Below are 55,628 nucleotides of genomic sequence, written 5' to 3' on the forward strand. Positions count from 1 at the left end.
CCAGCCGTCCGGCCCTTGCTTCACGTAGCGGATGCGTTGGCCGAGCGATTCGAACAGTTTCTCCCGCGAGCTTTCCTGCGCACCATTCAATGCCACGCGCCATAGCGCGGTGCCGGCCAGCGCGCCGAAGAAGGCGTTGCCGTGCCACTCGGGGAAGCGGTTGCCAGTGTAGAACATCAGGCCGGCAGGGGCGATCGAGGTGGGTACCCAGTAGCTGACGGGTTCGGTGTAGTCGGGCGCATGGGTGCCGCCGCCGATGCGGCAGGTGTCGCCGACCGGATCGCCGTAATTGCAGCCGTAGCTGCGGATCGGCCAGCCGTAGTTGTTGCCGGCGCGGATCAGGTTCAGTTCGTCGCCGCCTTGGGGGCCGTGTTCGGTTTCCCACAGCTCGCCGGTGTCCGGGTGGATCGCGGCGCCCTGCGGGTTGCGGTGGCCGTAGCTCCAGATTTCCGGCCGCGCGCCACTGACGCCAAAGTTCGGGTTATTGCTCGGGATGCTGCCGTCGCGGTTGAGGCGGATGATCTTGCCGAGACTGGTCGTGAGGTCTTGCGCCGGGCTGCCCTTCTGGCGTTCGCCGAGCGTGACGAACAACGTCTTGTCGCTGCGGAATGCCAGGCGTGAGCCGAAGTGGCCGCTGCCACTGACCTTGGGCACCTGGCGGTAGATCACCGTGATGTCCTGCAGTGCATCGCCGACCAGCCGGCCGCGCGCGACCGCGGTGCCGGCGAGGCCCGCCTCGGTGCCGCTGCCGGGTTCGGCATAGCTCCAGTAGATCCACGGCGTGCTCGCGAAATCGGGGTCGAGTGCAACGTCGAGCAAGCCACCCTGGCCCCCGTTCGCCACGGCGGGCAGATTGTTGAGCGTGGCCTGCACGGTGGCGCCGTCTGCGCTGAGAATCACCATCGACCCCGCCTTCTGCGTGACCAGCATGCGGCCATCGGGCAGGAAGGCGAGTCCCCACGGGGCGCTGAGCGTGTCGTTGAGCACCACCGCCTTGGGTGCAGTGGTGGGCGGCGGCGGGTCGGGGGGCGTGGGGGGCGTTGGCGTTGCGGCGTCGCCGCTTCCGCCGCCGCAGGCGAGCATCAGCAGGCTGGCGGCTAACGCAAGGCAGTGGCCACGCCGCGCAAAGGCGCGGGCGGCCGCAGCGTACGACTTGATCACAGTGTTCATGGCAGCCCCCCGGCAGCCCCGGCCCCGAACGGCGCGGGTGCGCCATGATGCGGCGCCCGGCGGGCAGCCGCAATATGCCGGGCGGCTACATCTGCTTGAACAGATGGCCGAAGCTGCGGCTGACTTCGAGCTTCTCGGGGTTGCCGCGCACCGCCACCATCAGATGGCCGCGCTCGTCGCGCGTTACGGCGGAGATCGCATCCACCTTCACCAGGGTCGCGCGGTGGATCTGCCAGAACTCGTCCGGGTCCAGTTCGGCCACCAGTTCGCGGATCGGCTTGCGGATCAGGGCTTCGAACTCGCAGGTCTGCACCCGGGTGTATTTCTCGTCAGCGGTGAAGAACAGGATCTCGCGCGTCGCGATCATGCGGATCGCGTTGCCGACGCTGGCCTGGATCCACTTCAGGTAGCTCTTCTGCGTGCCGCCGTTCATGCTGCCGGCGAGCTTCATCAGCATCTGGTTCAGATCCGGCGGCGGTTCGACCAGGCGCGCCTTCAGGCGCTCGACGGTGCGCGCCAGCCGATCCTGCTCGACCGGCTTCATCAAATAATCGACGGCGCCGCGCTCGAAGGCCTCTACCGCGTACTGGTCGTAGGCGGTGACGAACACCACATGGGCGTGCTGGCACACCTCGCGTGCCGCCTCCAGGCCGGTCCGGCCGGGCATGCGGATGTCGAGAAACGCAATGTCCGGCTTCAGGTTCTCGGCCATCTCCACGGCTTCGTCGCCGTTCTTGGCTTCACCAACAATCTGAAGCTCCGGCCAAGCCTCGGCCAGCGCGAGGCGGATCTGGTCGCGCATCAGGCGTTCGTCGTCGGCGATCAGGGCGGTGGGCATGGTTGGACTCTCGTCGGTGAGGCAGTCGGGAATGGTCAGAATTATCGCGGAGCGCGCTCACACCTTAAAGCGGAACAGGACACAGGCTTCGCCATGGATCGTCCTGGCAGAAGATTCCAGTCGATCCACCGCACAGGCCGCCAGCACGCGTTGCCAGAAGGCGCCGGCAGCGTGGTTGGCCGCGAGGTGATAGATCTCCCAGTTGCCCCGGTGCAGGCGGAACAGTTGGCGCACGGCGGCGCTGCCGAGTCCGCGGCCGCGGAAGCGCCGAGCGATGAAGAAGTAACCGAGGTTGAGGTCGCTGTCTGCATGCTCGCATTCCGCATCGACGATGGCGAAGCCGGCAAGCTCGCTGTCAACCCGCATCAGGTAAGCACTGGTGCCGGGCTGCGCAAGGTAATCGCGCTTTGGGCGGATTGCGTAGCTGCCCGCCTCGCTGAAGCGGACTTCGCAGGTTTCGCTCAGATCGTAGTTGTAGAACTGCATCAACGCTTCGATGCGTTCAACGTCGTCCGGACCTGCGGCGACGAGTTCGATTTGGGGCGCTGTGGGCATCGTGGCCTGATTTGTGGACCCACCCTTTCGGGTGGGCCGGTGGTGTCAGCAAACCTTCGTCTGCTGCGCGTCGTCGTCGCGGTAGGGCAATTCGATCGTGGCGGCAGTGCCGCCGCCTTCGTTCGGTGTGAGCGTCAGCGATGCGGTGTTGCCGTAGAGCAGGCGCAGGCGCTCGCGGATGTTGGCGAGGCCGACGCCGTCCTTGGCATCTGCGGTGAAGCCGACACCGGTGTCGCTGACTTTCACGCGCAGCTTGCCGCGGGCGACTTCCGCCTTCACATCGATACGGCCACCTTCGGGTTTCGGTTCAAGGCCGTGCTTGATGCAGTTCTCGATCAGCGTCTGCAGCATCATCGACGGAAACTCCGCGCAGCTGAGGCCTTCCGGCGCATCAAAGCTGAACGCGAGCCGCTCTTCCATGCGCACCTGCATGATCTCCAGATAGGCCTGCGACATCTTCACCTGGCGGCCGAGCGTGCTGCGTTGGGCGTCGTCGCGCATCTGAGGAATCGCCGCACGCAGGTACTGGATCAGCGTCTTCTGCACCTGCGAGGCGCGTTGCGGATCGGTACGGATCAGCTGATCGACCGAGGCGAGGGTGTTGAACAGGAAGTGCGGTTCGATCTGCGCCTGCATCGCGTGCAGCTTGGCGTCGGCCGCTTCGCGCTCGAGCCGCGCCATGTCGGCGGCGACGCGGGCGCTGCCGGCATCGAGCTCCGCACGGCGCTTCCCGCCAGCGAGCAGTTTCATGATGGCAAGGCTCACCACCACTAGGAAGGCGATCGGCGCAAAGTCGATCGTGCGCTGCGTGTCTTGTGCGCGTTCTGAGGCGGCCTCGACCTCGTTGCGGATGCGGTCCTCGATCGCCTGCGCCTTCTCGGGCGTGAGCCCCGGCACATTGCGCAGCTCCGGCAGGCTGATGTCGACGTCGGTGTTCTCGGCGCCGTCGGTGACCTTGATGCCGTCGATGCCGATCTTCACATGCTGCGAGACCTTGCCGTCGCGATCGCGTTCGATCACTTCGATGCCGCGCGGGCCGATCTTCACATCCTGCGAATCCTTTTTGCGCCGCGCCGTCGGGGCGGACTGCGCGCTCACCGGCGCGCTTGCATCGGCGGCTTCAGCGGCTGCGTCCGCCGCGTCTGCAGCTGCGTCAGCGGCGTCTGCTGCTGCGTCGGCTGCGTTGCTGGCATCCGGCGTGGGTGACGGCATGGGGGCATTGGGGGCCATCGGCGCCTTGGGGGCGACGGGCGCTTTGGGCGGCGCCGGCATGCTGGCGGTGCTGTCACCGTTGTCGCCGCGGATGATTTTGACGACCGAGTGCTTGTCCGGCTTGATCAGGCTGTTCGCGATGCCGGCGGCAATCAGCAGCAGCAGGCCGACCAGCATCAGCCGGCCCCAGGTCAGGCGTTGCAGCCAGGTGCGGGCGCCGTCATCGGCCGCCGCGTTGCCCGCGTTTGCCGCCTCGTAGGCCGACGTCGTGCCGGCGCCGCGCTGCACCGAAATGCCCTCGACGCCGATCTTCACCTGCTTGGCGATGCTGCCGTCCGGGTTGCGTTTGATCACGTCGATGCCGTGCTCGCCGATGTTGACCGACTTGCCACCCACTGCGGCATCGATTGCCACGCTGCCACGGGGTTTTGCACCACGCGCGATCTTTGTCGCCACCAGTACCAGAATCGCGGCGAACACCAGGCCGATGAACTCGCCGCGGCCCGACAGCGCGTCGGAAGCAATGCCGGCGGCGATGAAACCGAACACGCTGACGAAGATCAGCCGCCACCAGCCCACCACCGCGAGCCAGTCGGACAGGCGTTGCCAGCGTTCGCGAAACTCGGTTCTGAGGCTGTCGGGGCCGACCAGCCACAGCTTCCAGCCGAACAGCGCCATCGTCAGCGCGGCGGCGGTGATTACCGAGATCCAGGCGCGCATGCCCAGCGTGGCACCGATCAGGCGGTGCGCGACCAGCACGCCGAATCCGGCCAGCAGCAGCGAACTCCAGTCAGTGCGGCGGATCCAGCCCTCGACCCGTTTGTGGGTTTCGTTGCTGTGGGTGTCTTTGGCTTCTTCAGTCATGGTGTTTCCGTACCCGTTTCAGCAGGCCTCGTGGGCCAGGCTCGGTGTGGCCGAGACCACGACGATACCGGAGAGCGTTCCGGGGAAGGGGGGCAGTTCGCCGCCGAAGGCGACTGCGGCGAAGAGCAGGATCGCACCGGCGGTCAGCAGGGCGATCAGGGTGGAGCCTTTCATTGTGTGGCCTCGCGCTTGGGCGGCCGGGGTGGTGGCCGTTGCGGGGCAATCTACGGTGAAGCGAGGCGGGCGGCAGCCGGGTTGCGACGAACTGCAGCGCGCCTGGGATGGAATGCAGAATTGCCGGATGATTGGTGGCGGGCCTGCGTGTGCCGCGGCGGGCTGGCATCATGGTGGGCCGGATGCGGTGGTCCGTACCCAATCTCTTGCCTGTGGAGTTCCGATGTTCTCGTTGCGCCTGTTGCCCTCGCTTCTCCTTGTCGCCGCGCTGTGCGGCCTTGCCGGCTGCGACCGGGGCGACCCCAATTCACCCGTGGCGCAGCGGCGCAAGGTGTTCAAGGAAATGACCAAGGCGCGCGAACGCCTGCTGGCCTATGTGAAGGAGACGAAGGATTTCGACGCGGACGCTGCGATTCGCTACGCGGAAGACATCCAGCGGCTGTCGCGCCAGCCGTGGCCGCTGTTTCCGGAGATGAAGCAGGCGGGCGACGTGGGGCGTGCGACCGATGCGGTGTGGCAGAAACCGGAAGCCTTCCACCAGCTGGCCAAGCAGATCCAGGACGACGCCGATGCGCTGCTCGAGGCCTCGCGCAAACGCTCGCTCGATGCGATCAAGCCGGCCGCGCACAAGCTGGAGCAGACCTGCTCCCGCTGCCACGACCAGTTCCGCCAGTCCTGATCGTGCTGCGGGCTGGCTGAAGGAATCAACGCCATGACGGGTAAGCCGCCGTTTGACGCGGTAACGCTGCGGCCCGAGGGCCAACGCGCAGCGCTTTACCGATACGGCAGTGTGCTCGCTGAGCTTCGCCCCGGTGAGTCGGCGCAGTGTTTCGAGGTCGGCGATGCGGTAACGCCGGCTCGGCCTGCGGTGGCTCTCGCGGAGCCGGTCAGCGCCGGCTGGCTGCTGCATTTGCCGGCCGGCGCCACGCTGAACATCGAACTTCCCGCGCATGCCCACTGGTACGGGCAGGGCAGCTTCGTACGGCAGACCTTTCCGCTCGACCGCATGAGCCTGGCCCCCGCACCGCTGATGAGCTGGGATAACGGCCCCGCCGGCCACGGCTGCATCCAGGAGGCCTTGTGGCTCGCTTCCAGCGGCCTCGCGATCCAGGCCGAGCAGCTCAGCGAATCCTTGCACGCTGGCATCAACCCGCCTGCTGACGCCAATGCTGATGCCACGCGTGGCTGGGTCTCGGTATTCGAAGCGGACGGCGTGCGCCCCGCGCTGTGCGGCGACCCGGCGGCGCGGCGGCTTGTGCTGCACACCGAGCAGGCGACGAGCTTGCGATTGATCGCCGCGGCCGATCTGCCAGCGGCTTACCGCGCTGCGCTTGGCGTGATCGGTCACCCGACGGCGATGCCGCCCGAGCCGCTGCTCGCCGCGCCAATCTGGACCACCTGGGCCAAGTACAAGGCCGACATCAACGCCGAGCGGGTGCTCGAATTCGCGCGCGCGATCCGCAGCCACGGCTATCCCGGCGCCACGCTCGAAATCGACGACCGCTGGCAAGCCGCCTACGGCGCGACCGAGTTCGACCCGCAACGTTTCCCCGACCCCGCCGGCTCGGTCGCGACGCTGCGCGAACTGGGCTTTGCCACCACGTTGTGGATCACGCCATTTCTCGCCGCCGATACCGCCAATGCTCAAGAAGCGGGGCGCCACGGTTACCTCGTGAAGCGGGGCGACGGCTCGCCATATCCGGTGCGCTGGTGGCAGGGGGAAGCCTGCCTGCTCGATCTGACGAACCCGGCGGCGTGCGACTGGTGGGCCGACAAGCTCAAGGCGCTGCAGGCTGCCAGCGGCATCGCGGGCTACAAGTTCGACGCAGGCGAGGCCAACTTCCTGCCCGCCGATGCCGCCACGCATACGCCGATCGAGCGTAGCGAATACAGCCGGCTGTGGGCCGGATTCGCCGCCACGCATTTCCCCTATGGCGAGGCGCGCTGCGGCTGGCGCGGCCAGCGTAACGCGATCCTCTACCGCCAGTGGGACAAGTTCAGCACCTGGGGCGAGGACAACGGCCTCGCGTCGGTCGTCACGCAGGCGCTTGCACTGGGCCTGGTCGGCTACCCCTTCGTGCTGCCCGACATGGTCGGCGGCAACGCCTACGGCAACACCGTGTCGCCCGAATTGATGATCCGCTGGACCCAGGCCTGCGCGCCGATGCTGGCGATCCAGTTCTCGATCCCGCCCTGGGAGCTGGGCGAGTCGGTCGACGCGATCTGCCGCCGCTATGCCGAACTGCACGTCGCGCTCGCACCGCGCCGGCTCGCCGCCGCAAAGCAAGCGACGCTGGACGGCACACCGCCGATCCGGCCGATGATCTGGGCCGCGCCGGATCGCGCCGAAGCGGCGGCGATTGGCGACCAGTACCTGCTCGGCGACGATCTGCTGGTCGCACCGGTGCTGGTCGAAGGCCAGACCGCACGCGACGTCTGGCTGCCGCCCGGCCGCTGGCGCGATGACTGGCGTGGTGCAGAACACCCCGGTGGCTGGCTGCGCGACTACCCGGCGCCGCTCGACATGCTGCCGATGTTCGAGCGCCTCGGCTGATCCACCTAACGCGGTTGCGCCAAGGTGGGCAGCCCCTAGGCGAGCCCGGTATGCAGCAGCGCGTCCAGAAAGGCTTGCGCGGGGAGCGAGAGCACCTTGCCGCGCAGGTGAACCACGGTCCAGGGGCGTTTGAGCGAGAAATCGGATACCGCCAGCACCGCCACGCGCGCCGGATCGAGGTGTTCGCCCAAGGCATGGCGCGACAGCACCGCGAGCCCGAGGCCGCTCGCAACCAGCTCGCGAATTGCCTCATTGCTCGCGAGGGATAGCCGCACGTTCAGTGTCAGCCCCACTTCGCGCAGATGCTGATCGATCGCCAGCCGCGACCCGGAGCCCGCTTCACGCAGCAGGAAGGGCTCCTGCGCCAGCGCCCGCAGTGCCACGTTCTGGCCGACCGCCCAATGGTCGGCCGGGGCAATCACCACATACTCGTTGTCGAGAAACGGGTAGGACACGATCTCCAGATCCGCAGGCGGATGCGACATCACGTAAAGATCGTCCTGATTGCCGCGCATCCGGGCGACGATCTGGTCGCGGCTCGCGATCTCCAGCTGGATGTCGATCTCCGGATAGCGCTTGCAGAACGCTCCGAGCATGCGCGGCAGGAAGTACTTGGCGGTGGTGACCAGCGCGACCCGTAGCACCCCGCGCCGCAGACCCTTGATCTCGTCGATCGCCGATTCGAAGCGGTTCCATACATCGTCGAGGCTGCGCACGGTGTCGATCAGTTCTTCGCCGGCGCGGGTCAGCGTCAGATCGCGACCTTGCTGTTCGAACAGCGGCAGGCCGATGGTGTCGGCGATCTGCCGCACCTGGATCGAAATCGCCGGCTGTGTCAGGTGTAACGCATCGGCCGCGCGCGTGAAACTGCGGTGCTTCGCCACGGCGGCGAAGGTTTCGAGTTGGCGGAAGGTGATGCGCCGTCGCGGCATGTATTTGCTCTAACTAATGCTGAGTCTTTGCTAGTTTAATTGGAGTTAATGCGCGACGCTTGGCAATCTCTCTCCGAACCCGATAGCCACCACGAACTGGAGACAAACCATGCGCCACTACCCCATCGACAGTCCTGAAGCCAAAGCCCGCCTGGTTGCGCTCGCGCTGCTCGCCGATGGCGCGATCGACCTCAACGAGATCGAAGCGCTGGAACGCCACGAAGTGGTGGCCCGCCTGGGGCTGGATAACTCGTGCTTCGAGCGTGTGGTGCGAGAGTTCTGTGAAGACATGCTCGTGTCGGCCAACCGCGGTGCGTTCGGCCAGATCGAACTCGACGAGGAGACGATCGACACCTTGCTGGCCGACATCCACGACCCGCTGACACGCAAGCGGATGCTCCGCGCGGTGCTCGACATCGTGAATGCCGATGGCCGCTTGGCTGATGGCGAGGCCGTGCTGGTCAGCCACGCGATGGAATGCTGGGGGCTCGATCTGTACGACGTCGCCAACGCCAGCCGGCTGCGGCGTTTCGACAGCGGGCAGCCGGCCATGCCGGCGGTTGCTGGCTGAACGCCCCGGGGGCAGGGCATGAACCCGGTGGACCGTCCGTTCAGCCTTGCGGTGGGCAGCCTGGCGCGCTCGCCGTGGCTGCGCGATCTGGCGGCGCGGCGCGATCGCGTGCCCGCCGATGAACGCGCCGACATGCCCGAGATCGAAGAGGCCTATCGCGTGAGCTTCAGCGATGCGGTGCGTACCACCGACGCGCCGCCGTTGCGCGCCGATCGCCAGGCGCAGGACGCGCGCCTGCGCAGTTACCGCGACATCGCAAGCTTGTGAGCGAGGGCCGCCACTACCGGTATGCGCAATAAATTCCTCGGCACCGGTGAGCCTGGCTATCACCCCTTGCGAAAGTGCCGCACCGTCATCGCCGGCTTGCGCTATGCGGTGGCCTACGACTTCAGCGTCGCCTATAAGCTGGTACTGTCGGCCGTCGTTCTGGTCGGGGCTTTCCTGCTTCGCAACTGGGTCGATGTCATCCTGATCCTCTTGGTGACGGGGCTGGTGCTGATGGCGGAGTTGTTCAACAGCGCCATCGAAGCGCTGTGCGACTTCGTTGAAGTGCAGCACAACGACAAGATCGGAATCATCAAGGACATCGCCGCAGCGGCGGTGGGCGTGAGCATCGTGATCTGGGCGCTGGTGATTGCGTTTGAAGCCACCCGAATCTGGGCGCGCCTCTGAATCGTGTGCCGGCGCGCGTCGGCCGGCAGACTGCGGCTTGCTTTACCATGCCGGCTTGCCGCCGCCGGGCGGATTACCTTGCTTACCCGATGCGCCCCACGCCGACACCTGCCAGCCGACTGCCGCCCAACAAAAGTGGTCTGCATCCGCGTAACCGCCAGCGCGGCCGCTACGACTTCGCGCAACTGATCGGATGCAGCCCGGAGCTGGCGCGCTTCGTGGCGCGCAACGCGTATGGCGATGACTCGATCGACTTCGCCGACCCGGCTGCGGTGCGCGCCTTGAATGCGGCGCTGCTGAAGTTCAACTACGGTGTCGATCACTGGGCATTGCCACCGCAGTATCTGTGCCCGCCGATTCCCGGCCGCGCCGACTATGTGCACTACCTCGCCGATCTGCTGGCCGAGCGGCATGGTGGCGAGGTTCCAACCGGCGATGCGGTGCGGGTGCTCGATGTGGGGGTCGGTGCGAACTGCATCTATCCGTTGATCGGCCACGGCGAATACGGCTGGCATTTCGTCGGCTTCGACATCGACCGCGCGGCTCTGGACTGCGCACAGGCGATGCTGGACGCGAACCCGCGTTTCGCCGAGGCGATCGAACTGCGCTTGCAAGGGAATCCGCGTGCGATCTTCCGCGGCATGATCGGCGAGCGTGAGCGCTTCCACCTGACGCTGTGCAACCCGCCTTTCCACGCTTCACTTGCCGAAGCGCGTGCCGGCAGCGAACGCAAGTGGCGCAACCTCGGCAAGGACGATCCGGATGCCGCCTCGCCACGGCTGAACTTCGGTGGGCACGGCGCCGAGCTGCACTGCCCCGGCGGTGAGGAAGGCTTCATCCGCCGCATGATTGCGGAGAGCGCTGACTACAGCGAGCAGTGCCTGTGGTTCAGCAGCCTTGTCTCGAAGGCGACGACGCTGCCGGTGGCGCTGCGCGCGCTGCGTGCGGCGGGCGCGCGCGAGCATCGCGTGATCGACATGGCGCAGGGGCAGAAGCGCAGCCGCATCCTCGCCTGGACCTATTACGACGAAGACGAGCGGCGCGCCTGAGCGACCGCCCCGGCGTCGCCGCGCCAGCGTAAATCGCTGGCGCGGTGCCTCAGCGAACGCGATGGATCAGAAATCCTGAACCGTCGGGCGCAGCACGATCTCGTTGATATCCACCTCGGCGGGTTGCTCGATGGCGTACGCGATGGCGCGGGCGACCGAGTCGGCCGGAATCGCGATCTTGTAGAACTCGCCGACTGCCTGTGCGCTGGCCTCATGGCCACTGCCCAGCTTCAGTTCCGAATCCACCGCACCCGGCAGGATGGTGGTGGTGCGGATCGCACCGCCGACCTCGTGGCGCAGGCCTTCGCTGATTGCGCGCACCGCGAACTTGGTGCCGCTGTAGACCGTGCCGCCCGGGCTGAACACCTTCACGCCGGCAACCGACGACACATTGATGAAGTGACCTGACGCCTGCTTCTGGAACACCGGCAGCGCGGCGGCGATGCCGTACAGCACGCCCTTGATGTTGATGTCGATCATCCGGTCCCATTCCTCGACACGGGTTTCGCTCATCGGTGCGATCGCCATCAGGCCGGCGTTGTTGATCAGCACATCAATGCGCCCGAAGCTGCGCACCGCGGTGTCGACCAGCGCACGCAGATCGTCGGCCTTCGTCACGTCGGCGGCGGCCACTTCGGCCTTGCCACCGGCTGCGCGGATCTCTGCTGCGATCTGATTCAGGCGATCCACGCGGCGCGCGCCGAGGACGACGCTTGCGCCGAGCGCGGCGAGGTGGCGCGCGGTGGCTTCGCCCAGGCCGCTGCTTGCACCGGTGATGACGACCACTTTGCCTTCAATGTTCTTGCTCATGTTTCGGGGCTCCAATGCTTGGGCGGGTCGGCGACCCGCGATGCCGTGCAGTATGGGCGTGGTCGAAATGCCAATAAATGGAAGTGTTAGGATTTCAGAATTCCAATAATTGGAATTCTTTGCCGATGCTCAATCGACTCGAAATGCTGCGTGTTTTCTGCGCCGCGGCGGATGCCGGCAGCTTCAAGGGGGCTGCGATGCGGCTGGGCATCTCGCCGCAGGCCGTGACTCGCGCGATCCACGAGCTCGAAGCACTGCAAGGCGAGCTGCTGTTCCACCGCAACACCCGGCGCATCCAGATCACGGCGTTTGGCGAAGCGCTGGCGGCGCGGGCTCGGGCCTGCGTGGGCGAGCTCGACGCGCTGTTCGCAAGCGCCAAGGATCAGGAGCAGAACGAACTCGCCGGCGTGGTGCGTCTTACCGCACCAAGCAGCATCGGCCGCCTGCGCGTGCTGCCGGTGCTGACGGCGCTCGGTAGCGCGCATCCGCAACTGCAGCTCGACGTGCGTTTGAACGACCAGATCGTCGACGTGGTGGACGAGCGCATCGACATTGGTTTGCGCATCGGCTTTCCGCGCGACAACCGCTTTGTTGTACGCGCCGTGGCGAAAGTGCATTTCCGTGTCGTCGGCACGCCAGCGCTGATTGCGCGCGTCGGCTTGCCGGCCAGCATTGCCGAGCTGGACCGCGTGCCGACGACCGGCATGGTTGACCGCAACACTGGCCGTGCGTGGCCGTGGCTGTTTGCGGACGGCGAGCACGCCGCCCCCGCCCAGCCTGCGTTCATGTGCGACGACGCCGAGGCCGAGGCTGCCGCGGTGCTGGCAGGCATCGCCTTCGGGCAGATCCCCGACTTTCTCGCCGATCAGCACATTGCAGCCGGGCGCCTGGTGCCGGTGCTGCAGGATCTGGCGCCCGATCCGTGGGATCTCTATCTCTATCGGCCGCAGCGCGGCCCGGTGCCGGCACGCATCCGACTGGTGTTCGACGCCTTGGTCAGCGCGCTGTCCGTGCCCTAGTCGGCAGCGAGCAAGCGTTCGATGAAGGGCGCGAGGCGGTCGAGGTCGAAGTCCATCGCCGGCGCCCAGCAGTGGATCTCGGTGCGCGCGAGGCCGGGTACCACGGAGGGCGACAGCGCCTGGAACAGGAAGACGCCGGTTTCCTTCGCCAGGACGTGGTGGCGTGCGGTCAGCGCGGCGGCGTCGCCCCGGATGTAGAGCTGGAAGAAGTTCACCTGCGGCACGCTCGGGTTGATCGTGATCGCATCGAAGCGCGAGAGGATTTCCGCGGCAGCCTGTGCGTGCGCCACCCACTGGTCGATCTGCGGCAACGTCCGCTGCAGGCCGGTACGCGCCGCAGCGATGAAGGGGCCTTGCGTGCGCAAGCGGCCGCCGTGTCGCACCTGCCACACGCGCGCTTCGCGGATGAAATCTGCACTGCCGAGCAGCATCGCGCCACTGAGCCCGCCGAGGTCTTTGTAGAAGGACACGTACATGCTGTCGAACAGCGCGGCGATCTCTGCGTAAGACTTGCCGTAGAACGGCCGGCACGACCAGATCCGCGCGCCATCCAGATGCAGCGGCACGCCGCGCGCGTGGGCCCAGTCGCGCAAGGCGAGGATGTCATCCCAGGGCGGCAACTGGCCACCGAGCGGCCGACAGGGCAGCTCAAGCAGGGCGCAGCCGGGTGTCTCGCCCAAGGTTTCGAAGTCCTTGGCGGCAGGCATGCGTTCGGCGGCGAATTCCGGCGCACCAAACTGCAAACGGTGCATGCCGTGCAGAAAGTGATAACCGCCGTGCTCCGCGAATTCGGGATGCGCGCTGGGGTGCATCGCCACACTGAAGTTGCCGCGCCGCCCGCACCACACACGCAGCGCAATCAGTTGCGCCAGCGTGCCGGAGGGCATGAACACTGCCGCTTCCTTGCCGAACAGTTGGGCGACTTCGGCCTCGAACGCGGCGAGGTAGTCGCCTTCGCCGTAGTTGTCGAAATACTCGTTGCCATCGAGCGAATCGGCAATCTCGTGCAAGACCTCGCGCATCGTGCGGCGCGCGCCGGCGCCGGAGAGGATGTGCTGGCAGTGCGGCAGCACGTCCGCGGCGCTGAGGGGCGTTTCGGATCGGGTTTTCACTGGGCACTTCCGTTCAATCGTTGAGGGGGCCGATAGGGGCAACGGCTGCGCTGCCGGTGATGGCCTCGATCGTGCGGCGGATGATGTCCACGCTGTTGTCGAAGCAGCCGTGCGCGCTGGCGATCTGTCGCTCACCGTTGCTGACCTGCGTGGCGTCCAGCAGATGCAGGCGGCCGTCAGGCAGTTGCGTCGGGTCGTTGGCGAATTCCTGCGGCGGCGCTTTGTCCCACCAGAAGGCCTGCCAGGTGGCGAGGCCCGCCAGCGCATCGCGATGCCAGTATTCGCCGCTATTGCAGGCGGGGTCGAACGCGGTGGCCATGCCCAGCAGCGGTGTCTTGTGCCAGCGCTCCAGCGCACGGCTGACGAGGTAGAGCAGCGACTTGCGGTAGGGGCCGACGCTATCGTCGAGCTCGCGCTGATCGGACAAGGTGTGGATGTTGAAGCGCGCCGCCGGCAGGCGCGCTTCATCGACGGCGGCTTTGTAGTGGGTCAGCGCGAAGTCGATGTCGCAGGCCGGCGCGTAGAGCGTGCAACTTGCTGCGCCGAGTCCGTGTTGCGCGAGTTCGCTCAGCAGCCGCCCGCAGACGAAGGACCCCGCGGAGTGGCCGATGAGGTGAAGTTCGAAGCCGGCGCCGGCGCTCTTCGCGAGCGCTGCGATCTGCGCCGCCAGCACGTCGAGGCCCCGGCCGTCGGCTTCCGATCGGGCGACGTTTTCCTTCATTTCGCTCCACATCGCGCGCACCAGCAACTGCCGGCAGAGCGCTTCGAGCGCCCGGTCGGTGGCGTCGACAACGCGGTCGCCCAGCCCGCGAACCGGCTCGGCTTCGCCGGGGAAGTGCTTGCGGAAGCCGTCGGCCAGCATCTGGCCGATGACTTCGGCCCAGCCGCTCTTCCAGGTGACGAACAGCGGATGCAGGCCGTTGTCGTCGAAGGCCGGGCCGAGGGTGCGGATGCGCTTGATCGAGTCCGCTTCGCTGTTGAGCCCGCCGTGGGCGTACACCACCAGCCGGCGCGGGCTGCCCTTGGCTTGCGCCTTGAAGCGTGCGAGCGGCTGTTCGTACGCGACGAAGCGCGCGTTGTCGGCGCCGTCCGCAACCTGCGGCAAGCGGCGCAGCAGGGTACCGTCGTTGCCGGTGACCAGCGTGTGCCAGTAGGCCGTCTCCTCGCTCCAGACATGGGCGCGCGCGGCCAGTGCATCGCCCGATGCCGACAGCAGGCCGCTGCCGCCGCTGCGCGATGCAACGAAGTACTGGCGGCTCTGCGCAGGCGCGCTACGCTGACCGTTGGCGCCGCCGATCGCGAGCGGTACACCCAGACCCGCGACCCACGCGTCGAGCCCGTTGTCGGCCCAGTCCTCGTAAGGCAGCAGCGCAAAACCGCCGGCGCCCCAGTCTTCGCCCCACGAGTTCTGCACCACGAAGCCGTTCTCGTTGTAACCGACCAGCGCGAACGCATGGCCGCCCATGCCGGGCTGCCGTGCGATGGCCGGCAGCGTGGCGTGCGACACCCGCGCCGTGCCCTTGCGCGGCTTCAGATGCCAGCCTGCATGCACGTTTGCGGCGACGTAAACCGCGCCGGCTTGCGCGATCGCGGCCTGAATGTCGACGACCGACTGGCGATCGACGCGGTAGTACACGCCCAGTGGCCGCGTCACCGCATCTTGGGCCCAGCTTGAGTTCGGCCGCCGCCCACGCGCACCCCACAGCGATTCCAGGCACACGCCGTGCCGGTGCCAGCCCTTCAGCGCACCGCGCGCCGACGAACCCTCGTAACGCTCGCCTGGCCACTCGTCGTAGAAACGGGCGAGCTGGTAGAACATCCAGGGGCTCACGCGCTGCGAGGCATCGAGTGTGAAGCCGCTTGCACGCCAGCGCAGGAAGTTCACCACCGCGGCAAGGCCGAATCCGGTGCAGGCGCCGTCCTTCTTCTGATCGAGCACGAGGCCCGCCTTGCGATAGGCCGGCAGCAGCTTCGTTACGGCGGCGTCGTCGGGCCAGCGTTGCGGCAGGCTCATCACCGGCGGGCGGTAGGGCAGGTCGCGCAGATCGAGCCGGTCCGGCCGTGCGTCGAGCAGGATCAGGCGGCTGCCGAGTTTGAGCGTGCGTTCGGGCATGACGGTGGGCTCCTCAGAAGGGATCGTTGCCTTCAGGCTAGCAGGGGCGCGCTGCAACGGGAAATCGGGCGCGCCATCGCGCGCCTGCTTGCGGATGCTGCAGCGCGCAACGCGCTGGCAGGCGCGGGCGGCGTTTGACCCAACGCAAACGTCATCGCGCAAGTTGGCGGCGCTACGTAGAACTACGCGCCATTCTTCTGTGTACCGGCCGTAATCCGTCTGTCAGTGCCGGTCTGAGGACCGGCGCATATTAGAAGGAAACACCACCATGCTGGACGCACTCAAACTCAAAACCAAGATCCTAGTGATGCTCGGCAGCGCCTGTGCCGCGGTGCTGGTGCTGCTGATTGCCTCAGCGCTGGAGCAACGCAACACCATGATCGAAGGCCGCAAGGCCACCATTCGCGCGGTGGTCGAATCGGCCCACCACGCGATGGCGTTCTACCAAGCCAAGGAGGCCGAGGGTATGCCGCGTGACGCGGCACAGAAGGCGGCGCTCGACGCAATTGCGCTGATCCGCTACGGCGGCGAGGACCACAAGACCGAGTACCTCTACGTCTATCAGATGGATGGCGTGAACCGCTACCACGTGCGCAAGGAACTGATCGGCACCAACGTTGCGCAAACCCTTCGTGATGGTCGCGGACGTTACCCGGTGCAGGATCTGATCGACGCGCTCAACGGTCGTGCCGATGCCTTTGTCGATTCGATGTTCCCGCGCAAGGCCGGCGCAGAGCCGGTGCCCAAGCTGCAGTATGTGATGCGCTTCGAGCCATGGAACTGGTTCGTCGGCACCGGCGCATGGATGGATGACGTCGAGCGGCAGATGCGCGATGAGCTGATCGCCGGTGTGGCGCTGTTCATCGGCGTGCTGGGCGTGGTCGGTGGCATCGGCTGGGCAGTGTCGCGCAGCGTACTGCGCCAGATCGGCGGCGAACCGGCTGAGGCCATCGAGGTCATGTCACAAGCTGCGAAGGGCGATCTGACCGCCAGCGTGGGCCGTGCGGCGCCGGGCAGCGTGCTGGCATCGTTCGATATCGCGCGCATGGCAATCCACGACGTGCTCGCAAAGATTCGCGGCGAATCGGCCCGCATGCGCGACGGGGCCTCGAACATTGCGGCGGTATCGGGCCATGTGGCGGAGCTCGCTCAACAGCAGGTGGATGCCACGTCGAGCATGGCAGCCGCGGTCGAGGAGATGACCGTCAGCATCGGGCATATCTCGGATTCGGCGCACGACACGCAGGCCTACTCGGAAGAAGCCGCGCGCCTTGCGCAGCAAGGGCAGGCCCAGGTCGAACGTGCTTGCGCGGGCATCCAGGCCCTCTCCGGCACTGTGACGGATGCTGCGACGCGGATCGAGGTGCTGGCGCAGCGCGCCGGCCAGATCGGCGGCATCGCCTCGGTGATCAAGGACATCGCGGGCCAGACCAACCTGCTCGCGCTCAATGCCGCGATCGAAGCCGCACGCGCCGGTGAGCAGGGGCGCGGCTTCGCCGTTGTGGCGGACGAAGTGCGCAAGCTTGCCGAGCGTACTGCGAGCGCCACGGTGGAAATCGAGACCATGATCCAGGCGATCCAGAGCGAGACGGGCGCCGTCACCGATGTGATGCAGGCCGCGATGCCGCAGGCGGACGAGGGCGTGCAACTGGCCAGCAGCGCAGCCGAAGCACTGCGCGCGATCCGCGACGGTGCGACGCAGACGCTGGAGCGGATTCGCGATGTGGCCGATGCCACCCGCGAGCAGAGCGAGGCTTCCACCAGCATCGCGCAGCGTGTGGAAGACATCGCGCGAATGATCGAGCAGACCAACGGCCGTATGCAGGAAACTGCGGGCACCGCGCGCATGTTGTCGGCGAGCGCCGATGCACTCGATGCACAGGTGGGCTACTTCAAGACCTGAAACTCACCGGTCTTCAGCGGGCGCGAACGCATCGCGCCCGCGTTGCGTTCATGCGCAGCGCAAGCCGGCTCCTTGTGTTGCGATCGCCCGTGAAGCGCGGCCGATGCTCAAGCCCGAGTCCGGGGCGCAGATCGAGTCAGTCGGACTTGCGCTGGTAGCACTGCGGGGTAACGGACCCGGTGGTGCACGCATGCTTGCTGCTGTCGAGCTGGTAGCCGCGCTCGTCCATGCACGCGGCGATGCTTTGTTCGCGCTCTGCGATGTCCGCGGCAGAGCGGCCTGCGTTGTCCTTCTGCACCGCGAACTGGCAGTCCCACAGATCGGCGTCCGGGTTGCGCGTGCATGCGCTGGCGACGAGCACCAGCAGTGCAGCGAGAGGGATCGTCCGGTGCCGCATCGTGCCGTGCCCCGGTGTGCTCAGCGGCCCATTCGCCGGTCGTAGGCTTGCGAAAAGCGCTCCGGCAATTGCGGGTCGTTCTTCGTCTCGCCCTTGGAGTCGAACTGCACCTTTACGGCGCCGTCGGGCAGGCGGGTCACCGTGACCGTCACGTCGATACCGTTTTTCGTGCCGCGGATCAGGCCGCTGTTGGGCTCCGCGTGCATGATCGTCACGCCGGCATCCTGCACGCCACCGAGTGCAGCATTCCACGCGCGTTCGTACTTCGACGGGGCGGGCGGTGCCGGGTAGCTCACGCAGGCGGCTGTCATGGTCAGCGCCGCGAGTACGGCGATCCAGGTTCGAAGGGCGAGTCGCATGGCGTGGCTTCCAGTTGCGGTGGATCGCTGCATTCTAGGGCGGTGAGCAAGCCGGCGCGAGCGTCGGACGCGGGTTGGCGCAAGCTGCGCGCCGTTTCGCTCGCCAGCTGTGCGCTCGACGCGGCAGAATCCGGGCTGCGGAATGGCCGCGCTGATTGGCGAAATCATGACACCCCGACTTTCCTGCCCGCTGTTGCTTGCCGCGCTGATTGCGTGCCCCGCCATGGCGGCGGACAGCGCCATCACCGCATACGGTGCCTTCCGCAGCGGCGGCAACTTCCAGAACAGCACGACCGGAGAGAACCTCAAGGTCGAAAGCTCCGGCACCGGCGCAATTGCGCTGGACTTGCCCTACGACGACAGCCGGCAGTTGCAGCTTTTCCTGTCGCACCAGCGCTCGCACCTTGACTACACGCAAACCGCTGCGCCGAAGACGGCCGCCACGCTGCCACTGGCGGTGACCTACTTCCACCTCGGCGGCACCTACTTCTTTGAAGGCCCGGTGGGCAGCGGCCCCTACGTGGTCGGCGGCCTTGGCGGAACGCTGCTCGCGCTCGAAGGCGATGGCTACGGCAATGAGCTGCGGCCCTCGATGAACCTCGGCGTCGGCTACCAGTTCATGCTCGGCAAGCACGCCGCGCTGCGCCTCGAAGGCCGCTTCTACTCGACGCTGATCAACAGCAGCGGCGGCCTCTTTTGCTCAGGCGGCTGCGTGCTGCAGATCCAGGGGGATCTCTTTACGCAGGGCGAGGGGATGCTTGGGGTGTCGGTGCCGTTCTGACTGGATCTATCCGGACCGAAATGCGGCGCTAGGGTCATCCGATCCATTCGCTTGGCGGTACGAAGGTCAGCATGTCGAACCCGTGGGTTTGAAGACAGTTCTTCACTGACTCATGCACCACAACGGCGCTGGTGTTCTCCGCGAGACGGAACATCAGTGCGCCGAGCGCTTTGTTGTCATCCAGCGCGACGGATTCAAAGTCGGTGTCGATTAACCCGTCAACGCTTGATCCAATGATTTTCGACTTTGCCGCGTCGACCGCCGACACGAGCCCGATCAGGTTGCAGGCGAGATAGTCGTCGGTCACAAATGGGCGGCTACGGTGTCGGATGATTGCAGGGTAGGCGTCGAGGTTACTGACTCCCGCGTCCAGAAGCGCTTTGTGCAGACGCCTTGTCATGAGCAGGGCGTCAACATTGCGTAGCTCTTTGAGCTGGACGCCGTAATCGGCATGAAGAAAGACTTCGATCGGCTGGGTTGGTGGATTGAGGAATCGCCGTCCGAGTCGCCACGAATCTTCGCCCGGTGGCGGAGCGATCCCCTCCACTAGCGCAGGATCATCCCAATCCTCCGGAGCAATGCACTCAAGCATGTAGTAACTGCTCATCCCGCCCTCTCCTGGATTACTTCGTTGAACATCTGCTACACCTCGCGCGCTTTCTTCACGAGTTTAGACGTGTAGATGTAGTTGGTTGGTTTTGCGTTGGTGTGGAGGTAGCCGCTCAAACGTTGCGAAACACCGTTGAGGCGGTTAATCAGCGCATACGGCGGTTTGAAGCGAATTCCTTGGCCTTTCTCTACTTTGTACGGGCATTTTGGGTCTTGCGCTTGAAGGCCGTTCATCCGGTCCGCAATCTTGTTCAGAAGCTTCTGTACGAACTCCGAGTATGGATCGATATGGCGATCATGAAACAGTCCACGGGCCACCTTCATCGCCGACTTCGCATATTTGGCCTTACGAATGATGTATGTGTCTCCGCTCCACCACGACACTCCACGCATTGAGTTGTTGCTTGGCAACCAGATGCCGTTCTCGCCGTTGTTAACGTCGTAACCAATATCGTTTTCGATTTTGCCCTTGTCCGCGAATATCCAGAGCAGGAGCGTTGGAACCTGCTTCAGCGCTTCATTGCCTGGGATGAGGTGGTGCGGGTTTGGGGTGATTTTGTGTGGTTTCTGGATATTCAATTCATCTGCCACTGCGGGCTCCAGAAACCAGTCCTGAGGACGGGGGATACTCATGTTTTTTTCGAGCTCACCCGGGTCATTGTCGATCAATTTGTCCGCATCCTCTTCCCAACTGGCCTCGTCCTTACTGACTGGCAGCGGATCAGGTTTCGCCTTCTCGTTGCTGAGACAGAAGGGGCAATCTTTCCTGGCGTGCTCCAGTACCATGCCGATCAACACACTCTCAGTGAGTTCAGTCATGTTTCTACTCTCCTGATCAAATTGGACGAGCGCCGGCACTGTCTTAAGGCGAATTTCGCCTGCAACATCTAATCAGCATCGTCATTCAAATATAGCGCAAGCTTTGAGAACGGTCTCCGCAGTGGAGAAGGGGCGCGCGGATGCTGCCGTCCTAGAACGGCAACGTCGCCAGCAGATACGCGTTACCGCGATCCGGCAGCTGACGGTAGATCGCGTCGCTGGGGCCGAGGTAGGTGCGCAGGCCGGCTTCGATGCGCAGGCGGTCGCCTTGCCAGGCGAGGGCGGCGCTGAGCACGCTGCCGCCGTCGGCAGGGGTGAATAGCCAGTCGATCTCCGTTTGCCAGGTGTCGCCGCCGTAGGCGGCGCGCAGCAGCAGGTTGGTGCGGTGCAGGTTCACCTGGCCGAGTGCCTGTGCGTTCCACGCGAGGTTGCCGGCGCGGGCGACGTCAGGCGCATAGGCGAAGGCGCTGATGGCGGCGTTGTGTGTGCGCCAGGCGTCCCATTCCGACGCGGTGCGTGCGGTGCCGTCGTACCAGGCTTCGGCGAGCACGGAGATCTTGTTCTCGCCAGTCCACTGTGTGCCGACCAAGGCTTGCCAGAACGCGCCGCCGACTTCGTCGTGCCAGGGCGATGCGGTGGCGAGCGGGATCCCCGTGTGCCAATCGCTGACGAGGCGGGTGGCGCGCTGACCCCAACGGGCCGAAGCGTGCACCTCGAGCGAATCAAGCGGCACCGACGAAAAGCCGGCGCCGAGGCTTGCGCGTTCCTGCGCACCCCAGCGGGCGAGCAGATGCAGGTCCGCCATCGACGTTTGCGCGAAGCCGCGCCAGGCGAGCGCCTGCTCGTCGCGCCGCAGGGCTTCGTCACTTTGGCCCGGGTTGGCGAAGACCAGCGTCGAGGCCAGGCGCGAGCTGAAGTGTTCCAGCATTACCACCGGCACGCCTTCGAGCTGCTGGTCGATCAGTGCGCGGCGATTCTCGCGCTGTACCACGTCGAGCGGGCGAAAAGCGAAGCCGACATCCCAGCTCACCACTTTCTTGCCCAGCGTGAAATGCAGCGGGCCGGCCTCGCCTTCCCAGAACAGCTCGTCGACGCGGCCGTCACGGTTGACGCCGCCCGGGTCGCAGCTTGCCGCCCAGGCCTGCCCGGCGAAACCGACCTGTCCGACGCGGCCGCGCAATCGTACTTCGCCGGCGCCACAGTCGCGCCCCGCGCCGAGCAGGCCGGCGGCGGGTGCGAGGGCGGAATCCGGGTTGGCGCTGCGTGCTTCGGCCTGGGCGCGCAGCGTCCAATCCAGTGTGGTCTGCGGCCAGTCGGCGGCGCTTGCAACGCCGCTCAACAATGCTGCCGACAGGGCGATCAAAGACTTCATGGCGCGACCGTGTTGCGGGTCAGGTACATCGGGTTGAACCATGCTTCCGGTGCTTCGTAGGCGATGCGGCTGCGGTAGTGCAGCACGGTACGGCGGTTGGTGAGAATCTCGTCGTCGATGATCATGCGTGTCACCTGCGGCTTGCCGGACACCGTGCCCACTTCGAAGCTCGCGCGCTTGGCGAGCTTCTCCGACACCACGAAAAGATCCGCCCTGATGGGTTGTGCGGTCTTCGTGTCCACCCAGAGCTCGATGCGGGCGTAGGTCACCGATGCCTGTTTCGCCTTCAGCGTGAGGTGGGTGCAAGCCACGCTTTCGCATTTCTCCGCTTCGGTTTGTGCCGGCGCGTAGTCTTCCGACCACGACAGCGTTGCAACGTCGCCCGCCGCAGCGTCGCCGATCAGCTTCTGCGTCGGCGTGATGCGGATCGGCCGCTGGCTGCCGGGCAGGATCATCCAGAAGTCGTCGGCCTTCATCAGCACCTTCTGGCCCTTCTCGGCCGGCGATTGCATCAGCACCAGCGATTCGCGGCCGGGGCGCAGGAAGACGAGGTAGTCGCGCTCCTTCTCCAGCGCGCCGTTCTTCATCACCTCGATGCGTGTTTCGACCTTCATGTTGTCGGCCGACAGCCGCCAGGCATCGGCGCGCTTGAGCAGGGCTTCGGGGCTTTCCGCCTGTGCCGTGCCGCACAGCAGCGCAAGAAGGATTCCGCCAAACCAGTGCCTGGTCATTAATCCGCGTGCATTTGCGAAATCCGCGGCAAGGCTTTTCATCGTCAAATCAAACATGGCCCAGCGCCTCCACAATCGGCTTCTTCACTGCGATGCGCGCGACGACGGCCGCCGAGATCATCGCCAGCACGCTGACAGCCGCGAGCGTGATCAAGGCCAGCTCGGGCGAGAATGTGATGAACAGCGGGTAGCCGACCGAGCGCCCCGGCGGCGGCGGCATCTGCAGGCCGGCAAACATCAGCGCGACGGTGACGCCGCCAGCCACCAGCGCGCCGAGCAAACCGCCCGCCGCGCCGAGTGCCGCGCCCTCGATCGCGAAGGCACGCACGAGTTGCCATGGTGAGGTGCCCATCGCCCGCAAGGTGCCGATCTCGCGGGTGCGCTCAACGATCGCCATCGCCATGGCGCCGGCCACCACGCCGACGACGATCAGGCCGATGACCAGGCCGAGCCCGCCGAAGATGCGGTCGTACAGCCCGCGCACCGCCTTGTAGAAGAAGGCCTCTTCTTCCCAGCTGCGCATCGTGAGGGGCGCGATCTGAGGTGCGAGCCTGGCGCGCATCGTGGCGGTCTGGGCCATGTCGGCGAGGTACACGCCGACGCTGCTGACCTTGTCGGTGGCGAGCAGGCCTTGCGCCGTCGCGAGGCTGGTCAGCACCAGGCGCTTGTCGATGTCCGGCACGCCACTGCTGACCACGCCGCGCACCTTCACGTCGATCGCGTTGAGCGCGCCGGCGGTGGTGGAGCCGAGCAGGGTCAGTGCACTGCCGGGGCCGGCCTTGAGGCTCTTCGCCAGCTCGGCGCCGATCAGCACATCCGGCCCCTTGGCGGAATCCTCGTTGAGCAGCTTGCCCGCCTTCAGTTGCAGGAAGGGGCCGCGCACCGAGAACTCGGCCTGCGGGTCGACGCCGCTGCCGATCATCACGACCGATTTGTCGCCGTTGCTGATGAGGCCGGAGAAGTGCAGCCGCGGCAGCACATAGCGCGCTTCGCGGTGGGTCAGCAGCGTGTCGCGCAGCGTGTCGAAGTGTTCGATGCCGAATTGCATCGGCGTGTCTTCCTCGCGATCGAAGAAGTCTTTCGTGGCGACGATCAGGTGGCCGGTGTCGCGTGCGGCCGCTTGCTGCAGCGATTCGTAGGTGTAGAGCGCGAAGCCGCCGCCGATCAGGATCGCCGCGCTACCCAGCGCAGTGAGGGTGACGGTGGCGAGCGAGCGGCGCCGGTTGCGCAGCGTGTTGCGCAGCGCGAAGCGGACCCAGCGGATGAGCGAGGTGGTCATTGCAGCACTCCGTCACGCAGCGCGAGCACACGGTCGCAGTGCGCGGTGAGGCGGTCGTCATGGGTGGCGATCAGGCAGGCGGTGCCGGCTTCGTGGCACAGCGCGCGGATCACGGTGATCACTTCGTCCGCGGTGTGCGAATCGAGGTTGGCGGTGGGCTCGTCGGCGATCAGCAGGCGCGGCTGTTTGACCAGCGCGCGTGCGATCGCCACACGCTGGCGTTGGCCGCCGGAGAGTTCGTCCGGGCGGTGCCTGGCGCGATCTGCGAGGCCGACGCGCGCCAGCATTGCCGCAACGCGCTCGCGCGCTTCGCGGCGCGGCACACCGTCGAGGAACAGCGGGTACTCGACGTTCTCGGCCACCGTCATCACCGGCACCAGATTGAAGCTCTGGAACACGAAGCCGATCGCGTTGCGGCGCAGTTGCGTGCGGCGTGCTTCGTTGAGCTGTGTGGTCGCGGTGCCAGCGAGTGCGTAGTCGCCCGTATCGGCGGTGTCGATCAAGCCGGCGATATGCAGCAGCGTGCTCTTTCCGCTGCCGGAGGGGCCGGTCAGCGCGACCATCTCACCGCTGCGCACGTCGAGGTCGGCCGCATGCAACGCCGGCACCTGCACTTCGCCGAGCCGGTAGGCCTTGCTGACGCCGCGCATCGTGACGACCGGCGTGCTGTCGCGCAGCGCGGTGTTCATTGCTTGGCCTGCGCGGTGAGTTTGAGCACGGCGTTGCGATAGCGCTCCGGCATCGTTGCGAAACCCGGCTGCGCCGCGAGTTCATGGGCCAGCTTCGCCCCGGCCTCGCCGCGGTTGAAGAAACCCGGCAGGCCGAGGAAGGTGCTCGCTGCGGTGACCTTCACCTCGTTGGCAATCGAGACGCCGCCGGCGGGGGCTTGTGCGTGCTCCGGCTTAAGCAGGGCGAGCGCGCGGTCGAGGTCGGCGATGCCGGCTTCGGCGAACTTCATCTTCTTCCAGGGGAAGGTCGCGTCGCGCCCCTGCATGGATTCGGCGGAACCGAGGTAGGCGAGCAGCAAGGGGTTGCCCGGTTCCGCGGCGACGAGCTTCGCGAACTTGTCCGCGGCTTCGGCGGCGGCGCCGGATTCGCCTGCATTGGCGCGCTGGAAGTCAGCCTGCGCGGCCTGCCAGGCGGCGGCGTCGTACGCATGGGCCAGCGGCGCAGCGAGGCAGCCGACGAGGCTGAGGGCAACAAGGATCGAGCGAAGCGGGGTCTTCATGGCGCATCTCCTGGGGTGTGAGGGAATGGCGCCAGTGTCGCGAGCCGCCGCATGGCTGGCAGCAGGCGAGCGACGAATCGACAGCGAAGGGGGGCGAAATGCGACTGTGCTGCGCGAGTCGCGGCGCGCTCAGCCGCCCTGCCTGCGCCAGCCGCGCACGTAGTCGATCGCGAATTCGGTGGGGTAGCTGGGGGCTGCGTCGGGCCGGTCGTCCGCCGGGGGCAGTTCGTAGAGGTTCAGCATCAACTGCATCGGGTAGGCGGGCGACTGCGGCGAGCGATGGATCAGCTGGTTGTCGAGGTAGAAGGCGACGCCTTCCGGCGACCAATCGACCGCGTAGAGGTGGAACTCGGTGGCGTCGATCGGGAATTCGCGTTCGAAGAATTCGTCGCGAATCGTCGGGTCGCCGAAGGGGTGCAGGCCGAAGCCCAGCGTTGCGCGCTCGCTGCCGGCATTCCAGCCCTTCAGTTCGAAGGGGCAGATCTCGGCGGAGCGCTGCGGCGTGTCTTCGAAGCCGATCATCCAGAAGCCGAACACATTGCGCAGCCCGCGCCCGCCACGGCAGCGGATCTCGATGTAACCGTACTGCGGGCAGAACAGCTGTTGCGGCGCTTGTTCTTCTCGCACGCGGCAATCGACCGAGAAGCGGTGCTGGCCCTGCGCGCTGCCGAGCGGCCCGGCAGACACGCCCGTCTGCAGGTTGCTGACCTTCACCGCACCGTTGAATTCCGGGCACCAGGGCTGCTGGTCCGCGGTGATCTGCAGCACAAGCTGGCTGTCGGCGATGCGGTAGTTCGGTCGCGAGCGCTCGCGCGAACTCCACTGTGGAAGGTAGAGCGGCAGCCAGTTGGCGGTATTGAGGGCGGGCGAATCGAAATCGTCGTTGAAGACGAGTTCGTAACCGGGTTTTTCGAGCGGGTTGCGCGGGGTGTCGGCCATGGTGTCAGTTGAGGCTTCCGGTGTTGCGCGTCAGGCGCAGGCTTGCGAATGCGAGCACGGCGACGATCAGGAACAGCAGCACCGAGATCGCGGCCGCGAGGCCGAAGTTGCTGCCGCTGAAGAATGCGATGCGGTAGGTGGCGGAGGCGAGCAGATCCGTCATGCCGACCGGATCGCGTGTGTCGAGGTAGGACGGGTTGCCGTCCGTCAGGAAAACGATCAGAGCCGCGTTGTTGAAGGTGCTGGCGAAACTGGCGATCAGCACCGGCAGGATAGGCCGCGCGATCAGCGGCAGCGTGATCTGCGTGAAGTTCGTCAGGGGGCCTGCGCCGGCCAGTGCTGAGGCTTCATACAGCTCAGCCGGGATCGCGCGGATCAGGCCCAGGCACAACATCATCATGTACGGGAAATGCAGCCACACACTGACAATGACGACCATCGTGCGCGCCAGCGTGGGCGAGTGGAACCACTCCGGCCGGATGCCGAATACGGTGTCGAGCACCGCATTCACTTCGCCGGTGTTGGTGAAGAACATCATCTTCACGATCAGCACCGCAATCATCATCGGCACTGCGCTGGGCAGGTAGAACAGCAGTTTGTAGGTTTCGCGCCAGCGCAGTTCCTGCCAGCTCAACACCGTGGCAAGCGCCAGGCCTGCCGCAAAGGACAGCAGCACTGTGAGGCCGCTGTAGGCGAGCGTCCAGCCGAACACCTTCAGGAAAGGTTTGCTGAGGCCCTCGTCGGTGAGCAGCTTCAGAAATTGCGCGGGGCCGACCGACACGGTGAAACCGGGCGCGACCTTCTCACCGCTCGCGGTTTCGTAGTAGCCGCTGCGGTGGTTTGCGCGCAGCACACTGTGATCCTGCTGGTTCACCAGCGTGCCGTCGCTGCGCCGCAGGTATAGCGGTTTGCTGGTGTCGAAGCTGTGCAGTGATGACATCTGTGCCGTGCTGCCGTCTGGCAACTGCAGCACAAGCGTCTTCAGCGCACCGACGAGGCGTACCAGTGTCGCCGTGTCGGCTTGTGCGTCGACCGCGCCATCGGCGATTTGCGTCATCGCGACCGGCTTGTCTGTATGGCCCAGAGTGAAGGTCTCACTCAGGAAAATCTGGCCGGTTTCACTCTCCAGCCGGGCGCGGTAACGCTTGCCCTCGGGCAGCAAAGCAAAGCCATAGCGCTGCGCACCCACCGGCATGTAGCGGTTCGACAGCAGGTAGTCGGTCGCGCGGCCGAAGGTCAGCAGGTTCTGCGACGAATAGTTCGATGTGCTCAGCGATACCGTGTAGGCGATCGGCAACACCACGAAGAGCGCCGCCGCGAGCAGCCCGGGAAACAGGAAGCGCCATGCACTGCTGCGCGCCTGCTGATACACGAAGCTGCCGGCAGCCACCACGCTCAGCGCAATCACGCCAAACAACCATTGCCCGGTGAGGTACAGCTTCAACACGATGGCAAGCCCAGGCAGCACGGCTGCGATGCCGAGCGCGCGTGGCCCCCACAGCGCGGCGCGTTCGCGCCAGCGTGGGTCGATTCGCCGCGGCTGCGCGATCGGCGCAGCGACCCGTGTGTGCGGTGGCATGTCGTTCATCGCGTCAGCCTTTCACCGAACCGGCGAGCGATTGATCCATCCAGCGCTGCGCGAAGACGAACACCAGCACGCCCGGTAGCGAAGCGAGCAGGGCTGCCGCTGCGAATTCGTGCAACGCAACCGAGGTGCCATTGCCCGCACTGCCGGCGGCTACCGTGAATCGATTCAGCCCGATCGGCAGGGTCGCCGAATCCGACCCGGTCAGCAGCGCGGAACTGAGCATCGGCTCGTACATCAGGCCGGTTGTCAGCAACAAGGCCATCACCACGATCATCGGCCGGGCGAGTGGCGGCGCGATGGCACGGAAGGTCTGCCAGTCGGTCGCACCGTCGATACGCGCGGCCTCTTCGATTTCCAGCGGCAACTGTTCGAAGTAACCCTTGAAGGCCCAGACCATGCCCAAGGTGGCCTGACCAGTGAGCGCCAGCACCAGGCCACCGTGCGTGTCGAGGCCAATCGCCGGAAATGTGTCACCGATGCGGTCGAAGATGCTCCAGTACGCCACCGCGAGCAGCATGCCGGGGAAGAAGTGGCTCATGTAGAGCAGGTTGTCGAGCGAGGCGCGGCCGGCAAAGCGCAGGCGCGCGAAGGCGTAGGCGGTGGTTAGCGCAAGCGTGGTGGCAAGCGCTGTCGTGATTGCCGCGACTTTCACCGAGTTCCACATCCACCGCCAGAACTCGACCCGCGCGGCCATCCGCCCACCGTATTCATCCACCTGATCACGCCACCCCAGCACCATCAGCAAGTGGTCTGCGGTAAAGCGCGGCCACCATCGGGTGGCGGTTTCCGCAGTGCTGTACGCGGTGACCGCCTGCCACAGCATGTTCGCGAACGGGTACAGGATCAAGGCCAGCGCGAGCCAGATCCCCACATGCGCCACGCGCCTGCGCCACACCACTTCCCGCCCGACCACCATGCCCATGAGAAACCGCCTTGTTGTCAGGACGCCAATGCACGCCAAGCCCGCAGCGGCGCGATTCTATTCGCGGCTGCGGGTATCGGATTGACGATTTCTGCGTTGCGTGCGCCTGGAATCGCGAGCTGTACCTGCGTGGCCGACGTCGCCTGCGCGCTGTGCGGCGCGAGCGGTGCTTGCCGCCTCAGCGCCGCAGCAGTTTTCCCATCGTCACCAGTGGCATCTCGCTGAAGCCGATCTTGGCGAAGAAGCTGTGCGCGGGGGCGTCGATGCCGGTTTGCAGGTTGATCGAGCTGATGCCTTCTTCCAGCAGGTCGGCGCACATCGCGTCGATCAGGCGGCGGCCGACGCCTTCGCGTTGCCGGTTGCGGGCGACGCACAGTTCGCGCAGCGAGAAGAACCAGCCGTCGTTCCAGCGTTCGCGTGCGCCGAGCGCGAAGCCCAGCGGTTGGTCCTGTTCCCAGATCGCGAAGCCGCGCGCATGCGGGTTGGCGGCGAGGGCTTCGAGCCGTTCGATCGCGATGTCGAGCGTCCAGCCATCTTGCCAGGGCGGGGCGTTGAAAACGTCGATGAAGATGGCGGCGAGCCGCGGAAGCTCGGCCGGCGTGATGGGTCGGGTTTGCATGGTGGCGGCCTGTGCCGGCGCGGCCGGCGGTATCGGGGGGAGCCCCGAGTATCGGCGGCTCAGCCGGCCGGCCGCCTGATTCGCATCAACGCTCGGTGCTCTGGATCACCCGCAGTGCATTGACCAGAACACCGACCGCGATGCCCAGCGTGAGGTTGCCGCAGATCGCTTCGAGCGGGCCGAGGATGCGCCAGGGCGCCTGCATCACGATGTCGCCATAGCCCAGCGTCGCAAAGTTCACCGCGGAGTGGTACAGCGCGGTTTCGAAGTCGTCGAACTGGCCGAGCGCTTCGAAGATCGCAGCCCAGATCGTCAGTTGCAGCAGGAAGGTGAACAGCAGCGCGAAGGTCACGGCCGACAGCGTCTTCACGCCGCCCGCCAGCCGGCCCTTGGCCAGCCAGCGCTTGCCGAGGCCGTCGACCATGCGGACGATCAGCACCCCGGCGGCGATCTGCACGACGAAGTTCGCGATGAAGCCGCCGCCCGCGACCAGGATCAGCTCCATCATCATCGTGTGCTACCCGAGGAACATCTTGTAGGCGGGGTTGTTCGTCTCGTCGACGTACTCATAGCCGAGCTTGTCGAGGAAGGCGGAGAACTCCGCGTCGTCCTGTGGCGGCACCTGGATGCCGACCAGCACCCGGCCATAGTCGGCGCCGTGGTTGCGGTAGTGGAACAGCGAGATGTTCCAGTCCGAACGCATGTGGTTCAGGAAGGTCATCAGCGCGCCCGGCCGTTCCGGGAAGATGAAGCGCAGCACGCGTTCGTGGTCCGCCGCCGGGGCGTGGCCGCCGACCATGTGGCGCACATGCAGCTTGGCCATCTCGTCGTCGGTCAGATCGAGCGTGTCGAGCTCATGCCGGCGCAGGGTGTCGACCAGCTTCAGGGATTCGGCACGCGAATGCACCTGCACGCCGACGAACACATGCGCGGTCTGGCTGTCGCCGTAGCGGTAGTTGAACTCGGTGATGTTGCGGTTGCCGAGCAGGGTGCAGAACTTGCGGAAGCTGCCGGCCTTCTCGGGGATCGTCACCGCCAGCACCGCTTCGCGCTGCTCGCCGATCTCGGCACGCTCGGCGACGAAGCGCAGGCGGTCAAAATTGGTGTTGGCGCCGGAGGCCACGGCCACCAGCGTCTTGTCGCGCAGCTTGTGTTGCGCGGCGTAGGCCTTGGCGCCGGCAATCGCCAGCGCACCGGAGGGTTCCAGGATCGAGCGGGTGTCCTCGAACACATCCTTGATCGCGGCGCAGATCGCGTCGGTGTCGACCAGCACGACTTCGTCGACCAGATCCTTGCACAGGCGGAAGGTTTCTTCGCCGACTAGCTTCACCGCGGTGCCGTCGGCGAAGAGGCCGACATGGTCGAGCTTGACGCGTTCGCCGGCTGCGAGCGAGCGCGCCATGGCGTCGGCATCATAGGTTTCGACGCCGATGATCTTCGTCTCGGGTCGCAGGCGCTTGATGTAGGCAGCTACGCCGGCGATCAGCCCGCCGCCGCCGATCGCGCAGAACACCGCGTGGATCGGCTTCGGGTGCTGACGCAGGATCTCCATGCCGATCGTGCCCTGGCCCGCGATCACGTCCGGATCGTCGAACGGATGCACGAAGGTCAGCTTCTCCGCTTGCTCCAGCTCTTTCGCGTGGCCGTAGGCCTCGTCGTACGAGGTGCCGTGCAGCACCACCTCACCGCCGCGCGCGCGCACTGCATCGACCTTGATCGCCGGTGTCGTGGCCGGCATCACGATTACGGCGCGGATGCCCATCTTGGCGGCCGACAACGCAACGCCCTGCGCGTGGTTGCCCGCCGAAGCGCAGATCACGCCGCGCTCACGCGCCTTGGCCGAAAGCTTCGCAATCTTGTTGTAGGCGCCGCGAATCTTGAACGAGAACACCGGTTGCATGTCTTCGCGCTTGAGCAGGATGCGGTTATGCGCGCGGGCCGACATGTTCGGCGCGGCTTCAAGCGGCGTTTCGATGGCGACGTCGTAGACGTTGGCGTTCAGGATGCGTTCAAGATAGTCGGTCTGCATGGTGGTTTCTGACGATGGGCGCCCGTCGGGGGGTGACGGAGTCGGTCAGGGTAGCAGGCGCTGCTGCAGTGCGCAAAGTAGGTGCCGTGCTCGGCGGGCTTGCAAACAAAGGCCAAATCCGCCCAGTCGAGCGCAGAGCGGCGCCAGGGCTGGCTATACTCGGCACAGGGCTCGCCCATGGGCATCACAGCGGACGCGGGCCGGGAGCGAGATGAGCAAGACGATCGGCAAGTGGTTGTGCGTATTCATGCTGGCGGCGTGTCTGTCGCAGCCGGTGCTCGCCCTCTCGTCGATTGCCTTCCACTACGGCGCCGATGCGCCGCTCGACGAACTCAAGGCCTTCGACGTGGCGGTGGTCGACCCCGATCACAACTTCGATCCGGTGGCCTATCGCGGGCCGGAGGCTGCCCCCAGCGGCAGCGAGTTGTTCGCCTATGTCAGCGTTGGCGAAGTGCAGCCTTCGCGCGCTTTCGCGAAAGACATCCCGGCGAACTGGCAGCTCGGCACCAACAAGACCTGGGCTTCGATCCTGATCGACCAGCGTGCCGCCGGCTGGCCGGCCTTCTTCGCCGAACGTGTGGTTGCACCGCTGTGGGCGAAGGGCTGGCGTGGCTTCTTCCTCGATACGATGGATTCCTACCAGCTCGGCGGTGCGCAGGCCGACCCGGCCGCCCAGCAGCGCGGCATCGTCAGCCTGATCCACACGCTGCGCAGCCGCTTCCCCGGCATTCGGCTGATCAGCAACCGCGGCTTCGAGTTGCTGCCACAGATCGCCGGCGATCTCGAAGGCGTGGCGGCCGAATCGCTGTTCCGCGGTTATGCGCACGATACCCGCAGCTACCGTGAAGTGCCGGAGGCCGACCGCGCCTGGCTTGGCGACCAGCTGCGCGCGGTACGCGAGCGCTGGAAGCTTGCGGCGATCGCGATCGACTATGTGCCGCCGGCCGACCGCGAGCTGGCGCGCGACACCGCCCGCCGCATCCGCGGGGCCGGCTTCATCCCCTGGGTGGCCGACGGCACGCTCGGCACACTGGGGGTCAGCTCGGTGGAGGTGATGCCGCGGCACATCGCGGTGATGGTCGATGGGCGCGAGGCGAGCGCGCTGCACTACCGCTCGGCGCATCGCTTCGCCGAGATGCCGCTGAACTACTTTGGCTATGTCGCCGACTACTTCGATGTGAACAAACCGCTGCCCGCGCTGGACCCTGGTCGCTACGCCGGCATCGTCAGCTGGTTTGGCGGGCAGTTGGCGCCGGAGCCGCAGGTGCGCTATCGCAAGTGGGTGCTGGATCAGATCGCGGCAGGCCTTCGCATCGCGGTGTTCGAGGCGCCGGGTTTCGCTGCGGATGCTGCGTTCGCACGCGCAACCGGTCTGATCCGCACGCCGGCGCCGGTCGGCAAGCTGACGCTGGAACGCCGTCACGAGGCAGTCGGATTCGAGATCGAGCCGCCGATGAACCGGCGCCGCCTGGTCGGCGTACGCATCGAAGATGGCGCCGGCGAGTCGTGGGCGCGCTTGCGCGACGAGCAAGGTCGCCTCTACGACGCGGTGGCGATCACCCGCTGGGGTGGTCTCGCGCTCGGCAGCTATGCGGTGATCGAGATTTCGACCACGCTCGAAGCCTCGCGCTGGGTCGTCGACCCCTTCCGCTTCCTCAAGGCTGCACTCGCGCTGCCCGATCTGCCGATGCCCGACACCACAAGCGACGCGGGCCGGCGCATGCTGTTTGCGCATGTCGATGGCGATGGCTTCCCGTCGCGCGCCGAGTTTGCCGGCAGCCCCTACGCCGCCGAGGTGATGGTCGATCAGCTGATCAGCCGCTATCCGATTCCGCACGCGCTGAGCGTGATCGAGGCCGAGGTCGCGCCGGACGGGCTGTATCCAAAGGACAGCCCCGCGCTGGAATCGATCGCGCGGCGCGGCTTTGCGTTGCCCAACGTCGAGATCGCCACCCACACCTACTCGCACCCCTTCAAGTGGCGCAAGGTCGAAGCGGGGGACGCAAGTGCCGACGAGGATGCCGACTACCACCTCGATGTGCCCGGCTACGTGCCGTCGCTTGCGCGCGAGATCACCGCGTCGGCCGAATACATCCGCAAGCGCCTCGCGCCACCCGGCAAGCCCGTCGGCATCCTGCTGTGGTCGGGCGATGCGGTGCCCAGCGTTGCAGCGCTCGATGAAGCGGCGTCGGCGGGGCTGCTCAACATGAACGGCGGCAACACGCGCGCCACCGAGGCAAACCCGACGATGACCGAGGTCTCGGCGCTCGGTGTGCGGCTCGCAGGGCGCTTTCAGGTTTACGCGCCGGTGATGAACGAGAACGTCTACACCAACCTCTGGCGTGGTCCGTTCTACGGTTTTCGCCGCGTCGTCGAAACCTTCCGTATGACCGGCGAGCCGCGCCGCATCAAGCCGATTGATATCTACTACCACACCTATGCAGCGAGCAAGCCGGCCTCGCTGCGTTCCTTGCGCGAGGCCTACGACTGGGCGATGTCGCAGACGACGCGGCCGGTCTTCCCCTCCGAATTCATCCGCATCGCGACGGACTTCAACCGCGTCGCGCTGGCACGCGATGTCACCGATGGCAGCTACCTGTTGCGCGGGCTCGGGGCGCTGCGGTCGCTGCGCGCGCCCGCTGCGCTCGGCGAACCGAAACTGGCGGGCAGTAGGGGCCTTGCCGGCTGGGCGGAGGGCCCCGACGGGCGCTATCTGATCCTCGCTGATACCCAGGCGCGCATCGCCTTCGGCGCGGCGCGCAACGGTGCGCGATTGGCCGGTGCGAACGCGGGCGTCAGCGCACTGGCGACGACGCCCACCGGCATGCGCTTTGCGCTGCACGGCCATGGCCCGCTCGAGTTCGACCTGGCCGGCGCTGAGGCGTGTCGCGTCAGCGCGGCGCGGCGCACGCTCACCCCGCGCCAGGTTGGCCCCTACCAACGCTTCCACCTCGACGATGCTGCGGCAACGATCGACCTTAGCTGTCGCGCGCCATAAGCGCCCGCACCTGCTGCCACGCGGCGTACTGCCGCTGTTCGTGCTGCTGGTACTGGTCGCGCTGACGCTGATGTATCCCTACTCCGCGCTGCTCGACCGCATCCTGCGCGATACCCGCGGTGACGAGCTCACGGTCAGCTACCTCAACGCGATGCTGCGCACGGACCCCGCCAATCCCGAGTTGCGCCTGCGGCTTGCGCGGCAATGGCTCAGCCGCAATGATTTCGCCGCTGCCCGTCGGGTGCTGATGCCGTTGCTCGCAGACGACGTGCCGCGGCGCATTGAGGCACGCATGCTGCTGTGGGAAGTGGCCGAGCAGGAGTGGCGCCGGCTTGCGACGGACGACACCCGGCGCGATGCGGTGCGACGCGCCCTGCTGCAGGAACTGCATGAGCTCGCGCGCCTGCCGGTGTCCGAAATGGATCGTTTCGAGCTGGCCCGCCGTGCGCTGGAGCTGGGCGATCGTGCATTGGCGTTGACGATCTATCGCAACAGCGCAAGCGGCGCGCTGCCGGTGGATTGGTTCGCCGAACAGTCGCGCAGCTATCTCTCGGCCGGCGAGTACGAGGCCGCCGCCGAAGTGCTGATGATCGCGCGGCGGCGCGAGCTGCGGCCGCTCGCGGCGCGCCGGCTGTACTTCGAGGCGGTGGGCGTGATGCGCCAGAGCGGCCGCGTGGCCGATGCACTGGCGCTGGCCGAGCGCGAGTTGCGCGGGCTCTCCAACGACCCCGAGGTGCTCGAATACCTCACGCGGCTGGCGCTCGCGGCCGGGCGGCCCGACATTGCATCGAAGTACGCGCGGCAGATGCTCAAGCTCTCGCTGCTGCAACAGCTCGAACGTGCCGCATGGGCGCGCCTGTGGGGCGATGTGCAACTGCGCCTCGCGGCAGCCGAGGTCGAGCCCGCCACCCGTGACGGTGCCCGCGGCGAACCGCGGTTGCCCTTCGACGACCGCCGTTACACGCTGGGCTACGAAGTCTTCCTCGCCAATCGCGAACTCGACGAGGCCTGGCGCGTGGCCGCATCCGCGGTGCGCCAGGCGCCGGACAACGCCGCGTGGCGCCTGCGCCTGGCGCAGGTGTCGGAGTGGTCGGGGCGCCCGCAGGAGGCGCTGCGCCACTGGCGCTGGCTCGCCGAACATGGCGAGAAGGGCGAGACCACCGATGCGCTGCTGCGCCTCGCCCCCGGCCTGTTCGACGACGAAGCGCTGATCCTCGGCCTGCGGCAGCGCGTGGCGGAGCGTCCGGGCGATGACCGCCTGCTCGGCGCGCTCGTCGACGCTTACGAACGCGTCGGCGATCCGGAAGCGGCCATCGCCTATCTGCGCGAGATCGCCCGGCGCCGCCCGGAGCGCGCCGTGCTGCAGGCACTCGCCGACATCGCCGAACGCGCGGCTGATCTGCCGCTCGCGATCGCGACGCTGCGCGACATGGATGCGCGCTTCGGTGCCGATGTGGCGCGCGCCTTCAAGCGCTCGGGCTTCCACCTGCTGCGCGGCGAACTGCGGGCCGCCTACGATGCGCTCGACGCCGCACGGGATCAGGCGCTGGCGAGCGACGCCAGCTACTGGCGGCGTCTGGGCAACATCGCGCAACTGCTGCAGCGCGACGACACCGCCGAGGCGGCCTACGCGCGCATGATCGGTGCCGGCACCGCGTCGGCGAACGACTACGATGTGCTGATCGACCTGCTCGCGGCGGAAGAGCCGGCGCGCGCCGCCGACCTCGCGGTGCAGGCCTGGCGCCACTTCCCGACGCCGGACCGGCTGCTACGCGCGCTCGATCTCTACGCCGCGGCCGGGGCATGGAGCGCGTTTGGCCGTGTGCTCGGCGAGCTGGATGCTGCGGCGCTGGCCAGCGTACAGGCCGATCCGCGCTTCCTGCGCCTGCGCGCACGCTACCTGCGCGAGACCGGCAAGGGCGCCGCGGCGCTCGCCGATCTGCGCCAGTTGCTCGCGCTCACGCCGCAGGACGCCGAAGCGCGCGAGGCCTTCCTGTGGCAGCTCATCGACCGCCGCGACACGACTACGCTGCGGCGCGTGTTGGCGAAGCACGAGGTGGTGTGGGCGCGAGACCCGGCCTTGCACGATGTGCTGGCCGCAGCGTGGATGGCCTTGTCGCTGCCGCGCGTTGCGCTCGATCGCTACCTCGCTCCGCGGGCCGCGGCGCACCGCGGCGACTTCCTGTGGATGATGAATCTCGCCGACGCCTACGAGCAGGATCAGCAGGCCGACCGCGCGTGGCGACTGCGGGCCGCCGCGTGGCGAACCCGCAACATGCCCGCAGCGAACACCGATGCGGTGCCGGACGCCGCGCGCCGTGCCGCCTGGGTGCGGCTGGCGAATGTGCTCAAGCCGGGTGACCCGGCGCTGGCGGCGCTGCGTGGTCTGCTGCGGCTCGACCGCGATGCGGGCGCGCCGGTGGATGCCGCCAGCCGCGAGCTGGTGCTGGCCTGGTACCAGGATCAGGGGCTGCCTGAATCGGTGCGCGCTTACCTGTGGTCGGCCTACGCGCGGCACGAGCAATTGCCCTTGTGGGCGGACATGGCGGCCGCGATCAACGAAGGCGACATGGCGCGCGCCGCCGCGCTGCAGGATCGCTGGGGCGGCGCCGTGTCGCGTTACGAGCAGATCACCGTTGCGCGCAATCGCGGTGACGATGCGCTGGCTGCGACGATTGCCTTCGAGGCGCAGGGCGCGCAGCGCGACGATGAGGCCTTGCAGCTGCAACTGGCTGAAGTGTTGCCGACGCAGGCGAGCCGGGTGGACGTCCAGGCCTCCGCGGCAGACTACGGCCGCTTTGGTGCCGGCAACTGGCGCGAGCGCGAGACGACGCTCGCCACCGCAACCCAGCTCACGCCCTCGCTGCGCTTGAACCTTGTGTTGGGCGATACCGCGCGCAGCGTTACCGACACCAGCGTGGACGTGCCGGACATGCGCTATGGCGCGCTGGGGCTCGCATGGCGCACGAGCGACGGTGTCGTGAAGCTGGAGGTCGGCAGTTATGCCGCCGCCGAACGCTGGGCGGGGCTGCGTGCATCGCAGAGCGGGCGCCTGTTCGCGAATGCCGACTTCGGCTGGAAGCTTGCCTGGCGCGACCCGGCAACGGAAACGCTGGCCCTGCGTGCGCTCGGCTGGCGCGATGTTGCGGCGGTCGAGGCGGGCTGGGCGATCGATGCGCGCGACCGGCTATCGCTGCAGCTGGAGTGGTCGCGTTACGCGACGCAAACCGCTCGGACGCTGGGCTATGGCCGCCTGCTGTCGCTCAGCTACAGCCACGCGTTGCGGCCACAGGCGCGCGATTTCTTCGCTGAGGCCTTCGTCACCCGCTACCGCGTGAGCAACACGGGGGCACAGCCTAGCGGCCGTGCGGCCGAGCTGCCGATCGCCTCGCTGCTGCCGCAGGGCTATGATCTGGTGGGCTTGCGCCTGCGCAGCGACACGAAGTTCGCCACCGACTACAGTCGCGGCTGGCGCCCCTACGGCAGTCTCGGCATGAGCTGGAACAGCAGCTCGGGGCTCGGCTTCGATGTCTCGGCCGGGCTGGCGGGCAGTGTGCTCGGCGGTGACCACGCCGCGATCGACTTCCGGCGCGAGCAAGGGCAGACCGCGAGCATTTCCTCGACCACGGTGTTCGGCATGCGTTACTGGATCGACTTCTGATGAGGACTGACATGAGGTTTCACGGGCTGTTCGTTTGCCTTGCGCGTTTGTTGCTGCTGGGTGCAGTGCTGGCCGCGGCCGGATGTGCCACGCTGGACAAGGCGCCGCCCGCCGACTTCGCCCGTGATGCGCGTTGGGCGGTGCTGCCCTTTGCCAACGCCACCGAGACCCCGCTCGCCGGGCAGCGCGCCGCCAGCCTCGCGGCCGCATTGATGCCCAGCCTGGGTGTTGCCGATGTGCGCAGCTACCCCGAGCGGCTGGAGGACGACAACCTGCTCGAACCGGGTCAGGGTTCCTCGCGCGACAAGGCGCTTGAATGGGCGCGCGGGCAGGAAGCGCGCTACGCCTTGAGCGGCACGGTGCATGAATGGCGCTACAAGGTCGGCGTGGATGGCGAGCCGGTGGTCGGCGTGTCGGTTCAGGTGATCGATGTGGCCGATGGCCGCGTCGTGTGGTCATCCGTCGGTGCCAAGAGTGGCTGGAGCCGTGAGTCGCTCGCAGGGGTTGCGCAGAAACTGATGCGCGACCTGATCTCACCGGCGCTGCGCGGACGCTGAGTGCCCTTGCGCGCAGTGTTCGGCAAGTTGCGCCGCTGGCTCGCGCCCTACCGGGTCGGCTACTCCGCGGCGCTCGAAATTCTGCTGCTGCCGGGTATCGCGGTGGCGCTCGGTGTGTGGTTCAGCCCGGCCGACCCCTTCTTCACGCGCGAGGAATTCCCGTGGATCTGGCTCGCGTCGCTGGTGCTGGCCTTGCGCTACGGCCCGCTGGTCGGTTTGCTCAGTGCAGCGATGGTGTTCCTGCTGTGGTTCGGGCTGATCGGCTACAGCAGCGGCTGGCGTGCGCTGCCGAAATCTTATTTTCTCGGCGGCCTGATCGCGGTGATGCTGGCGGCCGAGTTTTCGTCGGTGTGGCGCGGGCGGGTGCGCCGCGCCGAATCGATGCAGGACTACCTCGACGAGCGGCTCGACGGCCTCACGCGCAACCACTACCTGCTGCGCCTGTCGCATGACCGGCTCGAACAGGAACTGCTGTCGCGCCCGGTGTCGATGCGCGATGCGCTGACCGGGCTGCGCGCACTGGTCGGGCAGGCCCAGACCGGGCAGGCGCTGCCGGCCGCGGGCGAGTTCCTGCGCCTGACCGCGCAGTACTGCCAGGTGGACCGTGCAGCACTGGTGCCGCTGCGCGACGGCAAGCCAAGCGCGGATGAAGCGGTGTTTCTCGGCGATCCCTTCGAGGTGGTGGTGGATGATCCGCTGGTGCGGCATGCCGAGCGGGTGAGGGTGCTGGTGCATGTCGCAATCGAAAGCCTGCCGGAGCGGCTCGACAGCCACTACATCGCGGTGGCGCCGGTCAGCGATGCGCGCGGCGAGGTGCACGCGCTGATGCTGGTGCAGGCGATGCCCTTCTTCGCGCTGCAGGAAGAGACACTGCAGATGCTCAACCTGATGCTGGGCTTCTACGGCGACGATCTCTCCAGCACGCAGCTCGTCACCGAACTCACCCGCGTCTGGCCGGACTGCCCGCAGCCCTTCGCGCTGGAACTGCAACGTCTGATCCGGTTGCGCGTCGAATCGGCGGTGCCGAGCATGCTGGTGGCGCTGAGTTTCGCGCCCAACCCGGATCAGAGCGATCTGCCTGAGGCGGTCGCGCGGCAGCGGCGCGCACTCGATGTGTCGTGGCTGGTGCGTGGCGCGCTCGATCAGCCCAGCGCCCTGCTGGTGGTGATGCCGCTGGCTGGTAGCGAGGCGGTCGACGGTTACCTTGCGCGGCTGTCGCGCTGGATCGAGAACGATCGTGGTATCGGCCTCGACGCGGCCGGCATCCGCAGTCGTTCGTGGCGGATTGGTGATGCCGCGGCGGCTGAGCTGCTCACCCATGTGCTGGAGGCCTGCGATGTCGCAGATCAAGCTCGCGATCTACGCCATCCTGCTTGAGCTCGGCGCCTGGGCGCAGATGCTCGAAACCGGGCGGCAGTCCGATCTGGCCTTTCTCGGCTTCATGCTCACGCATTCGGCGGCCAGCGCACTGCTGGCCAGCCTCGCGCTGCTGCTGGTGCCGTGGGATTTTGCACGGCCCCGCGCCGCGGTGTGGCTGCTGTTTTTCGCGCTCAGCGCGTGCATTCCGGTGCTGGGTTTCGTCGGCATCGGCGTTGGCCTGATCGCACTGCCGCTGATGCCGGGTCTGCGTGTGAAGCGGCATTTCAACGAGGTCGCGCTGCCCGCGCTCGATCCACACGAGCGGCGCGATGCCACCGCCTTCCGGCAGGCTGGCCTGCGCCAGTTCCTCAACAACGATCGTGCACCGGTCGACCAGCGCCTGAAGGCCTTGGTGGCGCTGCAGAATGCGCCGGCGCAGTTCTCCAGCCCGGTGCTGCGCGACCTGCTCGGTGATTCGAGCGAGGATTTACGCCTGCTCGCCTACGGCATGCTGGAGACGCGCGAGAAGAAACTTAATGCGCAGATCCAGACGGCACGCGCCGAATACCTTGCCGCGGCGGAAGACATCGCAGTGCGTCAGCGTGCCGCGCAGCAGCTCTCCACGCTTTACTGGGAGCTGGTCTACCAGGGACTGGTGCAGGGCGATTTGCGGCGACACGCGGCCGGCGAAGCGCTGCGCTACCTTGAAGAGGCGCTGAGTGAGGCGGCCGACGCCGGCCTGCATCTGCGCCACGGCCATCTGCTGCATGAGCTCAAACGCGCCGATGAGGCCGAGGCCGCTTACCGGCGCGCGGCCGAGCTGGGCATTCCGCCACCGCGCGTGGTGCCGTATCTCGCCGAGCTGGCTTTCGAACGGCACGACTACCGCGAGGTGATCCGCCTGCTCGGTGGCCTGCGCGATTTCCGCAGCGTCGCGCGCCTCGAACCGCTGCTGCGCTTCTGGGGGGCGGCATGAGCGAGCCGGTGTTCCCGAAAGCCGAATCCGCCGACGTTGCCTTGCTGCTTGAAGGCACCTTCCCGTTCGTATCGGGTGGCGTGTCGAGTTGGGTGAACCAGATCATCCGCGCGTTTCCCGAGATCCGTTTCGCCATCGTGTTCCTCGGCAGCCGGCGCAGCGACTACGGCGCGCCGAAGTACGCGCTGCCCGACAACGTGGTGCATGTCGAAACGCACTTCATGCACGACGATCTGGTGCGCCACGGCATCGAGGTCAAGCCCAGCAAGGGTGATATCGCCGCTTTCGCGCGCGTGACGATGCTGCACGACACCTTCCGCCAGCATGGCGCGCGCGATCTTTCGGCGTTTGCCGCACTGGCGCCGGAGCTCTCACCCGGCGGTTGTCTGCCGCTCGATGATTTCCTGCACTCCGAACAGGCCTGGGGCGTCATCACGTCGAGCTATCGGCGCTTCTGCACCGATCCGAGTTTCGTCGACTACTTCTGGACCGTGCGGATCATGCACCAGCCGCTGTGGATGCTGGCGCGGATCGCGAAGGAGTTGATCCCGGTACGCGCGCTGCATTCGGTGTCGACCGGCTATGCCGGCTTCCTCGGCGCGCTGCTGGCGCGTTCGCGCGGGCTGCCGCTGATCCTGTCCGAGCACGGCATCTACACCAAGGAACGCAAGATCGACCTCTACCAGAGCGAGTGGATTCAGGACAACCGCAACGTGTTCCAGCGCGATCCCTCCGAGCTGTCGTACTTCCGCACGATGTGGATCCGCTTCTTCGAATGGCTCGGGCGGCTGTGCTACGACGCGGCCGATCCGATCATCGCGCTGTACGAAACCAACCGCCTGCGGCAGATCACAGACGGTGCCGCGCCCGAGCGCACGCGCAACATCCCAAACGGCGTGGCGGTGAAGCGCATGGCGGCGCTGCGCGACAAACGCGCACCGGGCGTGCCGCCAGTGCTGTGCCTGATCGGCCGCGTCGTGCCGATCAAGGACATCAAGACCTTCATCCGCGCGATGCGCATCGTCGCCAACCGCCTGCCGGAAGTGCAGGGCTGGATCGCCGGCCCGGAGGACGAAGATCCGGGCTATGCGCAGGAATGCCGTGATCTGGTGGCGAGCCTCGGGCTGGAGGACAACCTCAAGTTCCTCGGCTTCCAGAAGATCGATGAGCTGATGCCGAAGATCGGCCTCGTGGTGTTGTCCTCCATCTCCGAAGCGCTGCCGCTGGTGATCCTCGAAGGCTACGCCGCCGGCGTGCCGACGCTGGCGACCGATGTCGGCTCCTGCCGCCAGCTGGTGTACGGGCTGGATGAGGACGACCGTGCGCTGGGTGCGGCGGGCCGCGTCGTCGGCATTGCCGATCCGCAGGCGCTCGCGGAGTCCGCGATCGAACTGCTGCAACCGCAGGCCTGGTTTGCCGCGCAGGCGGCCGGCATCGCGCGGGTCGAGCGTTACTACACCGACGAGCTGATGTTTGGCCGCTACCGCGAGGTGTATGAGGATGCCCTCGCGCGCAGCCCGATCGCAGCGGAGCGCGCCGCGGGCTGACATGGCGGGCATCGGCTTCGAACTGCGCAAGCTGCTGCGCAAGGACAACCTGCTCGGCATCCTGCAGGCCTACGCCTATGCGGGCGTGATCGGCTCCGGCCCGTGGGTGCTGTCCATCGTCGGCATCCTGATCGTCGGCATGCTCTCGCATGCGGTGGTGGTGCCGAACTTCCTCGTCACGCAGTTCCAGGTGTCGGTGACCTACCTGATCGCCGCTTCGCTGATCTTCACCGGCGCCCTGCAGCTCGCCTTCACCCGTTTCGTGTCGGATCGCCTGTTCGAGCGCAAGGACACGCTGGTCTTCTCCAACCTCAACGGCATCCTGCTGGTCACGCTGATGGCGGCCGGCGGCGTCGGCTTGGTGCTCGCGCTCACGCTGTTCTCCGGCCTCGCGGTGGTGTACCGCGTGCTGATGCTGGCGGGCTTCGCGCTGATGTGCGGTATCTGGATCGCGACGATCCTGCTCAGCGGGCTGAAGATGTATCGCCAGATCGTTGCGCTGTATGCCGTGGGCTACGGCATCGTGGTGGCATCGGCGCTGCTCGCACGCCCGTGGGGGCTGAATGGCTTGCTGGCGGGTTTCGTCTTCGGCCAGTTCGTCATGCTGGCCGGCATGTGGATGCTGACGGCGTGGGACTTCCGTTCGCCGCAACTGGTGTCCTTCGAGTTCGCGCGGCGCGAATCGCGCTACCCCTCGCTGATGTGGATCGGCCTGCTCTACAACGTCGGCGTGTGGGCGGACAAGTTCATGTTCTGGTTCTTCCCCGACACCTCCGATCTCGTCATCGGCCCGCTGCGCGCATCGGTGATCTACGACCTGCCGGTGTTCATGGCCTACCTGTTCATCATCCCGGGCATGGCGGTGTTCCTGGTCCGCATCGAGACGGACTTCGTCGAGTACTACGACCGTTTCTACGAAGCGGTGCGCAGCGGCGGCTCGCTGGAATACATCGAAACGATGCGCGACGAGATGCTCTATGCGATTCGGCAGGGGTTGCTGGAGATTGCGAAGATCCAGACCATCGCGGTGCTGGTTGCGCTGGTCGCGGGGCCGGCGGCGTTGCGCGCGTTGGGTATTTCCGAGCTGTACCTGTCGCTGTTCTACATCCAGACCGTCGGTGCCAGCCTGCAGGTCGGTTTGCTGGCGCTGCTCAACGTGTTCTTCTACCTCGACCAGCGCCGCATCATCCTGTGGCTGTGCTGCGTGTTCCTCGCCAGCAACCTCGTGCTGACTGCGCTCACCTTGCGCCTCGGCGCGCCTTACTACGGCTATGGCTACGCGCTGGCGACGCTGATCGCGCTGGCGGTGGGGCTGGTGATGCTCGATCGCCGGCTCGACCGGCTCGAATACGAAACCTTCATGCTGCAGTGAGCGGTGTCGGCGCGCGTGGCCGGGCGCGCTGGCTGCGCCAGTCCTCCGCCGTGATCGCGTAGCGCAGATGGTCGCGCCAGCGGCCGCCGATCTTCAGGTAGCGCGGCGAGAAGCCCTCGCGCCGGAAACCGCCGCCCTCCACCAATGCGATCGAGGCGAGGTTGGCCGGCTGGATGTTGGCCTCGATGCGGTGCAGCTTCATGGCGCCGAACGCACACTTGAGCAACAGCGGCAGCGCCGCGCGCGTCCAGCCATGGCCGATGTAGGGGGCGAGCGCGTAGTAACCGAGGTAGGCGTTGCAGAACGGGCCGTAGAAGATCTGGCTCAGGTTGAAGATCGCCGCTGGCGCGCCGCTGCTGCGATCGAACGCGACGAAGCTCTGGAAGTCCGCATCGGCGCTGCGCGCGATCCAGCGGGTCAGCGCGACGTCGCTCGTATCGACCCGCACCCACGGGTGGTGCAAACGCCGACTGCGTTTGAGTGCCGCAGCGAGCGCTGGCAGGTCGTCCGGCAGCGGCGGCCGCAGGTTGATCCAGCGGTTGTCCGCGTGCGGCATGTCAGAATCGAGGTATGTCGTCTGTGCCATGGATGCCTTTGCTGATGCTGCTGGCCGCACTCGTTTGCGGGCTCGCGGCCGCATTCACGGCGCTCGGTCTGTGGCAGCCACAGGGCTGGCTCGCCGCCGACGGCGCCGCGCTGGCCTTGGTGGTGTCAGCGCTTGCACTGGCCGGCAGCGCGGCGATTCCGCTCGCGATCCGCCGGCTCGCCGCGCACGACACGCGGGCCGATCAGTAAAAGCCGGCTTCGCCTTCCGGACGCGTCTTGAAGCGCTTGTGAACCCAGTAGTACTGCGCCGGCATGGTCAGTACATGGCGCTCCAGTTCCTGGTTCATGCGCAGCGTGTCGGCGTATTCGTCGTCGCTCGGGAAATCCTGCCACGGCGCCCCGATCGTCAGTTCGTAGCCTCGGCCCCGCGGCTGCATGCGGATGATGCCGCTGAGCACCTGTGCGCGTGCCATGCGGGCGATGCGCGGCAGGCCCGGCACGGTGGCGGCCTGCACGCCGAAGAAGGGCACGAAGATCGAGTCGCGCGGGCCGAAATCCTGGTCCGGCAGATAGAAGAAACCATAGCCGCCTTCGCGCAGCTTCTTGATCACCGGGCGCACGCCTTCCTGGCGCGAGAACAGCACCTGCTTGCCGAAGCGCGTGCGGCCATGCAGCAGCCAGCGCTCCAGCACCTTGTTCTTCTGCGCCGAATAGATGCTGACCCAGTTCACTTCCGTCGCCAGCCGGGTGCCGGCGGCGTCCAGCGCGCAGAAATGAGGCACCAGCAAGATCGCCGGCGTACCGCTGTCGATGACGGTCTTGAGGTGTTCCAACCCCTCGACCTTTACGAGACGGCGGATGCGCGCGGCGGGCGCAAACCACAGCACGCCACGTTCGAGGAAACTGCGCGCGACGTACATGAAGTGCGCGCGCGCCAGCCGCGAACGCTCGCGCTGCGGCATCTGCGGGAAGCACAGGCGCAGGTTGGTCTGCACCACGCGCCGGCGTGGCACCACCAGCCAGTACAGCAGCCAGCCGAGCAGGTTGCCGAACGCCGCTTGCAGCGGCAGTGGCAGCCAGTGGAACAGCCACAGGAAAGCGACGACGAGTCGGCTCATCGGTTGGTCCCCCGGTCCTTCAGGCTTGGCTCGCTGGCGGGGTTACGCCGGGCGGGCACTTGTAGCGGTTGTAACCCCACAGGTACTGCGCAGGGCGTGTCAGGATCGTGCGTTCAAGCGCCGCGTTCAGCGCCGCGACGCGCACTTCGGCGGCGCCTTCCGGCAAGTCGATCGGTGCGCAGTCGAGTTCGAAGCCGCGGCCCCAGGGCAGGCGGCGGGCGAAGGCGAGGAAGGCCGGCGCACCGTTGCTGCCGATGAAGCGTGCGGCCAGCGTCATCGTGTAGGCGGGGCGGCCGAAGAAGGGCGCCCAGATGCCTTCGCCTTCGCGCGGCACCTGATCGGGCAGGATGCCGATCGCCTCACCGGCGCGCAGCGCCTTGAGCAACTGGCGCACGCCGGCGGCGTCGGCCGGCACCGCGCGCATGCGGCCGCGGTTGCGGCCGGCATCCATCAGCGGCGCGAGCACTGCTTTGCGCGGGCGGCGGAACAGCACCGTGATCGGCCCCGCCACGGCAGCGAAATACTGTGCAGAAATCTCGAAGCAGCCCAGATGCGGCGTCACGAACACGATGCCGCGGCCGGCGGCCTGCGCATCGAGCACCGCCTGCCAGCGTGCCGTGGTGCGCACCGCGCGGACGAGTGTTGCCTGTGGGCGGCTCCACACCCACGCGGTCTCGAACGCGCCCTTGCCGGCCTCGACCGCGTTGGCGAGGCATTCGCCGGTACGGGCCGGGCGACCCAGCGCCTGCCCCAGATTGGCGGCAAGCGTGCGGCGGTAGCGGCCGGATACGACCCATACGAGCAGGCCGATGCCGGCACCGAGCCAATGCAGCAACAAGAGCGGTAGATAGCCGAGCAGGCGTAAGAAGGTGTTCATTGCGGAAGGTGGGAACCCGGTCGGCGTTTGACCGGGCTTTCGGGCCCGAGGGATAATAGCCGATCCGCCGAGTTAAACCGACAACTTGCAGGGCGGGCCGGGGCCTGTCGCAGGCTTCGAAAATTCTGCTAAAGCGTCGCCCGCTCGAAACCCCGGAGCCGGCCGCGACGGCAGCAACGGGGTTTTTTCATTTGGAGCGCGCCATGAGCCAAGACTTCCTCTTTACCTCCGAGTCCGTCTCGGAAGGCCATCCGGACAAGGTGGCTGACCAGATCTCGGACGCCATTCTCGACGCGATCTTCACGCAGGACCGCTACGCACGCGTCGCTGCGGAAACGCTGTGCAACACCGGCCTCGTTGTGCTGGCCGGCGAGATCACGACGCATGCGAACGTGGATTACATCCAGGTCGCGCGCGACACGATCAAGCGCATCGGCTACGACAACACCGACTACGGCATCGACTACAAGGGCTGTGCGGTGCTGGTGGCCTACGACAAGCAGAGCCCGGACATCGCACAGGGCGTCGACCATGCGTCGGACGATCACCTGAACACCGGCGCCGGCGACCAGGGCCTGATGTTCGGCTACGCCTGCGATGAAACGCCGCAGCTGATGCCGGCGCCGATCTTCTACGCACACCGCCTGGTGCAGCGCCAGAGCGAGCTGCGCAAGGACGGCCGCCTGCCCTGGCTGCGCCCGGACGCAAAGAGCCAGGTCACCTTCCGCTACGTCGACGGCAAGCCGCACTCGATCGATACCGTGGTGCTGTCCACCCAGCACTCGCCGGACATCACGCAAGAGATGATCCGCGAGGCGGTGATCGAGGACATCATCAAGGCGGTGATCCCGGCCGAGCTGCTGCAGGATACGAAGTACCTGGTGAACCCGACCGGCCGTTTCGTCATCGGCGGCCCGCAGGGTGATTGTGGCCTGACCGGCCGCAAGATCATCGTCGACACCTACGGCGGTGCTTGCCCGCACGGTGGCGGCGCGTTCTCGGGCAAGGATCCGACCAAGGTTGACCGCTCGGCCGCCTACGCCGCGCGCTATGTGGCAAAGAACATCGTCGCCGCCGGGCTGGCGCGTCAGTGCCAGGTTCAGCTGTCGTACGCGATCGGTGTCGCCAAGCCGATCAACGTGACGGTCTACACCGAAGGTACCGGCGTGATTCCGGACGACCGGATCGCCAAGCTGGTTCAGGAGCATTTCGACCTGCGCCCGAAGGGCATCATCCAGATGCTCGATCTGCTGCGCCCGATCTACCAGAAGACGGCTGCGTACGGCCACTTCGGCCGCGACGAGCCGGAATTCACCTGGGAAGCGACCGACAAGGCCGAGGCGCTGCGCGCCGAAGCCGGCCGCTAAGCCAAACGCCCAGATTGAACCGCGCAAGGCGGGCTGTCGAGAGACAGCCCGCCTTTTTGCATTGCAGCAACAGTGCCGTGCATTAATTGACGGGGATTTGGGTGTGCACACCTAGGGTTGAATTGCTGCAGCGCATACACTGAAAGCCTGCTGGGCAGTTTGATCGTGCCCGAGCAGGAAGGAGGCGATCATGGATGTGGCGATGCCTGTCAGTGGCGTGTTGCTGCCCCCCGGAAGACATCACGGCCTCGCCGAGACGATTCTCGGTGGATTGGGCGGCCTGTTCGTGCAGACAAACGATGGCGAGCGCGTCACTGGTTTCAAGGAAATCGATGACCCGAAAGGCCATCTGATCCAGCTCACACCGCAGCGCGTCGGCAAACGCTGGCGCGTCGTCAGCATGGGCGATCCCGTGTTGTACGCCTGTGTGCTGCCGGGTGAGCTGGTGCTGTTCGGCAGCCGTGAAGAACTCACCGCACGCATTGCGGACGAACTGCCGAATATCGAACTGGACCCGCTGACCGCGGCGGAACTCGACGCCTTCTGCGGCAGCCCAGCCTGAGGCGGTCGGCGCGCGTTCAGCGCGCGCCGAGCAGGGCGATGCCGTCCAGCGTGGCGGCGCAGCGTTCGCGGATGATCGCGAGCATGTCCTGCGCGAACGGGCGCTGCATCAGCGGCTCGAGTGCGGTGGCGTGCAGTTCCGACCACAAACCGTGTGGGCCGATCGGCTTTGCGGTGACGTACTGGTAGTCCACATAGTTCTTCACGCCCCAGTTCGGTAATGCGGCGACACCGCGCCGGCTCGCCACCAACTGCATGATCGCGACCGTCAGCTCGGTCGTGCGGCGTTCGACCTGGATGCCGGCCGGCTGCAGCACCTGCCGGATCAGGTCGATGCGTTCCTCGGGCACCGGATAGGTGATCAGCGTTTCGCCGGCGAAATCCTCCGCGCTCAGGCGGCGCTTGCTGCGCAGGCGGTGGTCGTTCGGCAGTACCGCGAGAATCTCGAAGCGGAACAGCGGTGCAGTGATGCGGCCGCGTCGCGGTGTCGGGGCTGCGCCGATCACCAGATCCGCCTGATCCGCGTCGAGCAGGCCCATCGGGTCGGCATGGAAACCGGCCACCAGATCGACTTCCACTTCCGGCCAACGGCGCCGGAATTCATCCATCACCGGCATCAGCCAGTCAAAGCAGGTGTGGCACTCGAGCACGATGCGCAACTGCCCGCGCTGATCGTCGCGCAGCCGCATCAGGTCGCGCTCCGCTTCGCCCACTGCAGCGATGGTCTCGCGCGCCAGCCGCAGCAGGCGCTCGCCCGCCGCGGTAAAGCGCAAGCCACCCGGCGTGCGCTGGAACAGCGCCATGCTGAAGTGCGCCTCGACGTTGCGGATCTGATGCGACAACGCGGATTGGGTCAGATGCACCCGTTCGGCAGCGCTTGCCAGTTTGCCGCTGTCGGCAATCGCAATCAGGGAACGCAGATGGCGGAGCTCCAGCATGGTGCTCTCTGTATGAATTACATTCAAGTCTATCGGAAAAACTTGCGATTGATGAATGTTCGGGTGCATCCGAGACTGCATGACCCAACACGACATTGATGCGCCCGACCGTTTCTGGCGGGCACGCAGCCCGGAGGCTCCGCATGACAACGATTCACACCCTTGGATACCCGCGCATTGGCGCCCAGCGCGAGCTGAAGTTCGCGCTTGAGGCCTGCTGGCGCGGCGAAACTGACTCCGCCGCGCTCGAAGCGTGTGGCGCGGGCCTGCGCGTGGCGAACTGGCAACGCCAACAGAACGCCGGCCTCACTCGCGTCACCGTCGGCGACTTCAGCTTCTACGACCCGATGCTGGACCACGCACGCATGTTCGGCGCCACGCCGGCCCGTTTCGGTGAGCTGGCGAATGGCCTCGATGCGGTGTTTGCGCTGGCCCGCGGCACGCCATCGCAGCCCGCGCTCGACATGACCAAGTGGTTTGACACCAACTACCACTATCTCGTACCCGAGATTGAGGCCGATACGCCCTTCCGGCTCGACGCATCGGTGCTGCTGGCCGCAGTGCGCGAAGCGCAGGCCCTCGGCCATGCGCCCAAGCCGGTGCTGATCGGGCCGCTGAGTTTTCTCTACCTCTCGCGCAGCGCCACGCCGGGCCATGGTCTGCTGGCACGCGCCGCCGAGCTGGCCGAGTGTTACGCGAGCCTCCTGGCGGAACTGGCAGGGCTCGGTGTCGAGTGGGTGCAGATCGACGAACCGATCCTCGCGCTGGAGTTGCCGGCCGACTGGCTGGCGGCCTTCGCGCCGGTGTACACGCAACTCGCCGCGCAGGGGCCCAAACGCCTGCTTGCCACCTACTTCGATAGTGTCAGCGCGCATGCCGACACGATCCTCAAGCTGTCGATCGACGGCTTGCACCTCGATCTGGTGCGCGCCCCTGCGCAGGTGCAGGTCTTTCTGCCGCGGCTACCGCGCCACTGGGTGCTGTCCGCAGGCATCGTCGATGGGCGCAACGTCTGGCGTTGCGACCTCGACGCCGCACTCGCCGTGCTGCAGCCGCTGCATGCGCGCTTGGGCGATCGGTTGTGGCTGGCGCCATCATGCTCGCTGCTGCATGTGCCGCTCACGCTGCAGCAGGAAACGCGGCTCGATGCGGAGCTGCGCAACTGGCTTGCCTTCGCCGACGAGAAGCTTGCCGAGCTCGCCGTGCTTGCACGCGCGCTGGACCACGGCGCTGACGCGGTCGCGGCTGAACTGGCTGTCGCACGTGCGGCGTGCCAGTCGCGTCAGCATTCGCCGCGGGTTCAGGTCAACGCGGTGCGCGAGCGTGTCGCCGCAATCCGCCCGGAGATGGCCCGGCGCGCGAGCCCCTACGCCAGACGCGCGCCGGCGCAGCGCAAACGCTTCCAGCTGCCCTTGCTGCCGACCACGACGATCGGCTCATTCCCGCAGACGCCAGCGATCCGTGCGCTGCGGGCGGCCTGGAAGCGGCGCGAGCTGGGCGAACTGGCTTACCTCGGTGGCGTGCGCGAGGCGATCGCCGATGCGATTGCGCGGCAGGAGGCGCTGGGGCTCGATGTGCTCGTCCACGGCGAAGCCGAGCGCAACGACATGGTCGAGTTCTTCGCCGACAAGCTGTGCGGCTTTGCCTTCACCGAGCATGCCTGGGTGCAGAGCTACGGCTCGCGTTGCGTGAAGCCGCCGCTGATCTTCGGCGATGTGTGGCGGCCGGAAGCGATGACCGTCGACACCGCGCGCTACGCACAGTCGCTGACCGCGAAGCCGGTGAAGGGCATGCTGACCGGCCCAGTGACGATGCTGCAGTGGTCATTCGTACGCGACGACCTGCCGCGCGAGGCGGTGCTCAAACAACTTGCGCTGGCGATTCGCGCCGAGGTGCTGGATCTCGAGGCCGCCGGAATCGGCATCATCCAGATCGACGAGCCGGCCTTCCGCGAAGGACTGCCGCTGAAGGAAAGCGCTTGGCGTGCGGCACTGGCGGCTGCGGTGCAGGCCTTCGGCCTTGCGGCCGGCGGGGTTGCCGACGAGACGCAGATCCACACCCACATGTGCTACTCGGAATTCAACACCGTCTTGCCCGCGATTGCTGCGATGGATGCGGACGTAATCACGATCGAGACCTCGCGCTCCAACATGGCCTTGCTCGATGCTTTCGGCGAGTTCGAGTACCCGAACGAGATCGGGCCGGGTGTCTACGACATCCACTCGCCGCGCATACCGTCGGAGGCTGACATGCTGCATCTGCTCGAGCGAGCGTGTTCAGTCGTACCGGTCGGGCGGCTGTGGGTCAACCCGGATTGCGGTCTGAAGACGCGCGGCTGGCCCGAAACCGAAGCCGCACTCGCTGCAATGGTGCGCGCTGCACACGCGATGCGTGCGAGGCTCGCTGAGCACATCAGCGCGCCAGCGAGCGAGCCGGTCTCAGCCTGAGGCTTCGGCGAAATGGCAGGCCACGCGGTGGCCGCCAAGCTCGCGTAGCTGCGGTGCTTCGTCGCGGCAGCGCGCCTGCGCCAACGGGCAACGGCTGGCGTAGGCGCAGCCGCGCGGCGGCGCGAGGGGTGATGGCGGTTCGCCGCGCACGATCGCGCGTTCGCCACGTTCCGCCGGATCAAGTCGCGGCGTGGCGGCGAGCAGCGCGCGGGTGTAGGGGTGTAGCGCGGTGTCGAACACCGCTCTCGCCGGCCCTTGTTCGACAACGCGGCCGAGGTACATCACCATCACTTCATCAGCAATGTGTTCGACCACCGCGAGGTTGTGCGAGATGAACACGTAGGCGACGTTCGTCTCTGCCTGCAGATCCATCAGTAGGTTGAGCACCTGCGCCTGGATCGACACATCTAGCGCGGAAACCGGTTCGTCGGCCACCACCAGCTTGGGCTGCGTCATCAGCGCACGCGCTATCGCCACACGCTGCCGTTGCCCGCCCGAGAACATGTGCGGATAGCGCTCGTAGTGCTCGGGCCTGAGCCCAACGCGGGCCATCATTGCTCGCGCGCGGTCGGCGCGTTCTGCTGCATCGAACGTGGTGTGTATCTTCAGCGGCTCTTCCAGGATGCTGCCGATGCGTTTGCGCGGATTGAGGCTCGCATAGGGGTTCTGGAACACCATCTGCACCATCGGCCGCAGTTGCCGCAGTGTGGCTTTAGAGGCAGTAGCAAGGTCGTGGCCGTCGAGTACCAGCGTGCCGGCGGTCGGCGTTTCGAGCATCGTGATCTGGCGCGCCAGCGTGCTCTTGCCGCAGCCGGATTCACCGACCACCGCCAGCGTGTGGCCCGCCATCACGCCAAAGCTCACGCCGTCCAGCGCGCGCACCACCGCCTTGGGGCGGAACAGCCCCTGCGGCACCAGATAGTGCCGGCTCAGATCGCGCGCTTCGAACAGGATCTCGCTCATGGCGACGCCTCGGCGCTGTGGCCCTGCGATGCGCCCTGCGCGTCGAGCGGGAAGTGGCAGCGCACGGTGCCGACGCCACGCGCCACCAGAGCGGGGCGTTCGGCGCTGCAACGCGTTTCGGCAAAGCGGCAGCGCGGCGCGAGCAGGCAGCCGGCGGGGCGGTCGAACTGCCCTGGCACCACACCGGGCAGGCTCTGCAGGCGTTCGCCGCCGCGGTTGTGTTCTGGCAGGGCCTCAAGCAATGCGCGCGTGTAGGGATGCTGTGGCGCCGTGAAGATCGCAGGCACGGTGCCCGTCTCCATCACTTGCCCGGCGTACATCACCACCACCCGTTGTGCCACTTCCGACACCACCGCAAGGTCGTGCGTGATCAGCAGCAGCGCCATGCCGCGTTCGCGTTGCAGGCGCAGCAGCAGCTGCAGCACCTGGGCCTGCACCGTTACATCCAGCGCCGTGGTGGGTTCGTCGGCGATCAGCAGGCGCGGGTTGCAGGCGATCGCCATCGCGATCATCACGCGCTGGCTCATGCCGCCAGAAAGCTGGTGCGGATAGGCATCAAGGCGCCGCGCAGCGTCCGGAATCTCGACTTGCTGCAGCAGTTCGATTGCGCGCACGCGCTGACTGCGCCGCGAGCCGCCTTCATGCACCGCGAGCGTCTCGATGATCTGATCGCCGATCGTGAAACAGGGGTTCAGGCTGGTGCTCGGGTCCTGGAAGATCATCGCGATGTCGCGCCCGAGCAGGCGGCGGCGCTCGGCGGGGCGCATCGCGAGCAGGTCGCGACCGTCGAAGGCGAGCCGCTCGGCGCTGACGCGGCCGGGCGCGTCGACCAGGCCCATCAGCGCGAGCGACGCGACGCTCTTGCCGGAGCCCGATTCGCCGACGAGGCCGACGACTTCGCCGGCTTCCAGCGTCAGGTCGAGCCCGCCGACCGCGTGCAGCGGCTGGCCTGCCGCACCGAATTCGACGCGCAGCTGGCGTACCTCAAGCAGCGCCATCACTCGCCTCATCCTGCACCGGCTGCAGCAAGGACCGGGCGAACACCAGCTGCGCCTTGGTCTCGACAAAGCCGCGCGATTTGTAGAACGCATGCGCGCGGCCGCGCTTGATGTTGGAGCGCACACGAACCTCAGCCACCCCTTGCGTGCGCGCCCAGCCGGCGATTGCCTCCACCAGTTTGCTACCCACGCCTTGCCCGCGCGCAGCCTCGCCAACCACCAGCCCGCCGATCTCGACGAAGGCATCGCTCTCGACGAACTGGCACACGAAGGCGTGCCCCCAGCCGAGGATCGTGTCGCCGCGGGTCGCGACGAAGGCGGCATGGTCTTCGCGGTCCAGAATCGCAGCGAGGCGCGCGATCATGCGCGCGGTGTCGGTCGGGTAGCCAAGCTCGCCGGAGAGCGCGGAGACCATAGGCGCGTCCTGTAGCGCCATGCGGCGCAAACGAATCCTGTCTTCGCTCATCGTTTCAGCTTCGGGTCCAGCGCGTCGCGCAGCCCGTCTCCCATCAGGTTGAAGGCCAGTACCGCGATGAAGATCGCGATGCCGGGCAGGGTGACGACCCACCACGCGGACTGGATGAACTCCATCGCGCCGGCGAGCATCGCGCCCCATTCGGACGCCGGTGGTTGCGCGCCGAGGCCGAGGAAGCCGAGCGCGGCCGCGTCGAGGATCGCGGTAGAGAAGCCCAGCGTCGCCTGCACGATCAGCGGCGCGAGGCAGTTCGGCAGCACCGTGATGAACATCAGCCGCAGCGTGCCGGCGCCTGCGATGCGCGAGGCCTGCACATATTCCTTGTCGCGCTCGCTGACCACCGCGGCACGCGTGAGACGAACGTAGTGCGGCAGCAGCACGATCGCGATGGCGTACATCGCGTTGATCAGGCCCGGCCCCAGCACCGCGACGACCGCGACGGCGAGCAGCAGCGAGGGCAGGGCGAGCAGGATGTCCATCAGCCGCATCACGGCAGTGCCGACCCAGCCGCGCGAGAACCCCGCGACGAGCCCCAGCAGGATGCCGAAGCCGAGCGACAGCGACACCGACACGAGGCCGATGCCCAGCGACAGGCGTGCGCCGTGGATCAGGCGCGACAGCAGATCGCGGCCGACCGGATCGGTGCCGAGCAGGAACTCGGCACGCCCGCCTTCGGCCCAGGCGGGCGGTGTCAGGATCGCGTCGCGGTACTGCTCGATGGGCGAATGCGGCGCGAGCCCGTCGGCGAACAGCGCGCAGCACACCAGCGCGAGCACGACGACGAGGCCGCCCACGGCGCCGGGGTTGCGCGCGAAATCGCGCCAGAGGTCGAAGAGGGGGTGGGAGGGCTTCACGACGAAGAGCTCCGCCGCGGATTTCGCGGATGAACGCGGATCAAGCTTCGCGGATTCATCGGTTTGAAATCCGTGTGTATCCGCGTGATCCGCGGCAAGGCTTCCAGGTTGGTAGTCATCTTGGATGCCGGATGCGCGGGTTGATGACGCCGTAGAGCAGATCCACGACGAGGTTCACGACAATCACCAGCGTCGCCGTGAGCAGGATGCCGCCTTGAACCACCGGGTAGTCGCGGCGGTGGATTGCCTCGATCAGCCACTTGCCGATGCCGGGCCAGGCGAAGATCGTCTCGGTCAGCACCGCGCCGCCCATCAACACGCCGACCTGCAGCCCAAGCACGGTGACGACAGGAATCAGCGCGTTACGCAGCGCGTGCTTCACCACCACCCTGAAGGGCGATAGCCCCTTCGCACGGGCAGCGCGGATGTAGTCCTCGCGTAGCACTTCGAGCATCGCGCTGCGGGTCATGCGGGCGAGCGTTGCGAGCGGAATCGTGCCGAGCGCGATGGTCGGCAAGATCAGGTGCGAGGCGGCAGAGCGGAACGCGCCTTCCTCGCCGGAGAGCCACGCGTCGATCAGCATCAGCCCGGTGACCCTGGGCGGGTCGAACAGGATGTCGAGCCGGCCGGATACCGGCGTCCAGCCCAGATGCACCGAGAAGAACAGGATCAGCAGCAGCGCCCACCAGAAGATCGGCATCGAGTAACCCGCCAGCGACACCCCCATCACGCCGTAATCGACCGGCGTGTTGCGCTTAACCGCTGCCAGCATGCCGGCTGGAATGCCAATCAGC

53 protein-coding genes (1 of these 53 running past the window's edge) are annotated in these 55,628 nt (G+C 66.8%); 20 read left to right on the forward strand and 33 right to left on the reverse strand.

Annotated features, from left to right (window positions below):
* The 5 genes from ACE3P0_RS15910 to ACE3P0_RS15930 form a co-directional block, all read right to left on the reverse strand.
* Positions 1–1,170: PQQ-dependent sugar dehydrogenase (locus tag ACE3P0_RS15910; protein WP_374403704.1), on the reverse strand; the 1,170-nt coding region annotated here is incomplete at its 3' end.
* Between the two features lie 85 nt (positions 1,171–1,255).
* Positions 1,256–2,008: a LytR/AlgR family response regulator transcription factor gene (locus ACE3P0_RS15915; RefSeq protein ID WP_374403705.1), complete on the reverse strand. Its 753-nt coding sequence runs from the start codon at positions 2,006–2,008 to the stop codon at positions 1,256–1,258.
* Between the two features lie 57 nt (positions 2,009–2,065).
* Complete coding sequence (locus ACE3P0_RS15920; protein ID WP_374403706.1) at positions 2,066–2,563, reverse strand: GNAT family N-acetyltransferase; 498 nt, start codon at positions 2,561–2,563, stop codon at positions 2,066–2,068.
* Positions 2,564–2,608: 45 nt separating this feature from the next.
* The gene (locus ACE3P0_RS15925; protein WP_374403707.1) at positions 2,609–4,639 is read right to left on the reverse strand and encodes a histidine kinase; all 2,031 of its coding nucleotides are present in this window, start codon (positions 4,637–4,639) and stop codon (positions 2,609–2,611) included.
* Positions 4,640–4,657: 18 nt separating this feature from the next.
* The gene (locus ACE3P0_RS15930; RefSeq protein ID WP_374403708.1) at positions 4,658–4,813 is read right to left on the reverse strand and encodes a hypothetical protein; all 156 of its coding nucleotides are present in this window, start codon (positions 4,811–4,813) and stop codon (positions 4,658–4,660) included.
* Between the two features lie 223 nt (positions 4,814–5,036).
* Here ACE3P0_RS15930 and ACE3P0_RS15935 point away from each other — a divergent pair, with 223 nt between their 5' ends.
* On the forward strand, positions 5,037–5,492 hold the full coding sequence (locus tag ACE3P0_RS15935; protein ID WP_374403709.1) for a cytochrome c: 456 nt from the start codon (positions 5,037–5,039) through the stop codon (positions 5,490–5,492).
* A gap of 33 nt (positions 5,493–5,525) precedes the next feature.
* On the forward strand, positions 5,526–7,367 hold the full coding sequence (locus tag ACE3P0_RS15940) for a glycoside hydrolase family 31 protein (RefSeq protein ID WP_374403710.1): 1,842 nt from the start codon (positions 5,526–5,528) through the stop codon (positions 7,365–7,367).
* A 35-nt stretch (positions 7,368–7,402) separates the two neighbouring features.
* Here ACE3P0_RS15940 and ACE3P0_RS15945 read toward each other — a convergent pair whose 3' ends face one another.
* A complete protein-coding gene (locus ACE3P0_RS15945) occupies positions 7,403–8,299 on the reverse strand; it encodes a LysR substrate-binding domain-containing protein (protein ID WP_374403712.1) in 897 nt (298 codons plus the stop codon).
* A 109-nt stretch (positions 8,300–8,408) separates the two neighbouring features.
* Here ACE3P0_RS15945 and ACE3P0_RS15950 point away from each other — a divergent pair, with 109 nt between their 5' ends.
* The 4 genes from ACE3P0_RS15950 to rlmF are packed head-to-tail and all read left to right on the forward strand — an operon-like array spanning position 8,409 to position 10,591.
* Positions 8,409–8,870 (forward strand): TerB family tellurite resistance protein, encoded by a 462-nt coding sequence (locus ACE3P0_RS15950; RefSeq protein WP_374403713.1) that lies wholly within the window; start codon positions 8,409–8,411, stop codon positions 8,868–8,870.
* An 18-nt stretch (positions 8,871–8,888) separates the two neighbouring features.
* A complete protein-coding gene (locus ACE3P0_RS15955) occupies positions 8,889–9,137 on the forward strand; it encodes a hypothetical protein (RefSeq protein WP_374403714.1) in 249 nt (82 codons plus the stop codon).
* 21 nt (positions 9,138–9,158) lie between these two features.
* Complete coding sequence (locus tag ACE3P0_RS15960) at positions 9,159–9,542, forward strand: diacylglycerol kinase (RefSeq protein ID WP_374403715.1); 384 nt, start codon at positions 9,159–9,161, stop codon at positions 9,540–9,542.
* 47 nt (positions 9,543–9,589) lie between these two features.
* The gene (rlmF, locus tag ACE3P0_RS15965; protein ID WP_374403716.1) at positions 9,590–10,591 is read left to right on the forward strand and encodes a 23S rRNA (adenine(1618)-N(6))-methyltransferase RlmF; all 1,002 of its coding nucleotides are present in this window, start codon (positions 9,590–9,592) and stop codon (positions 10,589–10,591) included.
* 66 nt (positions 10,592–10,657) lie between these two features.
* Here the strand turns inward: rlmF and ACE3P0_RS15970 are convergent, their stop codons facing one another.
* Positions 10,658–11,401: an SDR family oxidoreductase gene (locus ACE3P0_RS15970; protein WP_374403717.1), complete on the reverse strand. Its 744-nt coding sequence runs from the start codon at positions 11,399–11,401 to the stop codon at positions 10,658–10,660.
* A 125-nt stretch (positions 11,402–11,526) separates the two neighbouring features.
* On the opposite strand from ACE3P0_RS15970, the gene ACE3P0_RS15975 reads away from it, so the two are divergent.
* Positions 11,527–12,420, forward strand: coding sequence for a LysR family transcriptional regulator (locus tag ACE3P0_RS15975; protein WP_374403718.1), 894 nt, complete (start codon positions 11,527–11,529; stop codon positions 12,418–12,420).
* On the opposite strand, the gene ACE3P0_RS15980 is transcribed toward ACE3P0_RS15975, so the two are convergent.
* Together ACE3P0_RS15980 and ACE3P0_RS15985 are read right to left on the reverse strand one after the other, a co-directional pair.
* A complete protein-coding gene (locus tag ACE3P0_RS15980; protein WP_374403719.1) occupies positions 12,417–13,532 on the reverse strand; it encodes a low specificity L-threonine aldolase in 1,116 nt (371 codons plus the stop codon). The two genes, ACE3P0_RS15975 and ACE3P0_RS15980, sit on opposite strands and share 4 nt — an antisense overlap.
* Positions 13,533–13,545: 13 nt before the next feature.
* Positions 13,546–15,645, reverse strand: coding sequence for a C1 family peptidase (locus tag ACE3P0_RS15985; protein WP_374403720.1), 2,100 nt, complete (start codon positions 15,643–15,645; stop codon positions 13,546–13,548).
* Between the two features lie 268 nt (positions 15,646–15,913).
* Between ACE3P0_RS15985 and ACE3P0_RS15990 the strand changes: the two genes are divergently transcribed.
* Entirely contained in the window at positions 15,914–17,548 is a 1,635-nt protein-coding gene (locus ACE3P0_RS15990; protein ID WP_374403721.1) for a methyl-accepting chemotaxis protein, read from the forward strand.
* A 136-nt stretch (positions 17,549–17,684) separates the two neighbouring features.
* Here the strand turns inward: ACE3P0_RS15990 and ACE3P0_RS15995 are convergent, their stop codons facing one another.
* Together ACE3P0_RS15995 and ACE3P0_RS16000 are read right to left on the reverse strand one after the other, a co-directional pair.
* Positions 17,685–17,945, reverse strand: a complete 261-nt coding sequence (locus ACE3P0_RS15995) for a hypothetical protein (protein WP_374403723.1) — start codon at positions 17,943–17,945, stop codon at positions 17,685–17,687.
* Positions 17,946–17,965: 20 nt separating this feature from the next.
* Positions 17,966–18,304: a hypothetical protein gene (locus tag ACE3P0_RS16000; RefSeq protein WP_374403724.1), complete on the reverse strand. Its 339-nt coding sequence runs from the start codon at positions 18,302–18,304 to the stop codon at positions 17,966–17,968.
* Between the two features lie 166 nt (positions 18,305–18,470).
* On the opposite strand from ACE3P0_RS16000, the gene ACE3P0_RS16005 reads away from it, so the two are divergent.
* On the forward strand, positions 18,471–19,085 hold the full coding sequence (locus tag ACE3P0_RS16005; RefSeq protein WP_374403725.1) for an outer membrane beta-barrel protein: 615 nt from the start codon (positions 18,471–18,473) through the stop codon (positions 19,083–19,085).
* A 34-nt stretch (positions 19,086–19,119) separates the two neighbouring features.
* On the opposite strand, the gene ACE3P0_RS16010 is transcribed toward ACE3P0_RS16005, so the two are convergent.
* From ACE3P0_RS16010 to ilvA, 13 genes are all read right to left on the reverse strand, one after another.
* A complete protein-coding gene (locus tag ACE3P0_RS16010; RefSeq protein WP_374403726.1) occupies positions 19,120–19,692 on the reverse strand; it encodes an imm11 family protein in 573 nt (190 codons plus the stop codon).
* 35 nt (positions 19,693–19,727) lie between these two features.
* Positions 19,728–20,513 carry an AHH domain-containing protein gene (locus tag ACE3P0_RS16015; RefSeq protein WP_374403727.1) on the reverse strand — a complete coding sequence of 262 codons (786 nt, stop codon included), beginning with the start codon at positions 20,511–20,513 and terminating at the stop codon, positions 19,728–19,730.
* Positions 20,514–20,664: 151 nt separating this feature from the next.
* Complete coding sequence (locus ACE3P0_RS16020; protein ID WP_374403728.1) at positions 20,665–21,885, reverse strand: hypothetical protein; 1,221 nt, start codon at positions 21,883–21,885, stop codon at positions 20,665–20,667.
* A complete protein-coding gene (locus tag ACE3P0_RS16025; protein WP_374403729.1) occupies positions 21,882–22,673 on the reverse strand; it encodes an outer membrane lipoprotein-sorting protein in 792 nt (263 codons plus the stop codon). The genes ACE3P0_RS16020 and ACE3P0_RS16025 overlap by 4 nt, the downstream gene beginning before the upstream one ends.
* Entirely contained in the window at positions 22,666–23,895 is a 1,230-nt protein-coding gene (locus ACE3P0_RS16030) for an ABC transporter permease (RefSeq protein ID WP_374403730.1), read from the reverse strand. The genes ACE3P0_RS16025 and ACE3P0_RS16030 overlap by 8 nt, the downstream gene beginning before the upstream one ends.
* Positions 23,892–24,584 carry an ABC transporter ATP-binding protein gene (locus tag ACE3P0_RS16035; RefSeq protein WP_374403731.1) on the reverse strand — a complete coding sequence of 231 codons (693 nt, stop codon included), beginning with the start codon at positions 24,582–24,584 and terminating at the stop codon, positions 23,892–23,894. Before ACE3P0_RS16035 ends, ACE3P0_RS16030 begins: the two co-directional genes overlap by 4 nt.
* Entirely contained in the window at positions 24,581–25,123 is a 543-nt protein-coding gene (locus tag ACE3P0_RS16040) for a hypothetical protein (protein WP_374403732.1), read from the reverse strand. Before ACE3P0_RS16040 ends, ACE3P0_RS16035 begins: the two co-directional genes overlap by 4 nt.
* Positions 25,124–25,252: 129 nt before the next feature.
* Positions 25,253–26,062, reverse strand: a complete 810-nt coding sequence (locus ACE3P0_RS16045) for a glycoside hydrolase family 16 protein (protein WP_374403734.1) — start codon at positions 26,060–26,062, stop codon at positions 25,253–25,255.
* Between the two features lie 4 nt (positions 26,063–26,066).
* Positions 26,067–27,650 carry a maltose ABC transporter permease MalF gene (gene malF, locus ACE3P0_RS16050; protein ID WP_374403735.1) on the reverse strand — a complete coding sequence of 528 codons (1,584 nt, stop codon included), beginning with the start codon at positions 27,648–27,650 and terminating at the stop codon, positions 26,067–26,069.
* Positions 27,651–27,654: 4 nt separating this feature from the next.
* A complete protein-coding gene (locus tag ACE3P0_RS16055; RefSeq protein ID WP_374403736.1) occupies positions 27,655–28,572 on the reverse strand; it encodes an ABC transporter permease subunit in 918 nt (305 codons plus the stop codon).
* Positions 28,573–28,750: 178 nt separating this feature from the next.
* Positions 28,751–29,191, reverse strand: a complete 441-nt coding sequence (locus ACE3P0_RS16060; protein WP_374403738.1) for a GNAT family N-acetyltransferase — start codon at positions 29,189–29,191, stop codon at positions 28,751–28,753.
* Between the two features lie 85 nt (positions 29,192–29,276).
* Positions 29,277–29,699 (reverse strand): ion channel, encoded by a 423-nt coding sequence (locus tag ACE3P0_RS16065; protein ID WP_374403739.1) that lies wholly within the window; start codon positions 29,697–29,699, stop codon positions 29,277–29,279.
* A gap of 9 nt (positions 29,700–29,708) precedes the next feature.
* Complete coding sequence (gene ilvA, locus ACE3P0_RS16070) at positions 29,709–31,220, reverse strand: threonine ammonia-lyase, biosynthetic (RefSeq protein ID WP_374403740.1); 1,512 nt, start codon at positions 31,218–31,220, stop codon at positions 29,709–29,711.
* Positions 31,221–31,431: 211 nt separating this feature from the next.
* Here ilvA and ACE3P0_RS16075 point away from each other — a divergent pair, with 211 nt between their 5' ends.
* Genes ACE3P0_RS16075 through pelG form a run of 7 tightly spaced genes read left to right on the forward strand, consistent with a single transcriptional unit; the run spans position 31,432 to position 43,690 of the window.
* Positions 31,432–34,218, forward strand: a complete 2,787-nt coding sequence (locus ACE3P0_RS16075; protein WP_374403741.1) for a bifunctional glycoside hydrolase 114/ polysaccharide deacetylase family protein — start codon at positions 31,432–31,434, stop codon at positions 34,216–34,218.
* The gene (locus ACE3P0_RS16080; RefSeq protein ID WP_374403742.1) at positions 34,178–37,879 is read left to right on the forward strand and encodes a tetratricopeptide repeat protein; all 3,702 of its coding nucleotides are present in this window, start codon (positions 34,178–34,180) and stop codon (positions 37,877–37,879) included. The genes ACE3P0_RS16075 and ACE3P0_RS16080 overlap by 41 nt, the downstream gene beginning before the upstream one ends.
* 11 nt (positions 37,880–37,890) lie before the next feature.
* Positions 37,891–38,436 (forward strand): hypothetical protein, encoded by a 546-nt coding sequence (locus tag ACE3P0_RS16085; protein ID WP_374403743.1) that lies wholly within the window; start codon positions 37,891–37,893, stop codon positions 38,434–38,436.
* Positions 38,437–39,813 (forward strand): PelD GGDEF domain-containing protein, encoded by a 1,377-nt coding sequence (locus tag ACE3P0_RS16090; protein ID WP_374403744.1) that lies wholly within the window; start codon positions 38,437–38,439, stop codon positions 39,811–39,813.
* Positions 39,773–40,771 carry a hypothetical protein gene (locus ACE3P0_RS16095; RefSeq protein ID WP_374403745.1) on the forward strand — a complete coding sequence of 333 codons (999 nt, stop codon included), beginning with the start codon at positions 39,773–39,775 and terminating at the stop codon, positions 40,769–40,771. The genes ACE3P0_RS16090 and ACE3P0_RS16095 overlap by 41 nt, the downstream gene beginning before the upstream one ends.
* Positions 40,768–42,318: a GT4 family glycosyltransferase PelF gene (gene pelF, locus ACE3P0_RS16100; RefSeq protein WP_374403746.1), complete on the forward strand. Its 1,551-nt coding sequence runs from the start codon at positions 40,768–40,770 to the stop codon at positions 42,316–42,318. The genes ACE3P0_RS16095 and pelF overlap by 4 nt, the downstream gene beginning before the upstream one ends.
* A gap of 1 nt (position 42,319) precedes the next feature.
* On the forward strand, positions 42,320–43,690 hold the full coding sequence (gene pelG, locus ACE3P0_RS16105; RefSeq protein WP_374403747.1) for an exopolysaccharide Pel transporter PelG: 1,371 nt from the start codon (positions 42,320–42,322) through the stop codon (positions 43,688–43,690).
* Here the strand turns inward: pelG and ACE3P0_RS16110 are convergent.
* Positions 43,677–44,276 (reverse strand): GNAT family N-acetyltransferase, encoded by a 600-nt coding sequence (locus tag ACE3P0_RS16110; protein ID WP_374403748.1) that lies wholly within the window; start codon positions 44,274–44,276, stop codon positions 43,677–43,679. The genes pelG and ACE3P0_RS16110 overlap by 14 nt on opposite strands.
* Between ACE3P0_RS16110 and ACE3P0_RS16115 the strand changes: the two genes are divergently transcribed.
* Positions 44,261–44,485: a hypothetical protein gene (locus tag ACE3P0_RS16115; protein ID WP_374403749.1), complete on the forward strand. Its 225-nt coding sequence runs from the start codon at positions 44,261–44,263 to the stop codon at positions 44,483–44,485. The two genes, ACE3P0_RS16110 and ACE3P0_RS16115, sit on opposite strands and share 16 nt — an antisense overlap.
* Here the strand turns inward: ACE3P0_RS16115 and ACE3P0_RS16120 are convergent.
* Together ACE3P0_RS16120 and ACE3P0_RS16125 are read right to left on the reverse strand one after the other, a co-directional pair.
* Positions 44,479–45,354, reverse strand: a complete 876-nt coding sequence (locus ACE3P0_RS16120; protein ID WP_374403750.1) for a lysophospholipid acyltransferase family protein — start codon at positions 45,352–45,354, stop codon at positions 44,479–44,481. The two genes, ACE3P0_RS16115 and ACE3P0_RS16120, sit on opposite strands and share 7 nt — an antisense overlap.
* Before the next feature lie 19 nt (positions 45,355–45,373).
* Positions 45,374–46,231: a lysophospholipid acyltransferase family protein gene (locus ACE3P0_RS16125; RefSeq protein WP_374403751.1), complete on the reverse strand. Its 858-nt coding sequence runs from the start codon at positions 46,229–46,231 to the stop codon at positions 45,374–45,376.
* Positions 46,232–46,434: 203 nt separating this feature from the next.
* Here ACE3P0_RS16125 and metK point away from each other — a divergent pair, with 203 nt between their 5' ends.
* Positions 46,435–47,598 carry a methionine adenosyltransferase gene (metK, locus tag ACE3P0_RS16130; RefSeq protein WP_374403753.1) on the forward strand — a complete coding sequence of 388 codons (1,164 nt, stop codon included), beginning with the start codon at positions 46,435–46,437 and terminating at the stop codon, positions 47,596–47,598.
* Between the two features lie 190 nt (positions 47,599–47,788).
* A complete protein-coding gene (locus ACE3P0_RS16135; RefSeq protein WP_374403754.1) occupies positions 47,789–48,160 on the forward strand; it encodes a hypothetical protein in 372 nt (123 codons plus the stop codon).
* 16 nt (positions 48,161–48,176) lie between these two features.
* On the opposite strand, the gene ACE3P0_RS16140 is transcribed toward ACE3P0_RS16135, so the two are convergent.
* A complete protein-coding gene (locus tag ACE3P0_RS16140; RefSeq protein WP_374403755.1) occupies positions 48,177–49,097 on the reverse strand; it encodes a LysR family transcriptional regulator in 921 nt (306 codons plus the stop codon).
* A 143-nt stretch (positions 49,098–49,240) separates the two neighbouring features.
* Between ACE3P0_RS16140 and metE the strand changes: the two genes are divergently transcribed.
* Positions 49,241–51,544, forward strand: coding sequence for a 5-methyltetrahydropteroyltriglutamate--homocysteine S-methyltransferase (metE, locus tag ACE3P0_RS16145; RefSeq protein ID WP_374403756.1), 2,304 nt, complete (start codon positions 49,241–49,243; stop codon positions 51,542–51,544).
* On the opposite strand, the gene ACE3P0_RS16150 is transcribed toward metE, so the two are convergent.
* The 5 genes from ACE3P0_RS16150 to ACE3P0_RS16170 form a co-directional block, all read right to left on the reverse strand.
* Positions 51,536–52,507, reverse strand: coding sequence for a dipeptide ABC transporter ATP-binding protein (locus tag ACE3P0_RS16150; RefSeq protein WP_374403757.1), 972 nt, complete (start codon positions 52,505–52,507; stop codon positions 51,536–51,538). The genes metE and ACE3P0_RS16150 overlap by 9 nt on opposite strands.
* On the reverse strand, positions 52,504–53,505 hold the full coding sequence (locus tag ACE3P0_RS16155; RefSeq protein WP_374403763.1) for an oligopeptide/dipeptide ABC transporter ATP-binding protein: 1,002 nt from the start codon (positions 53,503–53,505) through the stop codon (positions 52,504–52,506). Before ACE3P0_RS16155 ends, ACE3P0_RS16150 begins: the two co-directional genes overlap by 4 nt.
* On the reverse strand, positions 53,492–53,971 hold the full coding sequence (locus ACE3P0_RS16160) for a GNAT family N-acetyltransferase (RefSeq protein WP_374403758.1): 480 nt from the start codon (positions 53,969–53,971) through the stop codon (positions 53,492–53,494). Before ACE3P0_RS16160 ends, ACE3P0_RS16155 begins: the two co-directional genes overlap by 14 nt.
* Positions 53,968–54,834, reverse strand: coding sequence for an ABC transporter permease subunit (locus tag ACE3P0_RS16165; protein ID WP_374403759.1), 867 nt, complete (start codon positions 54,832–54,834; stop codon positions 53,968–53,970). The genes ACE3P0_RS16160 and ACE3P0_RS16165 overlap by 4 nt, the downstream gene beginning before the upstream one ends.
* Positions 54,835–54,949: 115 nt before the next feature.
* On the reverse strand, positions 54,950–55,628 hold the 3' portion of the coding sequence (locus ACE3P0_RS16170) for an ABC transporter permease subunit (protein WP_374403760.1). 332 nt of this gene lie beyond the right edge of the window; 679 of the gene's 1,011 nt are visible here — the last part of the coding sequence; its start codon lies beyond the right edge, outside the window; its stop codon occupies positions 54,950–54,952.

The organism is Niveibacterium sp. (assembly GCF_041909475.1).
Lineage (GTDB): Bacteria > Pseudomonadota > Gammaproteobacteria > Burkholderiales > Rhodocyclaceae > Niveibacterium.

Coding starts and splice junctions, on each gene's coding strand:
- ACE3P0_RS16095 (WP_374403745.1), top strand. CDS start 39,773: ATGTCGCAGATCAAGCTCGCGATCTACGCCATCCTGCTTGAGCTCGGC.
- ACE3P0_RS15920 (WP_374403706.1), bottom strand. CDS start 2,563: ATGCCCACAGCGCCCCAAATCGAACTCGTCGCCGCAGGTCCGGACGAC.
- malF (WP_374403735.1), bottom strand. CDS start 27,650: ATGAACGACATGCCACCGCACACACGGGTCGCTGCGCCGATCGCGCAG.
- ACE3P0_RS16085 (WP_374403743.1), top strand. CDS start 37,891: ATGAGGTTTCACGGGCTGTTCGTTTGCCTTGCGCGTTTGTTGCTGCTG.
- ACE3P0_RS16140 (WP_374403755.1), bottom strand. CDS start 49,097: ATGCTGGAGCTCCGCCATCTGCGTTCCCTGATTGCGATTGCCGACAGC.
- ACE3P0_RS16155 (WP_374403763.1), bottom strand. CDS start 53,505: ATGGCGCTGCTTGAGGTACGCCAGCTGCGCGTCGAATTCGGTGCGGCA.
- ACE3P0_RS15925 (WP_374403707.1), bottom strand. CDS start 4,639: ATGACTGAAGAAGCCAAAGACACCCACAGCAACGAAACCCACAAACGG.
- ACE3P0_RS15940 (WP_374403710.1), top strand. CDS start 5,526: ATGACGGGTAAGCCGCCGTTTGACGCGGTAACGCTGCGGCCCGAGGGC.
- ACE3P0_RS16040 (WP_374403732.1), bottom strand. CDS start 25,123: ATGAAGACCCCGCTTCGCTCGATCCTTGTTGCCCTCAGCCTCGTCGGC.
- ACE3P0_RS16020 (WP_374403728.1), bottom strand. CDS start 21,885: ATGAAGTCTTTGATCGCCCTGTCGGCAGCATTGTTGAGCGGCGTTGCA.
- metE (WP_374403756.1), top strand. CDS start 49,241: ATGACAACGATTCACACCCTTGGATACCCGCGCATTGGCGCCCAGCGC.
- ACE3P0_RS15960 (WP_374403715.1), top strand. CDS start 9,159: ATGCGCAATAAATTCCTCGGCACCGGTGAGCCTGGCTATCACCCCTTG.
- ACE3P0_RS15955 (WP_374403714.1), top strand. CDS start 8,889: ATGAACCCGGTGGACCGTCCGTTCAGCCTTGCGGTGGGCAGCCTGGCG.
- ACE3P0_RS15970 (WP_374403717.1), bottom strand. CDS start 11,401: ATGAGCAAGAACATTGAAGGCAAAGTGGTCGTCATCACCGGTGCAAGC.
- ACE3P0_RS16010 (WP_374403726.1), bottom strand. CDS start 19,692: ATGAGCAGTTACTACATGCTTGAGTGCATTGCTCCGGAGGATTGGGAT.
- ilvA (WP_374403740.1), bottom strand. CDS start 31,220: ATGCAGACCGACTATCTTGAACGCATCCTGAACGCCAACGTCTACGAC.
- ACE3P0_RS15945 (WP_374403712.1), bottom strand. CDS start 8,299: ATGCCGCGACGGCGCATCACCTTCCGCCAACTCGAAACCTTCGCCGCC.
- rlmF (WP_374403716.1), top strand. CDS start 9,590: ATGCCGGCTTGCCGCCGCCGGGCGGATTACCTTGCTTACCCGATGCGC.
- ACE3P0_RS16065 (WP_374403739.1), bottom strand. CDS start 29,699: ATGATGGAGCTGATCCTGGTCGCGGGCGGCGGCTTCATCGCGAACTTC.
- ACE3P0_RS16115 (WP_374403749.1), top strand. CDS start 44,261: ATGTCGTCTGTGCCATGGATGCCTTTGCTGATGCTGCTGGCCGCACTC.
- pelF (WP_374403746.1), top strand. CDS start 40,768: ATGAGCGAGCCGGTGTTCCCGAAAGCCGAATCCGCCGACGTTGCCTTG.
- ACE3P0_RS16015 (WP_374403727.1), bottom strand. CDS start 20,513: ATGACTGAACTCACTGAGAGTGTGTTGATCGGCATGGTACTGGAGCAC.
- ACE3P0_RS16045 (WP_374403734.1), bottom strand. CDS start 26,062: ATGGCCGACACCCCGCGCAACCCGCTCGAAAAACCCGGTTACGAACTC.
- ACE3P0_RS16160 (WP_374403758.1), bottom strand. CDS start 53,971: ATGAGCGAAGACAGGATTCGTTTGCGCCGCATGGCGCTACAGGACGCG.
- ACE3P0_RS16075 (WP_374403741.1), top strand. CDS start 31,432: ATGAGCAAGACGATCGGCAAGTGGTTGTGCGTATTCATGCTGGCGGCG.
- ACE3P0_RS16120 (WP_374403750.1), bottom strand. CDS start 45,354: ATGAGCCGACTCGTCGTCGCTTTCCTGTGGCTGTTCCACTGGCTGCCA.
- ACE3P0_RS15975 (WP_374403718.1), top strand. CDS start 11,527: ATGCTCAATCGACTCGAAATGCTGCGTGTTTTCTGCGCCGCGGCGGAT.
- ACE3P0_RS16030 (WP_374403730.1), bottom strand. CDS start 23,895: ATGACCACCTCGCTCATCCGCTGGGTCCGCTTCGCGCTGCGCAACACG.
- ACE3P0_RS15950 (WP_374403713.1), top strand. CDS start 8,409: ATGCGCCACTACCCCATCGACAGTCCTGAAGCCAAAGCCCGCCTGGTT.
- ACE3P0_RS16000 (WP_374403724.1), bottom strand. CDS start 18,304: ATGCGACTCGCCCTTCGAACCTGGATCGCCGTACTCGCGGCGCTGACC.
- ACE3P0_RS15985 (WP_374403720.1), bottom strand. CDS start 15,645: ATGCCCGAACGCACGCTCAAACTCGGCAGCCGCCTGATCCTGCTCGAC.
- ACE3P0_RS16135 (WP_374403754.1), top strand. CDS start 47,789: ATGGATGTGGCGATGCCTGTCAGTGGCGTGTTGCTGCCCCCCGGAAGA.
- ACE3P0_RS16055 (WP_374403736.1), bottom strand. CDS start 28,572: ATGGGCATGGTGGTCGGGCGGGAAGTGGTGTGGCGCAGGCGCGTGGCG.
- ACE3P0_RS16150 (WP_374403757.1), bottom strand. CDS start 52,507: ATGAGCGAGATCCTGTTCGAAGCGCGCGATCTGAGCCGGCACTATCTG.
- ACE3P0_RS15935 (WP_374403709.1), top strand. CDS start 5,037: ATGTTCTCGTTGCGCCTGTTGCCCTCGCTTCTCCTTGTCGCCGCGCTG.
- ACE3P0_RS16005 (WP_374403725.1), top strand. CDS start 18,471: ATGACACCCCGACTTTCCTGCCCGCTGTTGCTTGCCGCGCTGATTGCG.
- ACE3P0_RS16060 (WP_374403738.1), bottom strand. CDS start 29,191: ATGCAAACCCGACCCATCACGCCGGCCGAGCTTCCGCGGCTCGCCGCC.
- ACE3P0_RS16035 (WP_374403731.1), bottom strand. CDS start 24,584: ATGAACACCGCGCTGCGCGACAGCACGCCGGTCGTCACGATGCGCGGC.
- ACE3P0_RS16125 (WP_374403751.1), bottom strand. CDS start 46,231: ATGAACACCTTCTTACGCCTGCTCGGCTATCTACCGCTCTTGTTGCTG.
- ACE3P0_RS15990 (WP_374403721.1), top strand. CDS start 15,914: ATGCTGGACGCACTCAAACTCAAAACCAAGATCCTAGTGATGCTCGGC.
- ACE3P0_RS16080 (WP_374403742.1), top strand. CDS start 34,178: ATGCTGCGGCAACGATCGACCTTAGCTGTCGCGCGCCATAAGCGCCCG.
- ACE3P0_RS15995 (WP_374403723.1), bottom strand. CDS start 17,945: ATGCGGCACCGGACGATCCCTCTCGCTGCACTGCTGGTGCTCGTCGCC.
- ACE3P0_RS15930 (WP_374403708.1), bottom strand. CDS start 4,813: ATGAAAGGCTCCACCCTGATCGCCCTGCTGACCGCCGGTGCGATCCTG.
- ACE3P0_RS16025 (WP_374403729.1), bottom strand. CDS start 22,673: ATGTTTGATTTGACGATGAAAAGCCTTGCCGCGGATTTCGCAAATGCA.
- ACE3P0_RS15915 (WP_374403705.1), bottom strand. CDS start 2,008: ATGCCCACCGCCCTGATCGCCGACGACGAACGCCTGATGCGCGACCAG.
- metK (WP_374403753.1), top strand. CDS start 46,435: ATGAGCCAAGACTTCCTCTTTACCTCCGAGTCCGTCTCGGAAGGCCAT.
- pelG (WP_374403747.1), top strand. CDS start 42,320: ATGGCGGGCATCGGCTTCGAACTGCGCAAGCTGCTGCGCAAGGACAAC.
- ACE3P0_RS16110 (WP_374403748.1), bottom strand. CDS start 44,276: ATGGCACAGACGACATACCTCGATTCTGACATGCCGCACGCGGACAAC.